At 40.9% G+C, this 57671-nt stretch carries 43 protein-coding genes and 1 pseudogene (1 of these 44 running past the window's edge); 14 read left to right on the top strand and 30 right to left on the bottom strand.

Going from position 1 to position 57671, the window contains the following annotated elements; all coding sequences use genetic code 11:
• Positions 1 to 714, bottom strand: the 5' portion of a protein-coding gene (locus tag DW917_RS01145; RefSeq protein WP_118115683.1) for a glycosyltransferase family 2 protein. 105 nt of this gene lie to the left of the window's left edge; only the first 714 of its 819 coding nucleotides appear in the window; its start codon is at positions 712 to 714; its stop codon lies beyond the left edge, outside the window.
• A gap of 271 nt (positions 715 to 985) precedes the next feature.
• Between DW917_RS01145 and DW917_RS01140 the strand changes: the two genes are divergently transcribed.
• The 3 genes from DW917_RS01140 (at position 986) to DW917_RS01130 (ending at position 3640) form a co-directional block, all read left to right on the top strand.
• The gene (locus tag DW917_RS01140) at positions 986 to 1627 is read left to right on the top strand and encodes a DUF4433 domain-containing protein (protein ID WP_118115681.1); all 642 of its coding nucleotides are present in this window, start codon (positions 986 to 988) and stop codon (positions 1625 to 1627) included.
• Between the two features lie 2 nt (positions 1628 to 1629).
• The gene (locus tag DW917_RS01135) at positions 1630 to 2718 is read left to right on the top strand and encodes a macro domain-containing protein (protein WP_118115679.1); all 1089 of its coding nucleotides are present in this window, start codon (positions 1630 to 1632) and stop codon (positions 2716 to 2718) included.
• Positions 2719 to 2842: 124 nt separating this feature from the next.
• Positions 2843 to 3640: a family 16 glycosylhydrolase gene (locus DW917_RS01130; RefSeq protein WP_118115677.1), complete on the top strand. Its 798-nt coding sequence runs from the start codon at positions 2843 to 2845 to the stop codon at positions 3638 to 3640.
• A gap of 18 nt (positions 3641 to 3658) precedes the next feature.
• Here DW917_RS01130 and DW917_RS01125 read toward each other — a convergent pair whose 3' ends face one another.
• The 6 genes from DW917_RS01125 to DW917_RS01095 form a co-directional block, all read right to left on the bottom strand.
• Positions 3659 to 4483: a glycosyltransferase family A protein gene (locus DW917_RS01125; RefSeq protein ID WP_118115675.1), complete on the bottom strand. Its 825-nt coding sequence runs from the start codon at positions 4481 to 4483 to the stop codon at positions 3659 to 3661.
• A complete protein-coding gene (locus DW917_RS01120; RefSeq protein ID WP_147344097.1) occupies positions 4470 to 5279 on the bottom strand; it encodes a hypothetical protein in 810 nt (269 codons plus the stop codon). The genes DW917_RS01125 and DW917_RS01120 overlap by 14 nt, the downstream gene beginning before the upstream one ends.
• Positions 5280 to 5283: 4 nt before the next feature.
• Entirely contained in the window at positions 5284 to 6432 is a 1149-nt protein-coding gene (locus tag DW917_RS01115) for a glycoside hydrolase family 99-like domain-containing protein (RefSeq protein WP_118115671.1), read from the bottom strand.
• Positions 6433 to 6644: 212 nt separating this feature from the next.
• Positions 6645 to 8186: a polysaccharide biosynthesis protein gene (locus tag DW917_RS01105; RefSeq protein ID WP_199545455.1), complete on the bottom strand. Its 1542-nt coding sequence runs from the start codon at positions 8184 to 8186 to the stop codon at positions 6645 to 6647.
• 10 nt (positions 8187 to 8196) lie between these two features.
• Positions 8197 to 9261: an EpsG family protein gene (locus tag DW917_RS01100; protein ID WP_118115667.1), complete on the bottom strand. Its 1065-nt coding sequence runs from the start codon at positions 9259 to 9261 to the stop codon at positions 8197 to 8199.
• 4 nt (positions 9262 to 9265) lie between these two features.
• On the bottom strand, positions 9266 to 10315 hold the full coding sequence (locus DW917_RS01095; RefSeq protein ID WP_118115665.1) for a chain-length determining protein: 1050 nt from the start codon (positions 10313 to 10315) through the stop codon (positions 9266 to 9268).
• Between the two features lie 421 nt (positions 10316 to 10736).
• On the opposite strand from DW917_RS01095, the gene DW917_RS01090 reads away from it, so the two are divergent.
• Positions 10737 to 12302 carry an ATP-binding protein gene (locus DW917_RS01090; RefSeq protein WP_118115663.1) on the top strand — a complete coding sequence of 522 codons (1566 nt, stop codon included), beginning with the start codon at positions 10737 to 10739 and terminating at the stop codon, positions 12300 to 12302.
• A 117-nt stretch (positions 12303 to 12419) separates the two neighbouring features.
• Here the strand turns inward: DW917_RS01090 and DW917_RS01085 are convergent, their stop codons facing one another.
• The 6 genes from DW917_RS01085 to DW917_RS01060 all read right to left on the bottom strand — a co-directional run bounded on the left by DW917_RS01085 (position 12420) and on the right by DW917_RS01060 (position 21024).
• Positions 12420 to 13958: an ATP-binding protein gene (locus tag DW917_RS01085; protein ID WP_118115661.1), complete on the bottom strand. Its 1539-nt coding sequence runs from the start codon at positions 13956 to 13958 to the stop codon at positions 12420 to 12422.
• Positions 13959 to 14167: 209 nt separating this feature from the next.
• The gene (locus DW917_RS01080; RefSeq protein WP_118115659.1) at positions 14168 to 15922 is read right to left on the bottom strand and encodes an AAA family ATPase; all 1755 of its coding nucleotides are present in this window, start codon (positions 15920 to 15922) and stop codon (positions 14168 to 14170) included.
• Between the two features lie 97 nt (positions 15923 to 16019).
• Entirely contained in the window at positions 16020 to 16949 is a 930-nt protein-coding gene (locus tag DW917_RS01075; protein WP_118115657.1) for a YitT family protein, read from the bottom strand.
• 159 nt (positions 16950 to 17108) lie between these two features.
• Positions 17109 to 17294 (bottom strand): DUF4250 domain-containing protein, encoded by a 186-nt coding sequence (locus DW917_RS01070; protein ID WP_022111696.1) that lies wholly within the window; start codon positions 17292 to 17294, stop codon positions 17109 to 17111.
• A gap of 40 nt (positions 17295 to 17334) precedes the next feature.
• Positions 17335 to 20172, bottom strand: a complete 2838-nt coding sequence (gene uvrA / locus DW917_RS01065) for an excinuclease ABC subunit UvrA (RefSeq protein ID WP_118115654.1) — start codon at positions 20170 to 20172, stop codon at positions 17335 to 17337.
• 141 nt (positions 20173 to 20313) lie between these two features.
• Positions 20314 to 21024: a gliding motility-associated C-terminal domain-containing protein gene (locus DW917_RS01060; protein WP_118115652.1), complete on the bottom strand. Its 711-nt coding sequence runs from the start codon at positions 21022 to 21024 to the stop codon at positions 20314 to 20316.
• Positions 21025 to 21175: 151 nt separating this feature from the next.
• On the opposite strand from DW917_RS01060, the gene DW917_RS01055 reads away from it, so the two are divergent.
• The 4 genes from DW917_RS01055 to DW917_RS01040 all read left to right on the top strand — a co-directional run bounded on the left by DW917_RS01055 (position 21176) and on the right by DW917_RS01040 (position 25542).
• Positions 21176 to 22540, top strand: a complete 1365-nt coding sequence (locus DW917_RS01055) for a LysM domain-containing protein (protein WP_118115650.1) — start codon at positions 21176 to 21178, stop codon at positions 22538 to 22540.
• A 24-nt stretch (positions 22541 to 22564) separates the two neighbouring features.
• Positions 22565 to 23326, top strand: a complete 762-nt coding sequence (locus DW917_RS01050) for a porin family protein (RefSeq protein ID WP_118115648.1) — start codon at positions 22565 to 22567, stop codon at positions 23324 to 23326.
• A 15-nt stretch (positions 23327 to 23341) separates the two neighbouring features.
• Positions 23342 to 24718, top strand: coding sequence for an MFS transporter (locus tag DW917_RS01045; RefSeq protein WP_118115646.1), 1377 nt, complete (start codon positions 23342 to 23344; stop codon positions 24716 to 24718).
• Positions 24719 to 24867: 149 nt separating this feature from the next.
• On the top strand, positions 24868 to 25542 hold the full coding sequence (locus DW917_RS01040; protein ID WP_118115644.1) for a hypothetical protein: 675 nt from the start codon (positions 24868 to 24870) through the stop codon (positions 25540 to 25542).
• 95 nt (positions 25543 to 25637) lie between these two features.
• Here DW917_RS01040 and DW917_RS01035 read toward each other — a convergent pair whose 3' ends face one another.
• Positions 25638 to 26513, bottom strand: coding sequence for an RNA polymerase sigma factor RpoD/SigA (locus DW917_RS01035; protein ID WP_022111689.1), 876 nt, complete (start codon positions 26511 to 26513; stop codon positions 25638 to 25640).
• Between the two features lie 336 nt (positions 26514 to 26849).
• On the opposite strand from DW917_RS01035, the gene DW917_RS01030 reads away from it, so the two are divergent.
• Positions 26850 to 28400, top strand: a complete 1551-nt coding sequence (locus DW917_RS01030) for a peptide MFS transporter (RefSeq protein WP_118115642.1) — start codon at positions 26850 to 26852, stop codon at positions 28398 to 28400.
• A gap of 134 nt (positions 28401 to 28534) precedes the next feature.
• Here the strand turns inward: DW917_RS01030 and aroC are convergent, their stop codons facing one another.
• From aroC to DW917_RS01015, 3 genes are all read right to left on the bottom strand, one after another.
• The gene (aroC, locus tag DW917_RS01025) at positions 28535 to 29650 is read right to left on the bottom strand and encodes a chorismate synthase (protein WP_118115640.1); all 1116 of its coding nucleotides are present in this window, start codon (positions 29648 to 29650) and stop codon (positions 28535 to 28537) included.
• 64 nt (positions 29651 to 29714) lie between these two features.
• Positions 29715 to 30326 (bottom strand): peptidylprolyl isomerase, encoded by a 612-nt coding sequence (locus DW917_RS01020; protein WP_022111686.1) that lies wholly within the window; start codon positions 30324 to 30326, stop codon positions 29715 to 29717.
• Positions 30327 to 30481: 155 nt separating this feature from the next.
• Positions 30482 to 30757 (bottom strand): hypothetical protein, encoded by a 276-nt coding sequence (locus DW917_RS01015; protein ID WP_022111685.1) that lies wholly within the window; start codon positions 30755 to 30757, stop codon positions 30482 to 30484.
• 650 nt (positions 30758 to 31407) lie between these two features.
• Here DW917_RS01015 and DW917_RS01010 point away from each other — a divergent pair.
• A complete protein-coding gene (locus DW917_RS01010; RefSeq protein WP_118115638.1) occupies positions 31408 to 31770 on the top strand; it encodes a hypothetical protein in 363 nt (120 codons plus the stop codon).
• Between the two features lie 453 nt (positions 31771 to 32223).
• Here the strand turns inward: DW917_RS01010 and DW917_RS01005 are convergent, their stop codons facing one another.
• The 5 genes from DW917_RS01005 to DW917_RS00985 form a co-directional block, all read right to left on the bottom strand.
• The gene (locus DW917_RS01005; RefSeq protein ID WP_118115636.1) at positions 32224 to 34491 is read right to left on the bottom strand and encodes a S8 family serine peptidase; all 2268 of its coding nucleotides are present in this window, start codon (positions 34489 to 34491) and stop codon (positions 32224 to 32226) included.
• A 92-nt stretch (positions 34492 to 34583) separates the two neighbouring features.
• A complete protein-coding gene (locus tag DW917_RS01000; RefSeq protein ID WP_118115634.1) occupies positions 34584 to 36749 on the bottom strand; it encodes a S9 family peptidase in 2166 nt (721 codons plus the stop codon).
• A gap of 118 nt (positions 36750 to 36867) precedes the next feature.
• Positions 36868 to 38643, bottom strand: a complete 1776-nt coding sequence (locus DW917_RS00995) for an ATP-binding protein (protein WP_118115632.1) — start codon at positions 38641 to 38643, stop codon at positions 36868 to 36870.
• A 300-nt stretch (positions 38644 to 38943) separates the two neighbouring features.
• A complete protein-coding gene (locus DW917_RS00990) occupies positions 38944 to 40227 on the bottom strand; it encodes an O-acetylhomoserine aminocarboxypropyltransferase/cysteine synthase family protein (protein ID WP_022327554.1) in 1284 nt (427 codons plus the stop codon).
• Positions 40228 to 40344: 117 nt separating this feature from the next.
• Positions 40345 to 40713, bottom strand: coding sequence for a DMT family protein (locus tag DW917_RS00985; protein WP_118115860.1), 369 nt, complete (start codon positions 40711 to 40713; stop codon positions 40345 to 40347).
• Positions 40714 to 40841: 128 nt separating this feature from the next.
• Here DW917_RS00985 and DW917_RS00980 point away from each other — a divergent pair, with 128 nt between their 5' ends.
• Positions 40842 to 42305 carry a DUF1846 domain-containing protein gene (locus tag DW917_RS00980; protein ID WP_118115630.1) on the top strand — a complete coding sequence of 488 codons (1464 nt, stop codon included), beginning with the start codon at positions 40842 to 40844 and terminating at the stop codon, positions 42303 to 42305.
• A 133-nt stretch (positions 42306 to 42438) separates the two neighbouring features.
• Here DW917_RS00980 and DW917_RS00975 read toward each other — a convergent pair whose 3' ends face one another.
• The 5 genes from DW917_RS00975 to DW917_RS00955 all read right to left on the bottom strand — a co-directional run bounded on the left by DW917_RS00975 (position 42439) and on the right by DW917_RS00955 (position 47761).
• Complete coding sequence (locus DW917_RS00975; RefSeq protein WP_118115628.1) at positions 42439 to 43380, bottom strand: HipA domain-containing protein; 942 nt, start codon at positions 43378 to 43380, stop codon at positions 42439 to 42441.
• A 23-nt stretch (positions 43381 to 43403) separates the two neighbouring features.
• Positions 43404 to 43721, bottom strand: coding sequence for a HipA N-terminal domain-containing protein (locus tag DW917_RS00970; RefSeq protein WP_118115626.1), 318 nt, complete (start codon positions 43719 to 43721; stop codon positions 43404 to 43406).
• A 12-nt stretch (positions 43722 to 43733) separates the two neighbouring features.
• Positions 43734 to 43940, bottom strand: a complete 207-nt coding sequence (locus DW917_RS00965; protein WP_022111675.1) for a helix-turn-helix transcriptional regulator — start codon at positions 43938 to 43940, stop codon at positions 43734 to 43736.
• 258 nt (positions 43941 to 44198) lie between these two features.
• Positions 44199 to 46136: a membrane protein insertase YidC gene (yidC, locus tag DW917_RS00960; protein ID WP_118115624.1), complete on the bottom strand. Its 1938-nt coding sequence runs from the start codon at positions 46134 to 46136 to the stop codon at positions 44199 to 44201.
• Positions 46137 to 46156: 20 nt separating this feature from the next.
• Positions 46157 to 47761, bottom strand: coding sequence for a CTP synthase (locus tag DW917_RS00955; protein ID WP_118115622.1), 1605 nt, complete (start codon positions 47759 to 47761; stop codon positions 46157 to 46159).
• Between the two features lie 148 nt (positions 47762 to 47909).
• On the opposite strand from DW917_RS00955, the gene DW917_RS00950 reads away from it, so the two are divergent.
• Complete coding sequence (locus DW917_RS00950; protein WP_118115858.1) at positions 47910 to 49190, top strand: DUF3078 domain-containing protein; 1281 nt, start codon at positions 47910 to 47912, stop codon at positions 49188 to 49190.
• Between the two features lie 101 nt (positions 49191 to 49291).
• On the opposite strand, the gene DW917_RS17050 is transcribed toward DW917_RS00950, so the two are convergent.
• The 3 genes and pseudogenes from DW917_RS17050 to rlmD form a co-directional block, all read right to left on the bottom strand.
• Complete coding sequence (locus DW917_RS17050; RefSeq protein ID WP_147344096.1) at positions 49292 to 49516, bottom strand: hypothetical protein; 225 nt, start codon at positions 49514 to 49516, stop codon at positions 49292 to 49294.
• Between the two features lie 28 nt (positions 49517 to 49544).
• Positions 49545 to 50750 carry a porin gene (locus DW917_RS00940; protein ID WP_118115856.1) on the bottom strand — a complete coding sequence of 402 codons (1206 nt, stop codon included), beginning with the start codon at positions 50748 to 50750 and terminating at the stop codon, positions 49545 to 49547.
• A gap of 179 nt (positions 50751 to 50929) precedes the next feature.
• A pseudogene (gene rlmD / locus DW917_RS00935) lies at positions 50930 to 52378 on the bottom strand (23S rRNA (uracil(1939)-C(5))-methyltransferase RlmD); the annotation flags it as partial.
• Between the two features lie 389 nt (positions 52379 to 52767).
• Between rlmD and ppdK the strand changes: the two are divergent.
• Both ppdK and DW917_RS00925 read left to right on the top strand, forming a co-directional pair.
• The gene (ppdK, locus tag DW917_RS00930; protein WP_118115617.1) at positions 52768 to 55488 is read left to right on the top strand and encodes a pyruvate, phosphate dikinase; all 2721 of its coding nucleotides are present in this window, start codon (positions 52768 to 52770) and stop codon (positions 55486 to 55488) included.
• Positions 55489 to 55660: 172 nt separating this feature from the next.
• Complete coding sequence (locus DW917_RS00925; protein WP_118115615.1) at positions 55661 to 57139, top strand: phage integrase SAM-like domain-containing protein; 1479 nt, start codon at positions 55661 to 55663, stop codon at positions 57137 to 57139.
• The last annotated feature ends 532 nt before the right edge of the window (positions 57140 to 57671 follow it).

Genomic DNA, 57671 nt, shown 5'->3' with positions numbered 1-57671 from the left:
AGTATAGGCTTTTATTGGATTATAACCTAATATTTCCTGATATACTGCTAAATTGTATTTTACCATTGAAAGTTTATTGCTTGATAAGGATTCGCTTCTCAGACAATAGTAGGCAAGTGGTTCCTCTGTATAGGCATAGCAATCCTTACATGCTTTTATTATTTGTAAGAATAAAGCCCAATCTTCACTTTTATATAATTTTGGCATGAAGTATTTCTTACCTAATCTTTTAATATCATATATCGCAGTAGTGCAGCCAATCTTATTATCATATTTCATTTGATTTAATGTAATGTGCTTAGGAGGGATGTTTATGCCAACGATATTGTTATGAATATCACAGATACAGTAGGCACTGCAGCATAGTGCGCAATTCTTTTTTTTCATTAAATCAATTTGTTTTTCGATTTTTTCAGGATGCCATTTGTCGTCACTGTCACAAAATGCAATGTATCGCCCTGTGGCTTTTTCTATTGCAATATTACGGGCATAACTTGGTCCGTGATTACTTTTCAGATAGGTAACATTTACTCGACAATCTTTCAGTGAAAAATCATTAAGAATTCTTTTTGTTTCCTCGTCTGATGAGCAATCATCTACAATGAGCAATTCTATATTAGAATATGTTTGGTTCAGTACGCTATTGATGCTACCAACTAGTAATTTGCCAGTATTATATGTAGGCATAATTACAGAAACGATATTATTTGCCATTTTTATTATTTTAGTTGCAAAGATACTATAAAAATATTATAAAATGTTATTTTTGGTTCAAAAAAAACATAAAATGTTTATTTTGTGTGTTCTGAATTAATATGATGAAGAAATATGTGATTGAAAGAAACGTGAATAGTAGTTGGTTTTGAATTTTCTGGGTTTTAAAACAATATCAAAAAAAACTAATTTTTATTGAATAGACCAAACGATATTTGTGTGTTTCAAATAAAAATCGTATATTTGTATTGATTTAGAATCAAATTTAATTTTGGAAGATAATACAAATTTTAAGAAGCATATTAAGTTTGCTTTTAGAATTATCCATATAAATAACATACCTCATGTTATGAAATATGGTTTGGTACATAATAATTCACCTTTTGCAAGTGATAGCTATGTACCTATAGGAGATATGTCGGTTATGGATGCCCGCTCAACGAAGCTGCTGCCAGATGGATCTTTACTATCCGAATATATTCCTTTCTATTTTGGACCAAGATCCCCTATGTTATATAATATTCAAAATGGTAATGGTATTTTGACAAAGAAAGCCCCAGATGAGATAGTCTATTGTGTAATACGTATAGAGGATGTAATTTGTAGTGATTTGCATTGCGTTTTTACAGATGGACATGCATTAAATAATATGAGTAAATTCTATTCTAAGTCAGATTTGCAACGATTGGATAGTTTTGTAAAACAGGAGGATGTATATGCAACATATTGGTTCAATCAATCGCCTTGGGACGATAGGAAACGGAAAAAAGAGGCTGAATTGTTATTTAAGGATGAGATTCCACCTCAATTTATAGTAGGATTCCTTGTTTATAGTGAGAAAGCTTTAGAAAAAATGATTTCTTTTGGGATTCCTAAAGAAAAAATTATTGTTAAACCAGAATATTATTATTAGATATGATTAGATTTGTAAAAGGCAATTTATTGGAAAGTTCTGCTCAAGCACTTGTCAATACAGTAAATACTGTGGGAGTGATGGGTAAAGGTATAGCTTTGCAATTTAAGGAGGCTTACCCTAATAATTATATTCTATACAGAAAGGCATGTAAAGATAAACTTGTTCGGGTTGGTTCTATGTTCATAACTCATGAACAAAATGTATATGGAATAAATAAAATCATAGTAAATTTTCCTACAAAAACGACCTGGAGAAAGCCCTCTGAGTATTCCTATATAGAGATGGGACTTAAAGATTTGAAAGATAAGATTCTTGAATATCATATCGAGTCTATAGCAATACCTCCATTAGGCAGTCATAATGGTGGCTTGGATTGGAATGTTGTAAAACAGATGATTATTAACCAATTGTCTGAGCTGAATTGTGACATTATACTTTATGAACCAAATGAAGCAATTATAGAGTTGATGAAATCTGAACGAGTGAAATTGACTCCAGCAAGAGCTATGTTGCTATATATGCTCTGTTCCTTGGTTTCTGAAGGAGAATTTGCGTCTGAATTTGCTGCAGAAAAGCTGGCATATTTTCTGCAAAAATTTGGAGCAAAGGATAGTTTTAAATTACAGTTTAGACAGTATTATTATGGTCCTTATTCCGGTAAGGTAAGATTTGTTCTTCATTACTTAAACGGAAGTTATCTAAAAGGTGTAGGACAGATGGAACAAAAACCATTTGATCCTATTTGGTTGTCACCAGATACTTTCAAAGATGTCCAGGACTTCTTTGCAAAAGAAGAGAATAGGCATTATGAGGATATTTGTAAGAAAACAGCAAGTTTCCTCTCTGGCTTTTATTCCAATTATCTTTTGGAGTTATTGTCAACTGTTGATTTTATCTTGCATAACAATGCAGATCTTAAGGAGTGGCTGATAATGAAACCTCAAAAAATATATGAACTGGTGATTTTGCATATTAATCAATGGAGTGAACGCAAAAAGTATTTATTCAATAATGAAGAGTATGTTCGTCTGGTGTTAAATCATCTGTATCAGTTCGAAAAACAGAATACTGGATTATTATATGTGTGAGTACATGTTATACATGGATTTCTTGCATGACTTTAAGGACGTTATACAAATATAAAAATATTATTAAAAGCTATTTTTTTGTTCAAAAAATGAGTTTTTTGTGTTAACATTGTAAGAAAAAGATATGAAAGCTAACTATATGAAGCTGTTTTTATTGCTTTTATGTGGATTATTAATTTCTGACTCTATTCCTGTTCAGGCTAAAGAAAAAAGTTGGAAATTGATTTTTTATGATGATTTTAATTCTATAGGAAAGGAACGTTTTGATACGACAAAATGGATAGTCCCAGATCGAGAACCTTATAAGTGGTCAAGATGGATATCTGATTCTAAATCAGTTGTTCTTAGGAGAAATGGTAAATTGATATGTCGGGCTATACCAAATACTGCTTTTGCTGATTCTGCGAAAATGTTAACTGGCGCAATTTGTACTAAAGGTAAGTTTTCTTTCAAATATGGAAAATTAGAGGTGAAAATGAAAACCAATTTTTTGCCGGGTAATTTCCCTGCTGTATGGTTGTTGCCAGAGAATCAAGGAAATCCTTATAGATATGGTGAGATTGATGTTGTAGAGTTTTTTGGTACTGACCAGAAATCCCATCAAACAGTACATTCTCATAGTTCTTTTATATTAGGTAAAACTGAACAGCAAAATTCTTTTGCTCAGAAAGTGACACCTAATCAATGGCATATCTATGGAATGGAGTGGACTCCTACTTATATAACTATGTATGTTGATGGAAGAATAATAGGAACGTTTCTTAAATCAAATGACTCCGAAGAGGTCGAAGAAGGACAATGGACATTTGATCGCCCATATTATATAATCCTTAATCAGAGTGTAGGGGATGAAGGCTGGAATACTCCTATGTTGAATACAATTTATGAAACAGAAATAGATTGGATAAAAGTTTATCAATAAGTTACATTAAGAAAGCTGCTATTCTAATAGTAGCTTTCTTAATGTTGCTATGATTCTAGTCATTGTAAATAAGAAGTTGTATCGAAACGGATGAGAAAAATATGTAGAAGAGTATAAATACAACATTTTTCGTTCCATCTTTTTCTTCTTATTTCTTATTTGAGTATTCCTTGAAGCAGAATCCTGTCTTTCTCTCACATAATAAATTGCCTTTTCGGAAGTCGTCTTAATCTTTTTAATGCGATATGAAATCTTATACATGAAAAAGGCATCTTCACCATGTGTGATTCCTTCTACAAAACGTTCTTTACCGATAGAATTTATGTCTATTAGTTTACAGCAAGAACTGGAGAAAAAACTACGAGAATTCAGAATATTATGTTTCTTGTGCTTTTGGCTATTTTTAAAAGCAATACCAAGAAAATGTTCTTTTTCTTCTTTTTTACGTTCATCTACAGATTTTGCATAAGTTTCTACGATAGCATCGTTTTCTGCTTGTGCCAACATTTCTTCCAAATAGCAAGAACTAATCCAGTCATCATCATCAATAAATGTGATGTATCTCGATTTTACAGCTTCAATTCCAATATTTCTTGCTTGTGATACCCCCTTTGCTTTTGAGTATAGCAAAGTGGAATTGAATTTATATGATTTGAGATGCTCTTCTATTTTTGACCAATATGGTTCTTTTTCTCCATTTAATACAATGATGACTTGAAATTTGTCTTTATCTAAGGATTGCTTTTCTATACTATCCAAACAATCCCATAGATAATCTTTGGGAATATATGTTGGTATAATAACGGTCAAACCATTATTCTCAGGTTCTTTATATTTTTGCATATTCAATTTCAATATTTCCTAATTCTGCTGCAATTTGTGAGTAAGATGAAAAAACACTTCCTATAATTTTTTGTGTTTTGCTTAAACAAAAAAGATCCACAACCGCAAATTTCATACCTTCTAATGTGTTGCGATCTACATCTTCTCTAATAGTTATTATGGAATCTGGAAATTTTTCCTCCAATATATCCTTTACATGATCATCATCGCTGGCGAGATAAAATTTAGTATTTGCATCTTTCTTCAATTCTGCATTGATAGAATTAATAAAAGCTTCCAGAGGTGAAGATTTTATAGACTCAATGTTGTCTGTTCTGCGAATATGGATTCCAATTGTTCTTTTTGTGAAATTTTGAACAACTTTGTCGATTCTTTTCTGTATATCGAGTTGAGGTACAAATATATTCTTTAGCTCATATTCCTTACACATCGGGTAGCAGGATATCAACAAAAGAGTATTTTTATACTGCTTTTTCAATTTCTCGTAAATATCACTATTGCTTCTGTATATGCTATAGTTGAATATACACTGCTCACTTAAAAGATGCAGAAGTAACGCTCTTTTCAGATAGTCCTTTGTACCATCAATTTTGTATATCCATTTCTGGTTTTCTTTCAACGTAATATGTTTATTATTTATTGGTTGAAACAGGTCTTTGAAATCAGCTTTTAAGCCGATACTGTTATTCCAATATATGATAGCTCCAGATTGATAGCGCTCCGCAACAGCTATTCCTGTTGCGATGGCTCTCAATCTATTGCATAATCCACCTGTTGGTATAATTTTTACTTCCATAAATTTAATCAATAATTGTATTTTTAATTGCGTCTAAATAACCATGACCATATTTAATATCTGGTTCAACGTAATTTCCTTCACCCCATTCGTTCCAAGATCTTAAGAATATGATTTTATGTTCATTTTGTTTATCTTCTATAATCTTTAGAGCATCTTTTATGTGATTCTCAAAATTTTGAGGTGTGGAGTTAACGTAAATGCCCTCATTCTTACCAACTCTTGGAGTTCGATCCCAGTTAGAGATAATGGTTGGAAATACGTTTTCCCAATTGTCTTCTGGAGAGAAGAATTTTTTCACGACTTTTGGATAGTCGTATTTTAAAGCTGGCAAGAAAGGAAATCTTTCCTGAATAGCTTTTCTAATTATTCTCTTGTATTTACCTTGATAAAGCATTTCTGCACGGTTCTTTCCAATTGGGTTGATACCATCGAATCCTAAATCTAAGAAGCTGTTATAGACATCGGCACTACTTTGCAAATTTGGCAATACTCGTGTTATACTTCCATCCGCATTTCTTTTTATAGTTGTAGTGGAAGCACACATTGCAACAAAATATATACCTTTTAGCCCATTATCTTTTGCAAGTTTTCTCCAAAGCTCAATGAAATGAGTTACTTCTGCAAAGTGGTAAGGGTCAAAAATTAAAAATAGTGGTTTACCATCTATTGTTATATATCTGTGATCTTTAAATGCTGGCAAGAGATGGTTGAAATGATTGATGTAGTCTTCATCACCAGGATAAAGTTGCTCACAAATCATTTTGTTTCCACCCTTGTTTTTCCACGTGTTGGTTTTCCAATCATGATTAGCCCATGCAAGGCAAAAAGGAAAATCAGGTTTTCCTGAACTTAGTACCTCTTCGAAAGGACGTTGTAAAAGTTGTTTGCCATTTCCCATCCAATAATGCCAATAACAAAAGCCTTCAATTCCTGCTTCTTTTGCTAATTGCGCTTGTTGTATGCGTGTCTCTTCTAATCGTAAATCATAGAATCCCAAGTCTGCAGGAATCTTTGGTTGATAATGGTTATGAAATACAGGACGGGCTTTGGCAACATTAGTCCATTCAGTAAACCCCGGTCCCCATACATTATCATTTTCTGGAATTGGGTGAAATTGAGGTAAATAATATGCAATAACTCTTGCTTTCATGTTGTTATATTAATTTTTTTATAATTCTGGCAGGATTGCCTGCCGCAACGCAATATGGTGGAACGTCATGTGTTACGACACTATTTGCGCCAATGATAGCTCCTTTACCTATATTAACGGAAGAAAGTATACAAACATTGTTTTTATTCCAAACTTTTTTCAATATGAATGTCACATTTACTATAAATGGTTCTTTTTAAAAAGGAGTATTTCTACTTCTTTGTTTTGAATTTTGCTTTTACAATCTCCTTTATGATATTTTTTTCTTTATTATTTAGTCCTATGATGCAGGATATGCTAATCATGAACAGTGGCAAACAGATGATGCTGATTAAAGCTTGGATTGTTGCGTTAACTGGTATATTTTCTATTAAATATTCAATAATTATTCCGCTAACAATAATAACTGATGCAGGAATACACAATTCTTTAATATAATCTTTGTATTGAAAAATAGAGTATGTCTTTTTTAAACATCTTAATCTTTCAATATGTGCTAATCCGCAAACTGCAATCATGGAGTAGTAAATCCATGCAGATGAAAGTCCGGCATAGAATGCCAAATATGAAATCGGCAAACATAGTAGAGATATACCCTCTACGTTAATGGAGTATTCCTTAATTTTACCTGTAGCCTGAATTATTATAGTGATAGGATTATTCATTGCAAGGATAACAATTTGGATAATTGTTAATTGCGCAAATAAAACCGTTTCCGGTGTAGTTTCATGGAGCCAAATTTTAATAATAAGTTCCATGTTTGCTATCATTGGAAATGCGACAGCAAGTAATACGTATATTATGAATTTATTGCTGAGATTAAATGTTTTATATAGATAGTCATTGGACTGATTTGAATAAGCTTTAATCATTGCAGGGCGAACTGCTAAGACCATACTATTGCAAAGTGCATTGAATGCGTTGCTTATTTGCATAGAGATTGCAAATGCCGCATTGGAAATAGGACCAAAAAAGATATTCAGAAGTATAGTACTTCCTTGAACCATGCAAACCTTTGAAAAAGATCCTAACATTGTCCATCCTGAAAAGAAAAGTATTTTTTTTGTTAATTCGGGATTCTTTACTTTTTTGTACTTGCATTCGGCATATTTATAATGGCTGTATAAACAATAGTTTATGAATGTGATGGTTGCTACTATAAGAAGTCCTAAGCTATAGAACGAGAGATTATCCATTGCCATTTTTCCTATTAAAAGAGCAATAAAGAATTTAAGAGTATAGTCGATTGATGAGAATAAAGCATAAATGTTCATGTCTTCATGTGAAAAGACGGCTGAAGAGAATGGTATTTGCAACAGTGTGAGTATAAATGCTGCTAAACCGAAATGAAAACAATAATATGCTGCATCCAATCTTTCAAAAGGAATGTTTAATTTATGGCTTATGAACCATAAACCTGCACTTTCAAAAGCTATAAATATAACTATAGAAATGAAAATCGTAATTTTTAGACTGATGGAAAAAATTTGATTCAGACTTTCCTGATCGTTTTTCCCCAACGAAATAGAGTAAAATCTCTGAATTGCTAATTCTAAAATGCTGATAAGAAATGCAGATGTTGTAACAACACCGGCAACAGCGTTGAAAATTCCGTAATCAATGACTCCTAATCCTTTAAGAACCAGTCTGACAGTATAGAGGTTGATTATTGTCAGAACGAACATTCTAACGAATAGTATGATTGTATTCATTGCAATTCGTTGTGACTTATTTATATTTGTAGATGAACTCATTTTTTATAATTTATGAATCTTTCCAAAAGAGATTTGTGCCAATGTTAGGTATGGCATAATTTAAGAAAATAAATGCGATTAACGCAACAAGTATAATACCTGCCCATTTGGGTTTTATCGTCGATACGATGTTACTATATAATATTATGGTAACAGTACTATATAACATATATCCTCGAACCGCTAATACTGGGAAAAATGAAAATAAGACATGGAAGACGATTCCAAAAGTGAGTACTTTCATCATGATGGTAAAATATACATTTTCCTTTCTTAGTGTATCATAGAAATACATCATATAGTAATATAGCAATAGTGAAAATAAGTTTAATGGACTAAATATATTGATGCTTGTATCAGCCATTCCTTTTTCCTGGGCTTTTTGATATAATGCCAACTTATTGCCTATATAAGGAATATTTAAATTATTGTTGAATAATACCGCAAAACCTAAAATCGCAATTATATATGCAATTAGTATTGCTGCTCCCCAATACAGGCGTCCTTTTTTGTTTAAAGGTTCGTTTGAAAAAAATAGAAATGGTAATAGAAGTAATGCAGAATAATGAAACAATAAACCTATTAGCAAAAGAAATATTGCTTTCTTTTTTTCCTTATCTCCGATTGCTTTTATATACAATAAGAATACGGCGGATAATATACCTGTTCTTATCTGCATGCATTCATGCATAATAAAATAATATCCGATATATACTATTACAGGTAAAAAATATGTATTTGATAATTTTCTAAATGCAAAGAATTTAATGCCTACACCAAGTAATGCATAAAATAGAAATAAAATATGCACATCACTTGTTATTTTGTTGAAAATCATTGATAGGAAAAGGTATGAGTATTCAACTCCCTCTAATGCATTTGGTGTGTCATAATGGATATATGTATATTCGTAGTTGCTTGAGTCCGGATCTATTCCTACGGGTCTTAATCCTGCTATTAGAATCAAAGCAAACGATATAAGGAAATACAAAAGTAATTTGTATTTCCTTATGTATCTCTCTATGAGTGCTAAAAATGTTGTTACAGTAAATAATACAACCGTAATATATCCCATTTTTTTATTCTTTTGTAAAGATGACGTTTCTAATGAAATATAATGTCATAATGACAAATGTCAGCAGTGTGCAGGTTAATGCAAAAATCATTCTTTTTGGTCCTGTTGGCTTCAAAGGAACTGAGGCATTTTGTAATGTTGTAAATGCCGGAGTTTGCATTAATAATTTTGCTTGTGCTTGTTGAACTTGTGTTGTCAATGCAGTATAATTATTATATAATAACTGCATTTCGTTCTCTAAGTCATTTTCTTTCAGTTTAAATGACTCTAAGACAACGTCCTGGTTAGCGTCGGAATAACTTCCATAAGTACGACGTACCTTTTCATATTTCTCTTTAGCATCTTTGCACATCTTCTGATAATATTCCAGGTCTGTACGAGCTTTACTTGTACGATAGTCTGTAATAAACTGCTGGAGTCTTGCTCTTACTGTGTCAGCTATTGTTGCGCAGATCAAAGGATCTTGGTCATCGACAGATATTGAGATGACATAGTCTTTCTTGTCAACGCTACATTTTATCAGAGCACCCATGCTTTTTGCTACTTCATCTTGTTTTTTAGTCAACATAAAAGGATTAACTTTTTGCTGACTAATGCCTGAAGCCTCTTTGCTTGCAAATATGTTTTTGATGGCTCCAATGGCTTGTGTCCACCATGGTGCTTTTTGCATCGTTGATAAATAATTGTAGTATGTTGTATTTATCTTACCATCTTTAGATTTTACTTTCACATCAAAAAGACTGGTTATAAAATCATTAGATTGAATCAGATCAGGATACAATTCAGGAAAAAGAGCATCACCACCACCCTTAGATGTTCCCATATCAAATCCAAAGGAGGATGCAATATCGCTCAAAGAACTTGAATTAAAACTGGAAAGTTCAGGTGCTAATTTTACAGTAGATGTATATGTTCTTGGTACACAAACTATGAGTAAATAGGATACAACTGCGACTACTGGTAGTGCAATTATGTATGCCTTTTTATGTTGCCACATTGTTTTGGCAATAGCAACTACATCTATTTGCTTTGTTTTTTCTTCTTTATATTCCATGTTATTTTTGTTTGCTTATTTTATATATAATGCAAAATTACTAAATTTATTTTGTTTGAGCAAAGATATTTTTCATTTTATCCCTCTTTTAGTGGAAAAATGCAATGAATGGAAGAAAAATAAGATGAAGTGATGGTCTCATTTACATTTGGACATCCTCTTGGATAACAATGAATACATCGCATAGCAACTGTTGCAATAAGATTTTTTCCTTTTTTCTCTTTTTGAGTGCTGATATTTTGAAAAATATCTTTTGAAAATATTTGGTGATTTTCTTTTTTATATGTATATTTGCAAAATATATTATGAGCTATATTTAATTTCCTTAGGAATATTGACACTATTGTATATGTTTGTCTTTAGTGGCGATTTTCTACTGATGTTGACAGTAGATAGATTAGGGATAAAATAAAGATTCAAAATGATGAAACAAAAAAGAAAAATGCCTTTGGGCATACAGGACTTTGAAGAAATGCGTAGGGGTGATTATCTCTATGTGGATAAGACGGATATTGTATGGCAGTTGGCTAACGGCGTTAAGTACAATTTCCTAAGTCGTCCTCGTCGTTTTGGTAAGTCCCTGTTGTGCTCTACCCTCAAGTGTTATTTTGAAGGAAGGAAAGAACTCTTTGAAGGATTGAAAATCATGCAGATGGAGGAAGACTGGGTCAAACGTCCGGTCATCTATCTAAGTATGAGTTTGGGTGGCTCTTCTGCTCAGGAACTTAAGGAATATTTGCATTATGTGCTCTCTACATACGAAAAGTTTTATGGGAAGAATCCTAATGAACGGTCTTTGGGCAATCGTCTAAATGGTATCATTCAGAGGGCTTATGAGCAGTCTGGAGTAAAGATTGCCGTCATTGTAGATGAGTATGATGTGCCTTTGCAGCATACCTATGAGACGAATCAGCATGATGAATGTAGGGAAATCTATCGTAATTTCTTTACGGGACTAAAGGATTATGGTTATTGTATTAAATGTGTGTTTATCACTGGCATCACGAAGTTTACACAGATTAGTCTGTTTAGTATGCTCAATACTTTGACTAATATAAGCTTTGACGAGCAATATGCTGCTATTTGTGGATTGACCCATGAGGAATTGGCTCAATACTATTCTGAGGAGATTGAAAGGTTAGCTTTGCGCTATGCCTTAGATGTGCCACAAGTGCTTTCTGAACTTAAAGCTACTTATGATGGTTATCATTTTTCACGTAATTTGCAAAATGTCTATAACCCATTTAGTGTGTTAAACGCATTGAGTCGTTCTCAGTTGAATTCTTATTGGATAGCTACTGGTTCTAATGAAATGCTTAATAAACTTTTAAAAAAGTATGTGGATGATATACCTTCACTTGATGGTAGTCTCATAGATACTGATTATTTGGAGATGAGTGATGTCAATATGGACGAGCCGAAACTCTTTCTCTATCAGTCAGGTTATCTTACCATTAAGGGTGTGAAAGGTGATTGTTACTTGTTAGGTTATCCAAATAGGGAAGTGAAGAAGGCTATGTATGAAATGGTTTTGCCTATGATGACAGACAAGCCTTCTTCTGAAGTGACTACTCTGGTTCAAAAGTTGAAAATGAACTTGTCTATGGGGAATATAGATGATGCTATGCTTTGTCTCAAAGGGTTGGTAGCAGGTACTCCTTATAGTATTCAAAAGAAAGAGCAATTTGTGTTTGAGGAGCATTTCCGTTTTATTTTGAAAAATATATTTTACTTGTGCGGATTTGAGGCTAAGGAGGAAATTGAAATGGCTTCAGGTCGAATTGATTTGATAGCTCAGAATGATTCTTATGTTTATGTCATGGAGTTGAAAATGGACGATAATGGCGGGATTAATGCGGCTATTAGTCAGATGAAGTCTCGTCATTATGCTGATATTTATGCGGCAAGTGAAAAGAAAATAATCTGTTTAGCTCTTGAATTTTCTAAAGAAAGCAGAGGACTGAAAGAGTGGCAGGTTCTGGATTAGTCCAATAAAAACGAGCGGAAGATTTTAATTTCTTCCGCTCGTTTTGCTAATGTTTATATCTCTCCAATCTCTGTCGTCTTTTATTTCGCAATAGTCTAAAATAAAACAATGCTTGAATTATCCCACCTTCCAACTCTCTACTCCTCTTGTCTTGCTGGAGAAGTTGATGCCGAGCTTGATAATTGTTCGCTTATCCATAGCGAAAGGAGCTGCATAGTTTTTGGACTCTATCTGTTGCAGGGCTTCTTCTGCACTTCCGTCCAATTTACATTCGATGATGTAGATGTAGTCGGAAGTTTGGATAATAACGTCCATTCTGCCATCACTCGTTGGCAATTCTACTTGCGTGTAGAATCCCATAATCTTAAAAACCAGATATAGGGCATTCTGAAAGTATAGCTCCGCATTGCCTGCTACCTGATAGCTGTTGGAGGCAAAGAAAGTTGTGAGACGATTAATGAATTGTTCTGCTTTTCCTGCTTCCACATCCTTGACGAACTCATCGACCATAAAGGCGGAACGATCACCCGCAGAACAGTATAGTGGCAGCAGGAAGTTAAGGAAACCTTCTTCCACTTCTCTGTTAGGGAAACCTAGCAGGTATTTCTTAAACCTTTCGTCATAGCCTTTGATAGTGAGATAACCACTCTGGTATATCACAGGTATCGGATTGGTTGACAGTGAATCCACGCTGTTGATTACATCGTCTGATACCCTTTCCTTTGTCATGTCTGACAAACGATAGTTGTGCATTTTCAGCAAGTCAACTAGAAATGTGGGTGTGCCAGTCTCAAACCAGTAGTCTTTATAGCGAAGTCTTGACAAAGTGTTCAGTACGCTGAATGGGTTATAGAGACCTACTGTATTTTCCTCGAAATGATATCCGTCGTATCTTGCTTTCAGTTTTGCTATTGTGGCTTCTTCTGTATCGCCATTGGCTTCGGCTAATTCGCTGATACCTTCCTTGAAATTCGTAAGCAGTTCCTTCTCTGTCATTCCGCAGATGCTGATATAACGATGGTCCATCGAGATATCCGTCAGGTTGTTGAGGTCGCTGAACACGCTAACCTTGCCAAACTTGGTTACACCGGTGAGGAATGCAAACTTGATATATCGGTCTTGGGTTTTCAAAACCGAATAGAATGCTTTCAGCTGTGCACGGTGTTCTGCCTGTAACTCAGGGTCGCGCAGGGTCTGAAGTATAGGCTTGTCGTATTCATCTATAAGAATAACGACACCACATCCTTCTTTCTCCGCAGCTCTTGCTATCACACCCTTGAAACGAAGGGCAAGTGTGGCTTCTGACTCACGGGCTCCATATTTGTCCTCCCAACCTGTAAGGTAATCGTTAAGTACATTATATAGGCTGTCCTTTTCTCGAAAGTTGGCTGTGTTGAGATCGATATGGAAGATTGGATATTTCTTCCATTCGGTCTCCAAGTCATATATGGCTAAGCCCTTGAAGAGTTCTTTCTTACCCTGGAAGTATGCTTCCAAAGTAGACAGAAAGAGGCTCTTTCCGAATCGGCGTGGGCGACTGAGAAAATAGTATTCTCCCTCTGTCGCCAACTTGTACACGAATCGGCTCTTGTCTACATACGAATATCCATTTGTACGTAGTTTTTCGAAATCTTGTATTCCTATTGGATATTTCATTAGAATGACTCCTTCCTTGAGGTGTTAAATTGATTCTTACTTCGCCATTTTAGCAACAGTTGCTATCTTATGACATGCTTCCTAAATGCAAAATTAAGCATTTTTTCTGAGTTACCCAACTTGTGAAGTGTTAAATGTTCGTCGTGAACGAAATTATGGCACTTTTCGCCCGATTTGGGCTTGGGTAACATGTATAATAATGCAAAAGTTTATATCTCTCCAATCTCTGTCGTCTTACCTTGTTGGAATATTAGATATATTCCGTGTAGTTGTGTTCCTACAGATAGACTTTGTATATTCGAGTCTGTAATGTATTTTTTCAATTGCTTCAGGGCTTGTTCCTTGATTATCTTTACTTCTTCAACTGTTGCTTTAGAATTAAGATACTTCAACTCTATAATGTAGCTATGACGCAATGTTGGGTATTTCTTGGTGTCTGCTAAAAGAAAGAAGTCGCAATAGCCATGATTTGCCTCTATCTCAGGATGCGCTATGAAGAGCTTTGATAGGTGAAGGTAGGCATTGAAATAACCTTGTATGTTACGCTCTCCTTGAATGCTATCTCTGATGCTACTGTCTTTCCAATATGAACTGGAAAGATATTTAAATAAAGGTTGCCATTCTCCTTCTTGTGCCGCTTTACGATACATAGCAGATAAGTCATTGAGATCCAAACCGTGTAGTGACTGGTATTGTTCTACCAGAAAGTCGTAATACAACTTACGGATGGTATTGTTAGGAATCACGAGATGAAGGGCATCAAGATCGGTGCCACCTATCGTCAACATGCCATAATAATATAACAGGCTGACGAAACGATCAGGATTCATTACTTCTTCTGCTGCAAATGAGTCTGCTATTGGGGCATCAATGTAGCCTTTTTCGGCTATCTTCATCAAGACTCCCTTGCGGTCACCGTCCAAACGGTCCAGACGAACAAGGTTCTTTAACTTTGCATAGTCTGTTCGGCAACTTGGATCTGCCATCTCCTTGGGGGCTTTGCCTGTAGTGATGAGGTTGTTGAGATAATAGAGCACCATGTTGCTATTATACATGCTCGGATCGATATTATATCTGTCTTCTGAAAAGCAGTAGTTATCGTACCATGGTTTCATCTCTGCTATTATCTTGTTGACCCTTTCTTCTTCATCAATGTTTTCATTTGCAGAATCGCTCGTCTTGATGAGTCCTACGGATATGTAGTAGGATATCATCTGGTGTACTTCTTCTTCGCTAAAGCCTAACATCATGTTAAACCATGGGTGTAGGCTGATGTTGGTGGCAATGTTGAAGCCGCTGGTCAAATCGTTGAGAGTGATTGGACTGACACCCATAAAGAGGATACGCTCGAAGTTTGGCTTGAATATCTTGAATGCACTGCGATAAAAACCGCTACTATGTGTCATATTGTGGTAGGTATCCTTGCCCAACTCATTGAGTACCGTATTGGTAAAGTTGTCGTATTCGTCAATGATAAGGTAGAGATGATAGCCACGTTCCTTGGCTTCCTTGGCAAGAATGTTGATCTTATCCTTGGAAGTGGTGGCTGCTAAAGCCCATTCTACCGTGTCTGGGGTATAATAGTCCTGGTATTTTTGAATAAATTGATTCAAGCAACTGCAACAATATGTATTGAAGTCGTCCTCAAGATTTTCGATTTTGTCCAATACTTGGGAAAAGTCAAATTGCAAAATCTGGAATTTTCCTTTGGATTCTAAAGGATGGCTTTCTATCCAAGTGCCTTTATATTCTGACTCTATATCCTTGTTGGCGCAATCGAAGTAATCGGCTACCATTGACAAAAACAAACTTTTGCCAAAACGACGTGGTCGTATTAAAAAGAGAAAATTTGAAATCTCCTCCAATAATGGCAAGTACTTTGTTTTGTCAACAAAATATTTATGACTTCTCTGTAATGTCTTGAAGTCAGATATTCCTACTGGTAATCTCTTGATTGCTTCCATGATTTCTTCTGTTTTTACAACTCCTCGTTATTTTCTTGAGGAAACCTTTGCAAAGATACGATTTTCTGTTGTAACATCCAAATGTTTTGCTTGGAAATTATTTCCCTTCTATTTCTTCTTCTATCCCTTCTTCGCTTTTCTTCTTGATCTTACCCTTGATCTGGTCGAAGCCTTCGCCATATACGCCAATCACGGCACTCTGACTTACGAAGGCGTGAGGGTCTATCTCTTCGATGAGGCGGAAGATGGTTTGTGACTGGCGCTGCTTGGCCAGTACGAAGAGCATCTTTACTTGCTGACCGGAATAGAAACCGGAGGCATCTACTACAGTTACTCCACGATCGGCATCTGTATTGATACGCTTGCCTATCTCCTGATATTTCTTGGAAATGATAAAGAACTGTACGCTTCGGCGACGACTGTTGACCACCTGGTCGATACAGAAAGCCTGGACATAGAGTACTACATATCCATAGAGTACTTTCTCCCAGTCGTGGACTACCAAGTAGCTGGAGGAAATGATGAAAATATCACATATCATGATGACTCTGCCCAGAGAGATGTCGCGATACTTATTGACGATGGCTGCTACGATATCTGTTCCTCCCGTAGAACCTCCCGCAGAAAAACCGAGTCCGATACCGCATCCGCAAAATACTGCTCCTAAGAATGCTGCCCAAAGCGGTTGGCTCTGGAGAAGATGCAGATTTTCTGTATGGTGTGAAAAATAGGAGGTGAGAAGGGTTACTACGATTACGGCATAGATGGTTTTCATGCAAAACTTCTTGCCGAGAATGATCCAAGCTGCTACGATAAGACAGGAATTGACTATAAAATAAGGTATCTGTACTGGACATCCTGTGGCCCAATAGATAATAGAGGAGATACCAGGTAAGCCGCTGGCTGTTACGTTGGTAGGAAGGAGAAATACATTCCAGCCGATGGCATAGGAAATCATGCCGATGGCGATGAATACATAGTCTTGAATCTCTCGAAACAAGGGTCGCTTTGTTAAGTTTGCAGTCATGTCTTATTTTATTTTTTTATTTATTCTTGTTCGTTTTTCTTGTTTATTAAACTGATCTCTTTCCGAGATAATTATTGTGGCTGCAAAAGTACATAAAAAAACTCAGATAAAATAAATTATCTGAGCTTTTCTTGCATAATAATGCTAATTGATGCTGTTTTACCAGAACTTTTTCTGCTCTTCTGACCATTCGAAACCCTGGGTTGCCATTTTAGCTTCCAGATCGGCACGGTTTACATGGAAATGATAGCAAATCTCATCCAATGTATCAAACTCATGGTCGCGAAGCAGGAAGTTGATTGCGCTTACCAGCATCGGCACATCATTCATAGGTAATTTATCCATAAAGCAATCTTTTTTTTGTTAAAATATAGTGTTGAAAATCTTATTTCTTTTCTCTCTTGAGTTCTTCTGCCAGGAATCTTGGAGTGAATCCTTTCTTGCTCTTGGCTACTTCCTCTGGGGTTCCTGCACACAGCAACTGACCGCCTCCTCGTCCGCCTTCTGGTCCCATGTCAATGATGTAGTCTGCTAACTTGATGACGTCGAGGTTGTGTTCGATGATCAGTACCGTATTGCCTTTATCTACCAACTTCTCCAATACATCCATCAGGATGCGGATGTCTTCGAAGTGGAGTCCGGTTGTCGGTTCGTCTAAGATATAGAGGGTTTTGCCGGTATCACGCTTGGAAAGTTCTGTGGCAAGTTTTACTCGTTGACTTTCACCGCCAGAGAGAGTAGTGGAACTTTGTCCTAACTTGATATATCCGAGTCCGACGCTTTGCAAAGCCTTGACTTTCTGAAGAACCTGCGGTACGTTCTCGAAGAATTCTACAGCCTGATTGATGGTCATGTCAAGCACATCTGCAATACTCTTTCCCTTATATCTTACCTCTAAAGTTTCACGGTTGTATCGCTTGCCGTGGCAAACCTCGCATGGTACATATACATTCGGCAGGAAGTTCATCTCAATGGTCTTATATCCATTTCCCTTACAAGCCTGACAGCGGCCTTCACTAACATTGAAAGAGAAACGACCAGATTTGTAACCGCGTATCTTGGCTTCCGGCAAACCGGCAAAGAGTGTGCGGATATCAGCGAACACGTTTGTATAGGTAGCTGGGTTACTGCGAGGGGTACGACCGATTGGGCTCTGATCAACATTGACCACCTTATCTATGTTGTCTATGCCTTCGATACTGTCGTATGGCATCGGCTTTTTGAGCGAACGGTAGAAATGGCGAGAGAGTATCGGTTGAAGCGTCTCATTGACGAGTGTTGATTTGCCCGATCCGCTGACACCTGTTACCACAATGAGTTTGCCGAGTGGGAACTCGATATCTACATTCTTCAGGTTATTGCCCTTTGCACCTCGGATGATAATACTCTTACCATTGCCTTCACGTCTCTTCGCAGGAACTTCGATTTCTGTCTTGCCATTCAGATATTGCGCGGTGATAGTCTGGGTCTTCAGCATTTCTGCTGGTGTGCCCTGAAAGACAACTTCGCCTCCCTTGCGTCCTGCCTTCGGACCGATATCTACTATCCAGTCGGCTGCAAGCATCATATCGCGATCATGTTCTACTACGATGACGGTATTGCCGATGTCGCGAAGTTCTTTCAGACTGTTGATGAGGCGCTCGTTATCACGCTGATGCAATCCGATACTTGGCTCGTCGAGGATATAGAGTACATTGACCAACTGACTGCCAATCTGCGTGGCAAGTCGGATGCGCTGGCTTTCACCGCCGGAAAGGGAAGCAGACTGACGGTTGAGAGAGAGATAATTCAAACCGACATCGAGGAGGAAGGTTACGCGGGAACGTAATTCCTTTACGATTTCATGAGCCACCTTGGCTTTCATCTTCGGTAGATGCTCCTCAACATGTTCGAGCCAATCGAGCAATTCGTCGATATCGAGGGATGCTACTTCTGAGATGTTCTTATCCCAGATGCGATAGGAGAGAGACTCCTGTTTCAGGCGCATACCGTGACATTTTGGGCAATCTATGGTGGAGATAAACTGATCTGCCCACTTCTTTCCTGCAGTAGAGTCATCATTCTCCATGACTTTGTGGAGATAGTCGATAACACCATCGTATGCACAGATATAGTCGGAAGAGGTTTTTGTCTTTTCCTTCGGTATCTTTACGTTTTCAAGTGTACCATATAAAACTTCCTGCATGGTGTCTTCGTCAAGGTCCTTGATAGGTGTCTTGAGCGTGGCATCATGTTTCTCCAACAATGATTCTATCTGCCAGAAAATCTTCTGATCTTTGTATTTGCCTAAAGGTGCTATTCCACCAGCATAGATGCTGAGGTCTTCGTTTGGAATTACCTTCTTGAGATCTATCTGGTTTACCTTTCCCAAACCTTTGCAGTGTGGACATGCTCCTTCGGGAGAGTTGAAGGAAAACATGTTTGGAGCTGGATCCCGATAAGCCATTCCGGTAACAGGGTCCATCAGTCTCTTGGAGAAAATCTTGGATTCATCCTTCTCCTTATCAATGACCATCACCATGCCGTCGCCTTGTTTCATGGCTGTGGTGATACTCTTGCGAATGCGCTCTTCGTCGTCATCGCGAACTGCAAGTTTGTCGATGAGAACCTCGATGTTGTGGTTCTTGTATCTGTCCACCTTCATTCCACTTTCGAGTTCTATAAATTTTCCATCAACCCGCACATATAGGTATCCCTTGCGGCGCATACTCTCGAAGAGTTCGCGATAATGTCCTTTGCGCTGGCGGACGAGTGGGGCAAGGAGGAAGATGCGATGACCTTTGTAATCGCTGAGAATCATGTCGATGACCTGTTCCTCGGTATATTTTACCATCTCCTCGCCACTATGATAGCTGTAAGCAGTACCGGCACGTGCATAGAGCAGACGCAGGTAATCGTAAATCTCTGTGGTTGTGCCCACGGTGGAACGGGGATTCTTGTTGGTAGTCTTCTGTTCGATACTGATGACAGGACTGAGACCTGTAATCTTATCTACATCAGGACGTTCCATGCCGCCCAGGAAATTGCGGGCGTATGCAGAGAATGTTTCGATATAGCGTCGCTGGCCTTCGGCAAAAATGGTGTCGAAGGCTAAGGATGACTTGCCGGAACCGGAAAGTCCTGTAATTACTGTCAGTGAGTTGCGGGGAATCTCTACGTCCACATTCTTCAGGTTGTGAACTCTGGCTCCCCACACGTTTATCTTTTCTTCTTCTGAATTCATTGAAGTTAATTGATTCTTGTTGAAATGCTATTTTTGTATTGAAATGCTTCTTGAAAAGCTTTTCTCTTCTTGAAATACTTCTTTTTTATGGAAATACGACTTGAATGATTTCCTTTCTTTCTAATCCTGTTGCTCTCGGGTTTATTCCGTGGCCGTAGAACCGGATTCGATGTAGCCCCTCAACAGGTTGACATCCTTTTTGATGTTGTAGGTCTTGCCATCGGCTCCTTTTGCCTTGACCAGGCAGAAATAGACACCGTCTTTCACAGGCTTACCCTTATAGGTGCCATCCCAACCGCCTGCAGGGTCATTCCACTCATAAAGTTTCTGTCCCCAGCGATTGAAGATATATGCATGAAATTCGGTCAGACTCTGGTATCCGTCTTTCGCCTTGTAGATATCATTAATACCATCGCCGTTTGGTGAGAAGGCATTAGGCATCTGCAAGAAACTTTCAGAGATGGTAAGAGTGAGAGGAGAATCCTCATTGTTCTGTTCGATAACCTGTCCATCTTTCGTGAATTTGGCATAGAGGATGATGCGGTGCAGACCTGACTGATTAAATTCAAGATCTGTATTTTCTTCATACCTTATTATATATGGTACCGTATCGCTGTCGTGATAGATATGCCACTCATAGTAGGGCGTCCATCCAGAAATGTCAGTTGGGTTTGCCTTGAAAGCTGCCTTGATAGGAGCGGAACCTGAATAGGATGCGTCCTCATAAGTCTCACCATCACTGGTTGTATAGGTGACTGATGGGGCTATAGATGGTGCATCGTCTGCAAAACTGGTTGTTGCCATGGCAAAAAACACCATCAATAATAATATGAAATTCGTCTTTATTTTCATGTCTTTATGTAAATTTCTGCAAAGATAGCGCAATTTTCTGAATTAGAGTATGGTTGAATGAGAGTTTTTTTGTATTTTTGCAAATGAAATTATAAAATTAAGCAAAAGAAATCATAATTTTGTGGATTAATAACATAAATCAACGAAAAAAATGAAACAAAAAATGAGATACATCTTGTTGGGCATAGGATTGATTATTTTCAATGCCTCTGCGTTCTGCCAGACTACTAAATGGCGTGATATCTATACGGTAAAGAAAAAGGATACGATTTTCGGTATCGCCAATAAGTATGGATTGAGTCTGCCTGAACTGATGGAAGCCAACCCGGAAATGAAGAAGGAAGGATATATGCTCCAAAAAGGTGCTACTATCTTTATTCCTTTCGAGAAGAATACTGCTACTACGGCTGGTGCTGCTCAGACCAATGTGGCTCAGAAGCAGGTGGCTCCTCAGAAGAAAGCCAATACGGTGAATGTGGGGGTGATGCTTCCTCTTCATGATGTAGATGGTGACGGCAAGCGTATGGTGGAGTTCTATCGTGGCATTCTGATGGCTTGCGAAAAATTGAAGCAGCAAGGTATCTCTACGAATATTCATGCCTGGAATGTGCCTATTGATGCGGATATTCGTACTACTTTAGTACAGGAAGGTGCCAATCAGTGTGATCTTATCTTTGGTCCGCTTTATACCAAGCAGGTGGCTTCATTGGCTGATTTCTGCAAGACCTATGGCATCAAGATGGTGATTCCTTTTTCTATCAATGGTGACCAGGTGGATCGCTGCAAGGAAATCTTCCAGGTTTATCAGTCTCCGGAATCGCTCAATGATGCAAGCATCAAGGCTTTCCTAAACCGTTTTAAGAATGTACATCCTATCTTTGTGGATTGCAATGACAGTACTTCACGTAAAGGTAACTTTACTTTTGGTCTCCGCAAGGAACTGGAGAAGAGAAAGATTACTTATAGTGTGACCAACGTTAACTCTTCATTGGAATATTTTGCCAAGGCGTTTGTTCCTTCCAAACAAAATGTAGTGATACTCAATACGGGACGTTCGCCACAACTGACTCAGGTTTTGAATAAGTTGGATGAGTTTACCGCCAAGTATCCTGGTGCTGACATCTCCCTCTATGGTTATACCGAGTGGTTGATGTATGCCAAGTACAATCTCGACCGCTTCTATAAATATGATACTTATATCCCTTCCACATTCTATTATAATGCAAATTCTGCTAAGACGATAGATTTGGAGAGTAAATACAATACCTGGTTCCATCAACCTATGCAGATAGCAATGCCGCGATTTGCCATTACGGGTTATGATCAGGCGATGTTCTTTATTCAGGGTGTCAATAAGTATGGCAAGAATTTCACAGGGCAGATGACGCAGGTAAACTATACTCCTGTGCAGACTCCTCTGCATTTTGTCAAGACTTCAAAGGGTGGTTACCGTAATCAGATATTACAGTTGATCCATTATACATTCAATCGTCAGATAGAGGCGGTAACCTATTAAATGTGACATATTAAAGATAAGTAAATGAAAGCAATTAAGATATTGGTGATGTTTCTGATGCTGGGCGGTATGACAGCAAAGGCTCAGATCGGAGAACATCGCAATGACTTCTCTATAGGTGTAAATGGTGGTTACTTGATGAGTAGCGTGGGCTTTACTCCCAGTATTCCTCAAAGCCAACATGGAGGACTGACCGGTGGTTTCTCTTTCAGATATGTTTGCGAGAAATATTTCAAGAGTATCTGCTCTGTCTATGGAGAGGTGAATTTCGCTCAGGCAGGATGGAAGGAGAAAATTCTGGATATCGAAAATGCACCAGTCATCATCACCAATACGGGTGAACCGATGGCATACGAGCGTACCATCAGTTATGTTCAGGTTCCCATCTTTGCACATTTAGCATGGGGTAGAGAAACACGTGGACTGAATATCTTCGTTAATGCGGGCCCTCAGTTCGGATTCTATCTCAGTGAATCTACGAAGACCAACTTCGATCCGAAACACCTGCCAGCTACGGATAATGACAGGGTGAATAACATTATGGCGCAGGATACGATGGCTGTGGAGAATAAGTTTGACTATGGTATAGCTTTAGGCTTAGGTGCAGAATATAGTATCCCGAAGGTAGGACATTTCCTGGCTGAGGCTCGTTATTACTATGGATTGGGCAACATCTATGGCTCTTCCAAGAAGGATTTCTTTGGAAAAAGTAATTTCGGTCAGATTGTGTTCAAAGTATCATATCTTTTTGATATCGTAAAAACCAAGGATGTAAAGAGAAAATAATAAATATATAGATTAATGACAACTACAGAAAAATTTCAACAGAAACTGAGCGACTCTAAGTCAGCTCGCTGGTCAGCCTTACTGATCGTGGCTATCACCATGATGTTTGGCTACTTTTTTACAGACGTAATGTCACCATTGGAGCCGCTTTTGACAGCTGCTAAAGAGGATGGTGGCTTAGGACTCGGATGGACATCAGATGAATATGGATTCTTTTCTGGTTCATATGGATTCTTCAATGTGTTTCTTCTGCTCCTATTCTTTGGTGGTATTATCTTGGATAAGTTTGGCATCCGTTTTACTGGTGTGATTGCTACATTATTGATGTTTGCTGGTGCGTTGGTAAAATGGTATGCGGTTAGCAATCAGTTTACGGGTACTATCGCTGTGCCTTTCTTTGGTGAATATCAGACCCAAGTGGTACTTGCTTCTACTGGTTTTGCTATTTTCGGTGTAGGTAGTGAGATTTGTGGAGTTACAGTAACCAAGATACTTGCTAAGTGGTTTACTGGTCACGAAATGGCTTTGGCGATGGGTGTGCAGGTTGCTTTGGCTCGTCTGGGTACAGCTGCAGCCTTGAGTGCTTCTCTTCCGTTTGCCAAGATGATGGGTAGCGTTTCTGCTTCTGTAGGCTTAGGTCTTGCCCTGCTTTGTGCTGGTATCATGGTTTATCTTGTTTATTGCGTGATGGATAAGAAGGAAGATGCATCTGTTGCTGCTGTTGAAACGGAATCGGAAGAGGGATTCAAGTTCTCTGATTTGGCTGGTTTGGTGAAGACTACAGGTTTCTGGTATGTCGCAGTGCTCTGCCTCATGTTCTATGCAGGTGTGTTCCCATTCCTGAAGTTTGCTACCAAGTTGATGATTTTCAAGTATGGAGTAAGTGAAGATGTAGCTGGCTTTATTCCAGCTATGCTGCCTTATGGTACTATTATCCTGACTCCACTTTTTGGTAGTATATATGATAAATATGGTAAAGGTGCAACCTTGATGCTTATCGGCAGTTGTCTCTTGACCTTGGTTCATGTCGTATTTGCTTTGCCAATGGATTCATACGTGGTGGCTATCATCATGATGCTTATCTTAGGTGTTGCTTTCGGATTGGTTCCGTCTGCCATGTGGCCATCCGTACCTAAGATTATCCCGATGAAATTCTTAGGTTCTGCTTATGCTCTTATCTTCTATATTCAGAATATCGGCTTGGCTCTTGTTCCAGTTTGGATTGGTAAGGTTAATCAGGCTAACACGGCGGCTAATGGCGTGATAGACTATACGGAGACAATGACTATCTTTGCAGGTTTCGGTGTAGTGGCTATCTTGATTTCCATTCTTCTTATGCTGGAAGATAAGCGCAAGGGATATGGCTTGCAGAAGCCTAATATCAAGAAATAATTTTTCTCTGATAAGGTCTGCTGATTTTCTGATGCATTTTTTCAGAAATCATATTTGAATGATATTGAGTACTAAATAATTATAAACCCGGATGTTCTCTCATCCTATTGGTGGGATGAGGAACATCTATAAAAAAGAAAGGACTAACCATGAACACGACACCTGAAGCTCTTATAAAAGAGTATGCTGACCCGATAGAGCAGCAAGAGATTGACAAGTTCGTCTGTGCAGAAATGGGAAGACAGATTCACCGATATATCAAAGGTATGTCGGGTACTAAAACTGCCATGCTCAAGTTTGAGGAACGCTTGGCAAGTTTGACCTTGCCAGAGAAAGAAAAGGCGATAGCCAAGTATATTGACTTGAATAGAAAGGCGCTGGATGGCCTTGATTTGAAGATGATACTGGTTCGCTCTGTAGCTAACTATTGTGATACATTCCAATATATGTTGGAATTTGTCAATGACAAGCGCAAGATGATTTTCTATTATCTTCGCCTCAAAGAGAAGTATATCCAGTATCATGAGGTATTTGAGCAGGATGGAAAGTTTGGTATGAAGAATCATACGGGTGAGATTATGCTTTCGCCTCAGTATGACTTCCTCCGTACTTGCTATATTTACAATGACGACTTGAGCATGATGCCTGTAATAGCAGAAAAGAATGGCAAGATGGGGTTGGTTTATCCTGATGGTAATGATACCATTGTTGCAGACTTCCTCTATGATGAGATTTGTTTACGCGATGAATATCCTTATTTTGAAGCTGTCAAGGATGGTATGTCTGGACTGATAGATAAGGATGGAAATTTCATCCAGCATTAAGGCAAGACTTGATGAAGTAAAAGGAACCCTTTTTAGTTAATAGAGAAATATAAATATAAAAAAGCTTGGCAAATAAATTTTGCCAAGCTTTTTTTTTATCCTAAGTATTTCATGAGAATTTTTATCTTTCCACTGTCGCGAAGCTTCAGAATACTTTTTTCGCGAATCTGACGTACACGTTCACGGGTGAGATTGAACTCGCTTCCGATTTCTTCCAAGCCTTTCTCATGGCATCCGATGCCATAGCAATAGCAGAGAATATCACGCTCACGAGGTTTGAGAACAGCGTCAAGTACGCGCTTCAACTCACTGCTCATTGACTCGAAATCCACCTGCTTGTCTGTACGTGTGTCATCACCTGATGCCATCACGTCAACCATCGCATTGTCATCATCCTCGCCACCGAATGGAGCATCGATACTCATGTGGTGATTGTCAGCCTTGATGGTCTGGTCAATCTTAGTTTCCTCCATGTTGGTTATCTTACTCAATTCTGAAACGGATGGCTTGCGCTGATGCTCTTGCTCAAACTTACTAATCTCAGCCTGGATTTTACTCAAAGCACCTACCTGGTTGAGTGGCAGACGAACAATACGGCTCTGCTCTGCAATAGCTTGAAGAATGCTCTGGCGAATCCACCAAACTGCGTATGAGATAAACTTAAAACCGCGAGTCTCATCAAATTTCTCAGCAGCCTTTACAAGTCCGATATTTCCCTCATCAATCAAGTCGGTGAGCGAAAGACCCTGATGCTGGTACTGTTTTGCTACAGAAACCACGAAGCGGAGGTTGGCTTTCACCAATTTATCTTTAGCACGCTCACCCTCGCGACCGCCTTTGCGAATCTTCTGTGCGAGTTCGATCTCCTCATCAATAGAGACCATAGGTTCACGACCAATCTCCACCAAGTACTTATCAAGTGCTTCACTGGAACGGTTGGTTATACTCTTGCTAATCTTAAGTTGTCTCATAAATATTTATCTTTTTACCTGTATTTAATTGTCTATTAAATTATCTGTTTTATTATCGCTGAAACCGATATTACCTGTTTCGGGGTGCAAAATTACAAAAAAAACTGCAACTTCTTTGTCATATAAACCGAAAAAGTTTGATTTTATTGTGTATCTTCTTGAATATTTTTATTTTTTATCTGGCAGATAATTAGTAAAAGAATTGGAAATGTGCCTAAGTTGTTACATGATTTCACAACAAAAGTGAGGTAAAATTGATGAAAATAGTGCATATTGTTTGTATATTCAAAGATTTTCCGTATCTTTGCAAACAGATTAAAATTAATTATAATAATTATGTTTGAGAATCAACCTAAAGGTCTTTATGCGTTAGCTTTGGCTAATACTGGTGAGCGTTTTGGTTACTATACCATGCTCGCCATTTTTACGTTGTTCATGCAAGCTAAGTTTGGATGGACTGAGTCGCAGGCAGGACAGGTATATGCTATCTTCCTGGCCGTAGTTTATTTCGCACCTCTCTTCGGTGGTATGATTGCCGATAAGATTGGTTATGGCAAGTGTGTTACCATCGGTTTTGTAACAATGTTCCTAGGTTATCTGGGATTGGCAATTCCAACAGATGCCGACACGACTGGTCAGGTGTCTATGTTTGCAGGTTTGGCTTGCGTTTCCTTGGGAACGGGTCTTTTCAAGGGTAACTTACAAGTGCTTGTGGGTAATTTGTATGATGATCCAAAGTATGCGGAGCGTCGTATCGATGCGTTCAGCCTTTTCTACATGGCAATTAACATCGGTGCTATGTTTGCACCTTCTATGGCAAAGTGGATTACCAATGTATATCTCGGTCAATATGGTTTTGTGTATGATGCAGCCAATACCAATCCTGAATACCTGAGGGCGCTTTATGGTGCTTATGGCTTGTGCTTTGGCGTGGCTTGTGTTTCCTTGATTGTGTCTGCTGTCATCTACTTTGCTTGTCGTTCTTGGTTCAAGCACGCCGATGTGACGGCCAAGCAAGCTAAGGAGCAGGAGGGCAATGTCGAGGTGCTTACTCCTAAGCAGGAGAAGGATCGTGTCATCGCTTTGTTGCTAGTTTTCGCAGTGGTCATCTTTTTCTGGATGGCTTTCCACCAGAATGGTTCAGCCTTGACATTCTTTGCCAAGAAATATACCAACTTGACCGTGAGTGGTGGTATGCGCGTATGGTTTAATATCTTTAGCTTAGCTCTCATCGCTCTATCAGTTTACACTGGTTTTGGGTCGTTCCAGGCAAAGACTAGCAAGAACAAGATTATCTGTGGCGTTTCTACTATTGTCTTGTGGGCGGTAGCCATCGTTTTGTTTATGAGAATGGAAAATCCGACGATGGGTCAGCCTTCTGATTTTCAACAGTTCAATCCGTTCTTTGTTGTCGCATTGACTCCATTCAGTATGCTGTTCTTTGGTACGCTCACCAAGCAGGGCAAGGAGGTGAGTGCTCCTACTCGTATTGCTTGGGGTATGTTGGTGGCAGCTCTAGGCTTCGGTGTGATTACCTTGGCTTCGACCGATTTGATTTCACCAATGGCCTTGGGTGACAGCACCCAAAGTATCTTGTCTCCTGGATGGTTGATTTCCACCTATTTCACCTTGACACTTGCTGAGTTGCTGCTTTCTCCTATGGGCATAGCCTTTGTTTCTAAGGTAGCACCTCCTAAGTATAAGGGATTGATGATGGGTGGTTGGTTTGTAGCTACAGCAATCGGTAACTATTTGAGCTCAATCCCATCTATGCTTTGGAATAAGATTCCTTTGATGTATAATTGGGGTATTTTAATTGCGCTCTGTTTGATCAGTGCTATTGTTATGTTTGCTCTCTTGAAGAAGTTGAAGCAAATGACAGCGTAGGTCTCTTTTTGGCATAATGGCTTAATAGCCTATAACTGCTTTTGGGGTGAAAAAATGAAGCCTACTTCGATGCTTGTCGAAGTAGGCTTCATTGCCTTAAGAAGTAAGCTTCGTTCTATGATGAAGCTTACTCCTTATAATTTCACGGTCTTATTCAAAAGATAATTGTCGAGGATGACCATAGCTGCCATTGCTTCGACAACAGGTACTGCACGAGGCAGGACACATGGATCATGCCGACCACGGGCTTTCAGTAGGGTAGGATTGCCTTCCAGATCTACTGTATGCTGTTCTGTCAAGATCGTAGCTACGGGTTTGAATGCTATGCGGAAATAGATGTCCTGACCATTGCTGATACCACCTTGGATGCCTCCGCTGTGGTTGGTTGTCGTAGTAACATCCTGTCCGTCAGTAGGAGTAATGGCCTGATGAGTAGTACCTTCCTTGGCAGGAATAAATACATCGTTCTGTTCGCTGCCACGAGTAGTGACTCCCTCAAATCCTTCTCCATACTCAAATCCCTTGACGGCATTGATACCCAACATGGCTGCACCCAACTGTGCATGCAATTTATCGAATTCCGGTTCACCCAAACCAACAGGACAACCCTTGATAACACATGCAATAACTCCTCCAATGGTATCACCTTCAGATTTTACCTTGGCGATGAGATCTTCCATCTGTTTGGCTTTTTCCTGATCAGGGCAACGTACGATATTGTCTTCGATAGTTGTAAGATCATACTTCCGGTAGTCTCTATCAAGGGCAATATTGCCAACCTGAGATGTGTATGCGGTGACGCTGATGCCGAGTTGACGCAGTGCCAATTTAGCAAGAGCTCCTCCTACACATCTGGCGATGGTGATACGGGCAGAAGAACGACCTCCGCCGCGATGGTCGCGGATGCCATATTTCTCATGATAAGTATAGTCTGCATGAGAAGGACGGAACAGACAACGCATGTTCTCGTAGTCCTGTGAATGCTGGTTGGTGTTTCTTACCTCGAATCCGATAGGTGTTCCTGTGGATTTACCCTCGAAAACGCCACTGAGAAACTCCACTTTGTCAGCTTCGTTTCTGGAAGTTGTAATATGACTTTGTCCTGGTCGGCGACGATTCAGTTCACTCTGAATGAAATCCATATCAATTTCGATGCCAGCAGGGAAGCCGTCAATTACACCGCCTACAGCTATACCATGGCTTTCGCCAAAAGTGGTAAGCGTGAAGAGATTGCCAAAAGTATTTCTCATAAAATTATGGGTTTATTGTCATGAAAAAAATGGGGCATGAAAGCCCCATCTTCATATTGTATGATTATTTATTGCAGTCACAACCGCCCTCGCAGTTGCCACCTTCGCAATTTCCATCCTTGCAGTCGCCACCGCAGTTCTCGCAGCTACCGCCGCAACCCTGCTGACCTTCACCGCTCAGGAGCTTAGCCATGTGTGCAACCTCTTCAGCAGTAGCCTCGCGGTTTTCCAAAACCTCACCACAGAAGTTGAGCTTCTTGCCTGACAATGGGTGGTTGAGGTCGATCTTAACCTTGTCCTCTGAGATAGCTAATACAAGACCTAAGAAACGGTTACCATCCTCGTTCTGGAGAGGAATTACTGCACCAACCTGTACATGCTGAGCATCAAACTGACCGTTGATAGTGAAGATTTGCTTGTCGAGTTCGATGACACGCTCGTCGAAATGCTCACCATATGCCTGGTCTGGAGTCAATTCGAAGTCAAACTCAGCACCTTTCTCGAGGTTAACTACCTGCTCCTCGAATGAAGGGAGAGTTGCACCCATGCCGCTTACGAAGATGAAAGGACGCTCGTCAGCAGTCTTCTCAAGCAATTCTTCGTTACCATCGTCACCTTTAGTTGTGTCATAGAGTGAGTATGACAAAACGATAAATTTGTTTTTTGTTTCTTCCATTTTATTTATTTTTTATTTTATTATAGTCACTTTTTACCATTAATTTTTTTTGCTAATAATTTTGGATCTTTGATTTTTACTGTGGTTTCTTTATTGATAATTTAGAAGATTACCCCAGTATATGAAAAGTCCAAAAGGACAAAGAACCACATGGTTTATTTCTTGGTTCTTTTTCTTTTCTGAACTCCTTTTACCATTTCCATGCGCTCCAGATAAATAGGGCGCCATTTGTCAATGATGTCTTGCAAGCTCTTGCTTTGTTGCGCGAGTTGTCCATATTCCTCAGAATCCAACAGATTTTCCTTCTTGAGTTCAAGCATGCGAGCTAAGAGATGTTTCTGGTGTTCTTCCGCAGCTTTGAGTTGGTTGCCTAACTTTTCCAGACTCTCCATGAAAGCAAGCGCTTTGTCTATATGATTTTGTTCTTCCATATATCTTATTCTACATGATTATATATATAGGTGTTTGCACATTGACTGCAAAGGTACAATAAAAAATCGACAATCGGCAAAGAATGTGAAAGAAATTATTCCACTTTGCTATATTTCCCCTTTATATTCTTGATTACATACTGTTAATCCACAGATATACGAATGAGCAAGGTTTGCCCAAGCTTTGGGCATAGATGCCACAAGGCTTGGGTGACTTTTCCTGATTTCAGTAGACACTTTTTTACTTTATAAACTAAAAAGGTAGTCACTATCAATTTCATAAAACTGAAATAGTAGTCACTCCATATTTTTTGTTTCTAATTTTATAAACACAATAAAAAAGGCTTTATTTTATAAGATTCTGTATAGATATACTGTTTTCTTACATATTTAAATAAAAAGTGTAATAAAAGCTACGATATGTTAGAAAAAAGAGGATGGTTCTTTGACTTAAATCAAAAAAGAAAGGGTTTTGGCAACTTTTTTAATAAAATGTTTGCGAGCACAGTGGAAAGTTCGTATCTTTGCATCGTCAAAAAGAAAAAGACAAAAATTTAGGATAATGTAAAACGAGCTAATCCTTCGGGTAAGGAAATGCCAATCATTTACACAATTGGTAGGCTCACAAAGTAAAGAAAGGTAAAAAGATTATGAAAAAGTTAGTAGTTTTGGCAGTAGCATTGTTGAGTATGACAACTACTTTTGCAGCAGATGAGAATGCAAGTGCAACAGCAGCAACAGCTGCTTACAACATGAATATCAAGATGGGTCCTTTGGCTGATGCTTTGTCTCTTAACATTGATCAGGTTGAGGCTGTAGCAGATGTTCATAAGAACTTCACTGCAGAGATGATGAATGCTGCTATTGCTCCAGCTGAGGAGCGTGATGCAATGGTAGGTAAGGCTATTAATAAGGATTTGAAATACATGCATACTATTCTTTCTGAGAAGCAGTATCGCAAGTATTTGATATTGCTCAATGCAACTCTCAAGAATCGTGGTCTCATCAAGTAATGATTCTTGAAACAAAAGAAGAAAATATTATAATAAGAGAGAGATAATTTTGAGAAACTGTGTGTCAGCTTTTGGCACACAGTTTTTTTTGTCTTCAAAATGATTGTTTCCAATCTAATTGTTTTCAAATTGATTATATTCAAACTTGATAGATCTCAATAGAAAACAAAAAAGGGAATCCTCACGGACTCCCTCTTGCTTATTATACAAAAACATTATGAATTTTATTTAATTAGCGAACAAGATTCGATATTATTATTATCTAACTTAACTAATCCATCTAAAAGTTTCAAATCAGCTATAAGGTTCAATCATTCATCTGCATGAAACATTATCACTTATAGGTTAAGCCTCTGCTTTTAACGATTGCAAAGGTACGAAGTTTTTTTGATTGCTGCAATACCTAAAAATGGGGGTTTTATCCAAATACCTATTTATAATGATGGTTGAAAATTACTTTTTTCGTATCAGCGATGATCCTTGAATAGCTTGATAACCAGATAGTTGTATGATATAGATGCCCGTAGGCAATTCTGATATGTCACATAGATATTCCATTTCTCCTGATTGCATCTTTTCCACTTTCATTCTTATTCCAGATAAGTTATAGACAGAAACCCTAAAATCTTGAGTGGCTTTTTCTGTGAGATTGATGCATATCTTGTTCCTGTCCATACCGATTTGAGCTTTTTGAGGTAGATAAGTACTGATATCTGATATTCCGTCCAGATTCAAAGCAGCCAATAGTCCTCGGTAAACATCCAGTTTTCCGTAACCCCAGTGGTTGTTTGGTATATCTTGTTCTTTGTCTAAAGGAATGCTCGTCTTCTTGATAATATCCAAAACATCCTGACTGTTTAGACTCGGATTGGCTTCTAACCATAGGGCAATTGCTCCGCCCACAACCGGAGAAGCCATAGAGGTACCACTATTGGAATGCCAAAAATAATTTCTTCCCTGATAGGTATAACTGGAAATGCGGGTGTCCCTGTCCCAGTTGTCGGGATGACATACTTCATAGAATGAGTTATAGGATGAAATGACCGTACTGCCCGGTGCAATTACATCTGGTTTGATTCGTTCATCGAAGGTTGGTCCTATTGACGAATAGGCTCCAAGTGTTCCGATGGACAGTGTTTCAGACTGCTTATATTTTCCCTCTATATCCGTATAGCCGGTATGGTTGATGGTGGCACCTACGCAGATCACACTCGGGTAAGATGAAGGGGAATTGATGCTATGCGACTTCTCGCAGTCTGCAAGTGACGGATCTACAGAGCAGATATACATATTGCCCGAACCATGATATACTTGAACGTCTGCGTCTTTGCCCATTACCTGATAAGCTATATAGTTGGTTAAACCCACATTTTTTTCGTCTAAGGCTTTCACCATCCAGTCATAGCATATTTCTTCTTTCTGATAACAGGAAGGGTATGCCCCCATCATCATGACATACCTTTTTCCAGCCACCTCTACTGTGTCAATCAGGGTAGAGTCGGCAGTAGCTAAAATCTTTTCGGTATTCACATCAAAGATATGAGGATGCGTTCTTTCTTCATAAATGGTGGTGCGCAAAGTAAATGGCTGAGATGATTTGGCGATGTGATAGACGTATGGTTTGGCACTATTCACAAAACAGCCCGCACTTTCTTTTTCCAATGGCTTATGCATATAGTAATATTGTTGACCATTGTTGCCGGCTGAAGATACCAATACATGACCGGGAATGCGGGGCAGACTATCTAAAATCTCGCCATATAGCAAGTCTGTTCCATCAAAATCCTGTCCAGCTCCTTCGCTAAATGAGATGACGCATGGTTTACCTACCTGATCCGCATAATCGAAGATATACTTGAATCCTAAGGCATCCATGGCATAAGTAAATTTATAAGTTTGGGAAGAATCAATCAATGCAGCATTTTCGGATGTCGCATTTGCTACCAGACAAATATCGCTTTCGTATGCCATGCCGTGGTATTTGCCAGGAATATCTGAAGCCACTCCTTCACATCCGCTTCCTGCTGCTATTCCCAAGGTATGTGTACCATGTGAATTATCATATCCATCTCTCGAACATCCTAATGCAAGCAGATGTTCTTTTCCGATATATTCGCGGCCTACAGGCAATGTACTCTGTAAGGTGTCTGAAGATATCTGATCCCAAAAAGCCTTGATGCGATAATCTGTCATCTGTGGGTTGTAGAAATTCGGATTTGTAAAGTCGAAACCGATATCCATAATGCCCATTACTACGCCTTTTCCTGTATAGACCTGTGGCAAATTCCTACCTTCATATACGGGTAAAGCATTGGTCTGAATGATGACAGAATCTAAAGTACATTTCGGGTTCATGTTGGCTTCGATGCGTTGTATCTCTGGTAATGATGATAGACGGGATACAGAGTTCAGCGGAATCGTAGCGATGTATATATTACCATATCTGGCCCAAACCTTGCCACCATGCTGGTGTAGCACTTTTTTTCCGTCTCCCAACACTTTGATAAAAGCAGTAGTCATGGGAGAGGGGATGCCTGTTATTGTTTTCTTTGCTTTGACATCATGTATTTTGGCAAGATTGACGGTTTGTTTTTCTTTCTCGCGTTCCTCTAAAACATAGTGTCGGAGCATAGGAGAAAGTTTGGATAGACATGCTCTTTGGGCATAGGCTCCATGTCCGAAGAATATAGTCAAGGTCAAATATAGTAATAGCTTTTTCATACAAGTAAGATTGTGATTAAGAAGAAAAGGAATCCCCGTGAAAGAGGATTCCCTGTTTTTTTGAGATTTTAGCTTTTAAAAAACTAAAGGATTTATTTCTTTAACCATTTATCAAGCCAGTTGAAGAATGTTCTCTGCCAAAGAATACCATTCTGTGGTTTCAAAACCCAGTGATTCTCGTCAGGATAGATGAGAAGTTCTGCAGGAATACCGCGCATACGGGCAGCGTTGAAAGCTCCCATACCTTGATTGGCATTGATGCGATAGTCTTTCTCTCCATGAATACAGAGGATAGGAGTATCCCATTTATCAACAAACTTGTGAGGACTGTTCTCGTAAGTCTTCTTGGCATTTCCACTCAGGTCCTTATTCCAATAAGCATCCTCATATTCCCAGTTAGAGAACCATGCCTCCTCTGTGTCTGTGTACATGCTCTCCAAGTTGAAAGCACCATCGTGAGCAAAGAATGCCTTGAAACGCTTGTTGTGATGGCCGGCGAGATAGTAAACAGAGAAACCACCGAAACTTGCACCGACGCAACCTAAGCGATCCTTATCTACGTATGGCAGATTGGCTGCTGCATCATCGATAGCAGAGAGATAGTCGTTCATACACTGACCGGTCCAGTCGCCAGAGACTTCCTCGTTCCATTCACTACCGAAACCTGGAAGACCACGGCGATTAGGCAATACCACTACATAACCGTTGGCAGCCATGATCTGAATATTCCAGCGATAGCTCCAGAATTGACTTACTGGACTCTGAGGACCACCTTCGCAGAAGAGAAGGGTAGGGTATTTCTTGGTAGCATCAAAATTGGATGGCAACATAATCCATACCAACATCTGCTTACCATCTGTAGTCTTTACCCAACGCTGTTCGCACTTTCCGAGGTTCAACTGGTTCAGAATATGGTCGTTCTCGTGAGAAATCTGTTCTACCTTAGTACCTTTGGCATCCTTACCAGGGGTAACGATATAGATATCGGTAGGATGACTCATGCTTGCACGGGTAGCGAGAATCTTGTTGCCATTATTTGCCAAAGCTACGCTACCATAATCAGCCCAGTCGTTGGTGATCTGTTTAACTTCGCCCTTGAAGTTGGCCTGATAGAGGTTCAGGGTTCCGTGCCAAACACCGATGAAAGTAAGGCTCTTGTTGTCCTTGTTCCATACGAATCCTTCTACGTTGGAGTCAAACTTGTCTGATACATAATTTTTCTTACCCGTAGCCAGTTCGTAAACACAAAGACGGTTGCGGTCGCTTTCATAACCATTGCGTGCCATGCTTTGCCATGCGATGTACTTACCATCAGCAGAGAATTGTGGATTGGTATCGTAACCAGGATTGTTTTTCAGATTTTCAGGAGCATTGACAGCCTGATTCTTCATGCTCTTGGTTGCATCAATCTTTGGCTCTACATAACCAGCCTCCTTGCAGAGATTCTTGGTCTCGCGTGTACCTATATTATATAGGTAGATATCAGAGTCGGTAGAGATGGCATACTGAACGCCCTCTTTCTTGCGACAGGTATAGGCGATAGTCTTTGAATCAGGGCTCCAGGCTAACTGCTCGATACCGCCGAATGGTGCCATAGGACATTCGAATGGTTCACCTTTCAGAATATCTTCTCCCTCGTTGATGGTGCCGTTTTCTGTGACATCAGCAACAAAAGGGTGCAATATGCTCTCCACGTAGTGATCCCAGTGGCGATAGTTCATGTCTGTTACCAGACGACCAGTGGCGAGTGGCAGGTCTGAAGGATTCTCCTTGATGGTGCCATGATAAGGCAACTCCTTGATGAGGATGACCTTCTTGCCGTCTGGAGAGAATTTGAATCCCTCGATGCCTAACTTATCGTTGGTCAACTGCTTGCGATCGGTTCCGTCTGGGTTCATGCTCCAGAGCTGTCCCTCCCGGAGAAAAGCAATCTTTTGTCCACCGGCTATCCAGGCAGCATCACTTTCGCTTTTGGCATCAGTGGTGAGTGCTTTTTTGTTCTTACCGTTGGCATCCATGACGAATAACATCTGGTGGCCTTTGTTTTCTTTCACACTGTAATAACCTACCTGATAAACGATTTGCTTGCCGTTAGGTGAAGCCTCGGCTGCACCGATACGTCCCATAGCCCAGAGAGCCTCAGGAGTCATCAGGTGGTTTTCTACCTTGATCTCATTCTTTTGAATCATAGTTTGTGCATCAACTGTAGTGGTACTCATCGTGAGTGCAGCTGCAGCTAAAATCATTGCTTTAATCATTGTATTTAATTTTATTTGAGTTTTTTTTTCTTAACAACAATAGCGTTTATTCTCAACTTGAATAACGCTTATTCCTATTTGAATATGGCTGGGTGAAGAGAGAAAATGTAAATGGGAGTTATTGATTATTAACTTCTTCGCACACCACCATCTCAGTACCTCTGTAAATGACGACAATCTTGTGAAGTTGGGTGGTCTTCACGGCGGAAGTGACCACTTCGCTTTGAGCGTAGCGGTTCACTTGAACCTCGGCTTCTTTGAAAAGCTGTTGGATGTGTGCGTCAGTATCTTTCGATTTGGCGTACTTGAGTTCCACAATATAAGAGTGGGTCATGTCGCTATAGATGTCGAGCAGCGGACATAGGAATATGTCAGCATATCCTTCCTGAGTATCTTTTTCGGAGATAGGACGATAGTACTGATTTTGGCAAGTCATAGCAAGCGTGAAGCCATGCACAAAATACTCCCCTTTCTGATGGTCTCGTTGGGAGGCGTATTTATGCAGGCTATCGGCAATGTACTGGAAGTATGCCTTCCATTTTCCATCATAAGCAAGATTGCTTGCCAACTCATTCTTTTCGTAGCTGTCGAATGAGAGGTCGTTTTCTTTGTAGGTATCGAGCAGATAAGTAAATAGCTGCTCGCGTACAACCTCGTTTGGAATAATAAATTTGGTCTTTCCTTTGTATGTTCCGTCGATGGTGACCATTCCGAAGTAAAACAATAGGCTGACGAAATTGTCGGGATTGCCTATCAGCTCGGCAGGAAATCCCGACTTGAGTTCGCCTGTGATGTAACCTTGCTGCACCAGTAGCTGGATGATAGAGGCATCGTGGGCAAACTCCTTGTCTCTGCGGATGAGCATGCGGAGCTTGTTGTAGTCGGTACGGATGTTTTCGTCTATCATGTGGTCGGGCACCTCACAATCATTGTTCACATAATTGTCGATGAAGTAAAGTACCATGTTGGAGTTATACATCGTCACTTTGCCGTACTTCTTGAGTGCAAAGCAATAGTTGTCGTACCATGGCTTCATGATGGTTATCAACTCATCGATGGTATGGTTGAACTCATATTGGGTGGAGTAGTATTCGAGCATGTCACGCACTTCTTTCTCCGTGAATCCCGTCAGTTCATTGAATTGGGCACTCAGAGTGTAGTTGGTGCCGATGTTGAATCCACTGGTCAGGTCGTCTAATGTGACAGGGCTGACTCCTGTTACAAATACACGGGCGATGGTAGAATCTGTACCAGCCTTGATCGTGTCGAAGAAAGTGCGCAAGTATCTCTCGCCATGAGTCTCTTTGCGATATTTGTCCAGACAGTTGGGCTCTGCAAGAATCTTGTTGGTGAAATGGTCGTATTCGTCGATGAAGAGGAACACCTTGGCATTGGTCTTCTCGCATTCACGGCACAGAAAGTTCAGTTGCTTGACCGCACCATCCAGTTGGTTCATACCTTCTTTGATGCCTTTCGGCAAATATTGCGCATATACATCGCAGAAAAAATTAAAGGCTATGCGACAATGGTCGTCTAATCCCTTTTTATAGTCATTTAGTTCTGCATTTACTATTGAAAAGTTGAGTTTGATGACAAGATATTTGTTGTGCTCGGGTGTGGGATGTTGACCGATGTAGAGATGACCGAAGAGTTTGTCGAAGATGCCTGCTCGATTGATGTCGTAGTAATGCTCAAGCATGGAGAGAGTAAGGCTCTTGCCGAATCGGCGAGGGCGGAGGTAGAAGAAGAACTTGTTGGCTCTTTCTATTTTCTCCACGAATGGAGTCTTGTCGACATAATAGCAGTCATCCTCGATGACGGCTTTGAAGTTCATCAGGCCGTAAGGGATGCGCTTGGGATATTTTCGAATGCTCGTTGATTGATTCTCTACCATATTTTTACACCTTTTTTTATATTGTTCTGCAAAAATAAGGATAATTTTCCGAAAGAACAAGAAACTCTTCAAAAGATATGTTAAACATTTTACCATGATTCACTTTTCTTTGTACTTTTGTGCAAAGAAAAGTGGCTCATGAGAGATTGTCTATCCACGGACAATCTCCCATGAGCCGTCGAGGGCTATCATGGATAGGACAGAACGTTGAAAAAGACCAAGAGTTTCTTTTTTATCGAAACCTCATAGGAAATGCTTTTCTGTCTTATGAATTAAGCAACATTATAGGGTGTGCTTATATTATATCTTGTCTAAAGCCTGCTTGATATCATCCAGAATATCCTCCACATCTTCAATACCTACTGAGAGACGGATCAAGTCTGGAGCTACGCCAGCTTCTTTCAACTGCTCATCTGTCAATTGGCGGTGGGTATGGCTGGCAGGATGAAGTACGCAGGTGCGGGCATCCGCTACGTGAGTCACGATGTTGATCATATCGAGCGAATCCATGAACTTGATAGCTGTTTCACGGTCACCCTTCAAACCAAAGGCGATGACACCGCAGGTACCATTTGGCATGTATTTCTGAGCAAGTTCGTAATAGGCATCGTCTTTCAGTCCACTGTAATGAACCCAAGCTACGCGAGGATCGTTGTGCAGAAATTCTGCCACCTTTTGAGCATTCTCACAGTGCTGGCGCATACGCAGATGCAGACTCTGCAAACCCAGGTTGAGGATGAATGAGTTCATTGGGGCTGGGATACTTCCGAGATCGCGCATCAGTTGAGCTACAAGTTTAGTGGTATAACCCATCTTGCCAAATGCTTTCACGTATGTCAAACCGTGATAGCTGTCATCTGGTGTGCAAAGACCTGGGAACTTTTCAGCATTCGCCATCCAGTCGAAGTTACCACTATCTACTACTACACCACCCACCTGAGATGCAGTTCCATCCATATACTTGGTGGTAGAATGAGTTACGATGTCAGCTCCCCATTCAAAAGGACGGCAATTGATAGGAGTGGCAAAAGTATTGTCAACAATCAGTGGAACACCATTTTTGTGGGCGATGCGGGCAAACTTCTCGATATCAAGAACGGCACATCCAGGGTTGCTGATGGTTTCGCCGAAGACAACCTTGGTGTTAGGACGGAATGCTTTCTGGATTTCTTCCTCGCTATCGTTAGGATTGACGAATGTACATTCTATGCCGAGTTTCTTGAGTGTTACACCGAAGAGATTGAAGGTGCCACCATAAATCTCATTGGAAGTCACGATATGGTCGCCAGCTTCGCAGATATTGAAAACGGCATAGAAGTTGGCAGCCTGACCGCTACTTGTCAGCACAGCACCCACACCACCTTCAAGCTGTGCTATTTTCTGTGCTACAGCATCATTGGTAGGGTTCTGGAGACGGGTATAGAAATATCCTTCTTTCTTAAGATCGAAGAGCATAGCCATCTCTTCAGAATTGTCATACTTAAATGTTGTACTCTGAATGATAGGCACTTCAATAGGCTCACCATTCTTTGGCTGATAGCCTCCCTGTACACAGATGGAAGCTGTACGTAATTTCTTTTCCATTGTCGGTTATATTTTTAATGTTGTATTTCTATATTTACATTCCTCAATGACGCTCATTGTCCTCTTTGCATTCCTTTAATAGATATCTTGTAACACCTTGATAATCTGTAGATTATTCTATTTCATGAATACAAAATAAACTGCAGCGATGAGACAGATAAATGCAGCAGCATGATTCCAGTGCAGACCTTGTCCCTGAAAGAGGATATTAGCGATGATCGCAAAGATGATGAGAGAAACGCATTCCTGTATGACCTTGAGCTGTACGAGGTTGAAAGGACCTCCGTTATCTACAAAACCGATACGGTTGGCGGGTACCTGACAGCAATATTCAAAGAAGGCTATGGCCCAACTGAAGGCGATAACTCCAATGAGTGGCCAATGGCTACTTATACCTGTCTGCTGAAGTTTGAGATGCCCATACCATGCCAGCGTCATGAATATGTTGCTCAATACCAATAGAAGAATTGTATAAATTCCGTTCATCATTCTTGTTGTTTTTTACTTTTTTGTGTGCAAAGGTACAATTTTTTTTTGATATTTCGATAGTTTTTTGTACTTTTGCACTCGATTTGTTCAATCAATAGAGAATTAGTTATATCAGTAAAAAGAATATGAAGATAGGATTCGATAACGAGAAGTATCTGAAGATTCAATCCGAGCATATCAAGGATAGAATCTCACAGTTTGACGGAAAGCTCTATCTGGAATTAGGCGGAAAGCTTTTCGATGACCATCATGCAAGTCGCGTATTGCCTGGTTTCCAGCCAGATAGTAAGCTCCGTATGTTTCAGAAAATCAGCGATAGCATTGAAATTGTTATCGTGATTAGTGCTGCAGACATTGAGAAGAATAAAAAGCGTGCCGACTTGGGTATCACTTATGATGAGGATGTTCTCCGTCTTCGTGGCGAGTTCCAAAACCGTGGCTTTATGGTGGGTTCTGTTGTGATTACTCATTACAACGGTCAGCCTGCTGCTACAGCTTTCAAGCAGCGCTTGGAACGTGATGGTATCAAAACCTACTGTCATTATCTTATCGAGGGCTATCCTCATGATGTCAACCTGATTGCTTCTGATGACGGTTTCGGAAAGAATGATTATGTAGAAACTGAGCGCCCTCTGGTTATCGTGACAGCTCCTGGTCCTGGTAGTGGCAAAATGGCTGTTTGCCTCAGCCAGTTGTATAATGAGAACAAGCGTGGTGTGCGTGCAGGATATGCCAAGTTTGAAACTTTCCCAGTTTGGAATCTTCCATTGAAGCATCCGGTGAATATTGCATACGAGGCAGCTACTGCCGATCTCAATGATGTCAACATGATCGACCCTTTCCATCTGGAGGCATATAATAAGATTGCTATCAACTATAATCGTGATGTTGAGATTTATCCTGTACTCAATGCTCTCTTCGAGGGTATCTATGGTTCTAATCCATACAAGTCTCCTACGGATATGGGTGTGAATATGGTAGGTTTCTGTATTTCTGATGATGAGGCTTGCTGCGAGGCTTCGAAGAATGAAATCGTTCGTCGCTATTATGCTGCTACCAACAAGTTGGCTCTGGGTGCTTGTAATGAGGAAGAAATTGCCAAGATACAGATGCTTTTCAATCAGGCTAAGATTTCTACAGATTACCGTAAGGTGACTGTTGCTGCTAAGAATCATAAGAAGGAGACGGGACATACTTCGTCGGCTATTGAGTTGGAGGATGGCACCATCATCTGCGGTCATAGTAGTGAGCTGTTAGGTTGTAGTGCCGCCTTGTTGTTGAATGTCATGAAACATTTGGCTGGTATTGATCACAATCTGAAACTGATTCCTCAGTCTATGATTGAGCCTATTCAGCATACGAAGATCAGTTATCTCGGCGGTCGCAATCCTCGTCTTCATACAGATGAGGTTCTTGTAGCTCTCTCTGTTCTCTCTGAGAATGATGAGAATTGCCGAAAAGCCTTGGAGCAGTTGCCTAAACTTCGTGGATGTCAGGTTCACTGCACGGTGATGCTGAGCGATGTGGATCAGCGTATCTTCAAAAAATTAGGTGTAGGCTTGACTTGCGAGCCTGTATTGAAGAAGTAATCCCAATCTTACGATATAAAGATTACTCAATCTTGCTATATAAAGATATAAAAAAGGTGTATCAAAGAGTTTGTTAGACTTTGATACACCTTTATTTGTTTTTATTTCTTCAATTTATCTCAAATTTTTCAATTTATCTCAGTGCCATAACTCTGCTGAGAATCAGTTTCTTATATTCTTTTTTCATGCTTTCCGGCAGGAAAGAGGCTTCTATCAGATCTATCCATTTCACGATAGAACGACGGAACTTCTTGGCGATGTTGGCAATCACCTTGTCGTTTAGTCCCGATGCTTTCATCACTTTGATGAAATCTGACTTTTGGATCTTTCTTTTCTTACCGTTCAGTGTCAGGGCGAGTTCCTCGGTATCTTCGGGCATTACGATCTTGGTACAGAGCAGGTCGTAGGCAGGAGTAAGTGCATATCCCATCTTGCGGTTATTGTAGAGCGAGAAGTTCTTGAGGTGCATATCTGCATTGCCAGTAATCCATGAGAAAATGACAACTTCCCAATAGTTTACGAGGTCGAGTTGCGAGAATGATGAATATTTCTTTAGGAGTTTCGCTATCTGCTCATAGGAACCTTTGTACTTGTATTCCGTAAGGCGTTCTGATAGTTGGCACATATCCTCCATAGGTACCTTGGTTCCATCATCCATCCTGTCTATTCTTCGGGTAATATAACAGAGTTCGCCATCAGCAAATCGTATCAGTCCGTGGGGAACAACAGTTATTTTGGCTGCTTCGGCGAGATGCATCGTGAGGTCTTCTATTTCTGGAAGACAGCGGTAGCGGTCGGTTTGCGGCTTTAAGATGTATTTACCCCAAAGGCCGACGATGGTGAAACGGGACGGCTCGTTCTTTCCACCCGGATTCACATCGAGTGAGAGTTTTGCCTGAACACCAGTGAGGGTTGTCTGAGCGCGCACAACCTTTTTTGCCAGGTCGCCGATTTCCTTTCTTATATAGGGTAGGACAGGTGCTTCCTTCGTGCCGAAGAGTTTCTTGGCGCAAGTGGGATGGTAATCTATCTGACCTGGCTTGAGCGGTTTATAGCAATATAGACATTTCTCCATAATTCTTTCTCCTTTCTAGTTTTTTATTCTACCGGAATCACGCTGACGGCTCCGATACAATCCTTGCAGCAGGCAAGGAGGAGCGACATTCTATCCCGCTGGTTGATTTTCCAACTGCTTTCTGCGATATTCAGCAGCCATCCTTCGGGGATTAACCCATCGAAGAAGGGAAACAAAACGGTGTCGTGGTAGGGCTCATCGGTTAACGGGAGTGTGAGGCTCACGGCTTCGGCTTGACTTGATGCCAGATAATCTGCATCGTAGGCGAAGGTGAAGCCTGTTTCGTCTTCCGTCAGCAGGCCTACGTATTGGTCGTAGAGATAAATCTTTCCTTGTTTCATAAAATTCTATTTTTATTCTTTTTTGATAGGAACGGGGCCGATTTCCTGACCGAAGAGGAGGAGAACCTGATTCACTTTGTCGAGTCGCAGCGTTTCTTTTCCCTGTTCCAATTCGCGTACAAATCTCAATCCAACCCCCGATTTAGCAGCTAAATCCACTTGTGTCAATCCGAATTGCTTGCGCATTTCCTTGACGTATGATGATAATGTATTGCTCATGTTTTATTTGTTTTATACCCTTTCGGGGACAAATATACGAATAAAAAATGAAAATACCCCCGAAAAGGTATAATTTATAATATCATTTAACAAATTATACCTTTTCGGGGGTAATGTTATGTGCCAATTAATACTGACTGAGTAAATCTTCGATGATATTTTTCAATTCTGGCAATTGTCTAGTAAACTATCAAAAAAAAGCGTAACGAACACCTTTTCCAGATAATCCATTACGCTTTAATTATTATCTATAAAACTTTATTTTCCGAGATTATTCTTTTTCTCGTTCAGTTCAGCCTTCTTTCTCATCATCTCTTCCTGCTGCTGGCGCTGCAACTCCTGGAGAGCCTGCATTCTTGCCATGAGGCCATTAGCCTTCTTTGGATTACTCTTGTTCTCCTGATAGCGCTTTTCCAAGATGGCGAGAAGCTTCTCGTCGTTGGTGGTCTTACGCAGAGTCCACATGATGGCAGCACTGAAGAACAGTGAGATAAAGTAGTAGAAGTTCAAACCTGATGAATAATCATTGAACATGAAGAAGAACATCAATGGCATGAGATACATCATCCACTGCATCATCTTCATCTGCTCAGCCTGCTGACCTACCATCTGGTCTCTCTGCTGGCGCATAGTCATCCATGAGTACAACAGGTTGGCTACGCAGAAGAGAATACAGGTCAAACTCAGGTGGTCACCTATCATCCAGATGTTGGTGTTCCACTCAAAGATTGGGTCGTATGTACTCAAGTCGTTCATCCAGAGGAAATGCTCACCACGAAGCTGGATGGCATTAGGAACGAAGTTGAACATCGCAATCCATACCGGCATCTGAATCAACATTGGCAAGCAGCCTGACAATGGACTCACACCATACTTGGCATATTCAGCCATCATCGCCTGTTGTTTCTGCATCTGATCCTCAGGCTTGTTATACTGCGCAGTAGCAGCTTCGAGCTTTGGTTTCAGAACGCGCATTTTGGCAGAACTCATATAACTCTTCTTCACCATAGGGTAGGTGATGAGCTTCAGAAGCAAGGTGATGAGAATCAGTACGACGCCCATAGGGAATACCTTGCTCAGCCAGTCGAACACGTAGAGTGTGAAGAAACGGTTGATCCAGCGGATGATAGGCCATCCCAGATAAACGAGTCTCTGGAACTCCAGGTCTTTGCCGAAGGTGCTTTCCTTCTCGGTATTTTTGAGAATCTGGAAATCGTTAGGGCCAAAGTAGAACTCAAACTCAGAGGCTTTCTTGCCGGTTGGGTCAAAAGCAGTTTTCATCTTAGCTTGGAACTGCTTCAGATAGCCAGAACCCTTCTCCTGTGGGATAGAGGTCATGAAGGCATCCTTATCGAAGTTGTCTTTAGCTACGATGATGGCAGAGAAGAACTGGTTCTTGAAAGATACCCAGTCGGTGGTCTCTTCGATTTTCTCATCGATCTTCTCGCTTCCCTCATTGAGATAGTCTGTGCCACCCTCTGCATTGTGATAGGTGAGTGTGGTGTAGCGGTTCTCGAACATGAAACCACGTTCCTGCTGGCGTGCCTTATCACTCCAGTCGATGTCCATCTTATTATAATTAGGTGAGAACAGACCTTCCATACCCTGAGCAGCGAAGCTCATGTGGAGCATGTAGTCCTTACCTAATTTATAAGTCATGGAGAGCGTCTTTCCTTCTCCAGCCACAGCCGTCATGGTAACCGTAGAATCTGTAACGTTTGATGGAGTGAAGTAGAGGTCGCTGGTGATGATGTTAGCTTCCTTTGCCTCAAGCATAAACTTAAGACTCTGGTCTTTGCCATCGAAGAGCGTAACATCCTTCTGGTCGGCAGAACCGTCCTTTACCTGGATGTTGTGACCTACATAACCCTTGATTACTGCCTTCTCGACAGTACCACCCTTGGTGTTGAGGGTTAATTCAACTTTCTCATTTTTCAAAACGATCTTCTTCTCCTGACCCTTCAAAGCAGAATAGAAGAGGGCTGTAGAGTCTGCCTCAATCTTAGCCTTGGTATTTGCCTGGCGCTTGGCTGCGGCAGCCTTGCTGGCCTTTTCTATCTCAGCATGCTTAGCCTTGGCAATGGAATCCTGTACGAAAGCCGCTCTCTGCTCTTCTGCAGATGGCTGGGTGTACCAGCTGAATCCGATGAGTACTAAGGCAATGAGAAGAAAGCCAATAATGTTGTTCTTGTTCATTGTTATTTTAGAAATTTATATTATTTCTTGTTTGAGATAGCCGTCTTGACGAAATCCATGAACAGAGGATGTGGTTTTAATACGGTACTTTGGTATTCTGGATGATACTGTGTACCGATATACCATTTCAATCCTGGTATTTCAACGATTTCTACCAAGTCGCTCTCTGGGTTGCGTCCCACGCACATCATGCCGTTCTTCTCGTATTCCTTCTGGAACTCATTGTTGAATTCATAGCGATGGCGATGACGCTCCTGAATGTGCTCCTTCTTATATATAGAGAAGACGCGGGAACCTTGTTTCAGTACACATTCGTATGCACCGAGGCGCATGGTTCCACCCATGTTGGAGATGTTTTTCTGTTCCTCCATGATGTCGATGACATTGTGTGGAGTCTTTTCATCCATCTCTTTTGAATTGGCATCTTTGTAGCCCAATACGTTACGGGCAAACTCGATGACCATCATCTGCATACCCAGGCAGATACCAAAGGTAGGAATGTCGTGGGTGCGGGTATAATGGGCTGCTATGATCTTGCCCTCAATGCCGCGCTGGCCGAATCCCGGACAGATGACGATGCCATCCTGACCCTTCAACTGCTCTGCCACATTATCTTCTGTGAGATATTCAGAATTGATGAATGTAATCTTCACCTTGTGGTCGTTGTAGGTGCCGGCATGTGAAAGACTTTCGCGGATACTCTTGTAGGCATCCTGCAGGTCGTACTTTCCTACCAGTCCGATGTTTACCACCTCTGTAGCCTTGCTTCTGCGGTCGAGGAATGTTCTCCAAGGACCCAGTGCAGGCTTTTCGCCGATAGGCTCGCCCATCTTGCGGAGAATGGCGGTGTCGAGACCCTGGTTCTGCATGTTTACAGGCACTTCGTAGATACTGGCGAGGTCTTCGCTTTGTATCACGCAGTCCAAATCAACATTACAGAAGCTGGCTACTTTTTTCATGATTCCCTCTTCGAGATGTTTCTCTGTGCGGAGAATCAGAATATCTGGCTGAATACCTACACTTTGCAATTCCTTCACGGAGTGCTGGGTCGGTTTGGTTTTCAACTCCCCTGCAGCCTTCAGGTAAGGCACATAGGTGAGGTGCACATTGACAGCGTTCTTGCCTAATTCCCATTTCAGCTGTCTGATAGCTTCCATGTAAGGAGCACTTTCGATGTCGCCGATGGTTCCGCCTATCTCGGTGATCACAAAGTCATAGTGATACTTCTTGCCGAGCAGCTTCACATTGCGCTTGATCTCGTCGGTGATGTGAGGCACCACCTGGATGGTTTTTCCGAGATAATCGCCACGACGTTCCTTGTCAATGACTGCCTTGTAGATACGACCAGTGGTGAGAGAATTTGCTTTCGTAGTTTGAATACCGGTGAATCGCTCGTAGTGTCCGAGGTCCAGGTCGGTTTCCATACCATCTACTGTTACGTAGCACTCACCATGCTCGTACGGGTTCAGTGTACCCGGGTCAATGTTGATGTATGGGTCAAACTTTTGGATAGTAATGTTGTAACCTCTTGCTTGAAGAAGCTTACCGATGGAAGACGATATGATTCCTTTACCCAAAGAAGAAACCACACCACCAGTAACGAAGATGTACTTAGTTTCAGTCACGATATATATATTTTAAATTAGAATAATCGCGTGCAAAGTTACTATAAATTTATGAAATAGCCAAAATTATTGCAAATAATGCCGTTGTTTTATGAATTATTTATTACCTTTGCGCCTAAATTATATCATTGTGTAGTTTTTAATGATTATGAAATTGAGATTTAATATATTGATGGCTGCTCTTTTGGTTTGTTTTTCTTCATGGGCACAACCAAAGAGTCATAAGCACACCAAGGGGGTGCTGGAACCAGAAACGGCTGAATGGGTGAAGAATTATATGGATTCTTTATCCGTAGCTCGTGCTCATATCGATTCCAGCTATTATGCTGCGAAAGATATTCGCTATTCCCGACTTTTCACCCCGCTTACTTTTTATCATTCTCCTGCTAATCATTTTCTCAGATTGAATCCGGCTGGCTATTCTGATTCTCTTGAATGTATGCTGGATAAGTCTTTGATGTTCATTTACTTAAACCGTCCTGATCTTGTGAGAAGTAATGAGTCCAGACTGGATATGGTTGGTGCTCCTATTCCTGAAGGCGCTCCGAGAAAAACGGAGGTGGATATCGTGGAGGAAGTGGCTCCCAAGGCTATTGAATTAGAGGCTTCGCCGATGAAAATCTATGTGGCGAAACCTAATTTCTGGACGATCAGGGGAGATTATTACCTGCAGTTCCTCCAGAATTATGTGAGTGACAACTGGTATAAAGGTGGCGAGAGCAACTACTCGATGTTGGGTAGTGTCACGATGCAGGCTAATTATAACAATAAGCAGAAGGTGAAGTGGGAAAACAAGTTGGAAATGCGCTTGGGTTACCAGACTTCCAAGGGGGATACCTTGCATAAATATAAGACCTCTGAGGATTTGCTGCGTTATACCGGAAAGTTTGGTTTGCAAGCTACCAAGAGATGGTATTATACCTTGCAGCTGATCGGGCAGACTCAGTTTACGAAAGGTCTTCGTAGCAATGATAAGTTTGTTTACTCAGACTTCATGTCACCTTTCAAGTTGAATCTTTCTGTCGGTATGGATTATTCCATCGACTGGTGCAATCATCGCCTGAAGGGTAGCACGCATATCGCTCCTTTGGCTCTTAACTGGAAATATGTGGGCCGCAGTTCGCTTGCCACCCGATATGGTTTGGAAGAAGGACAGCATGGGCTTGTTGATTATGGTTCTGAATTTACGGTTGACTTTACGTGGCTGATGGCGGAAAACCTGAGATGGAAGACCCGCCTCTATGGATATACTACTTATGAGCGTGCTGAGTTGGAGTGGGAGAATACTTTCTCTTTCCAGTTTAATAAGTATATTTCTACGAATATATTCCTTTACCCTCGTTTTGATGATGGCACCAAGCGCAAGGAGGGTGAGAGCTATTGGCAGTTTAAGGAATATGCATCCGTAGGATTCTCCTATTCTTTTTAATGTAAAAAGCCAAGTTGATGTAAAAAAGCCAAGTCAGAATTCTTGTTGTGAACTGCTGACTTGGCTTTTTTTATGAATAGCTTTTTATCTCATGAAATGCCTTAAAATGCCCCGAAATAATGGTCATAAATGATGAAAAGAATGATGGCAAGAGCTATCAGACAAAGAAAAGTGAATAGGAGTCTTCCTATGATTCTTCTCCTAATCTGTGATCTCGTATGACGATTGTGTCCTGCTCTGCGACTGTAATGTTCCTTGTGTCCACTACTTCTTTGTTCACTTCCATCTCTGTGATGGTGGTGATGATGTCTTTCCTCTGTTTCCATGAGTATCTCTCCTTATGCTTAGTATATATTAGAATCTGAAACAAACTTCCACGTCTGCCATAGAATAATTGTGGTCTGCGCTTGCGCGGTCGTTGACAAACGCATATTCTGACAGAATGGTGAAGTTCTTGTTGATATGATAGTTCAGACCGACTTCGTATTGGGTTCTCATCATGTCAGTCTTGCCGTTAGCCTCGTACATATCGTAGCGAGCCTTTGCATAGAGTTTCTTGCTCACGATAGGTGCGATGACAAGACCATATACACCCTGTGCCTTATTGCCAATTTCTTTGTTAAGATTGCAATCTTTAGAGGCTGCATCCCCATGATTGGTTATGCTTTTAGCAAACGCCATACCTGTAGAATGAATATATTCAGAACGGACGGTCCAGTCGTTGGTCTTGTATTCGAATGAGAAAGCATATCGGTTCTGGCTGAGTTTACGAACACCGCTGAATGTCTCCTTTTCTGGTTTCCTTTCATTGTCAAGAACCGGGTTTCCGGCAGCATCCTTCTTATAAATGATATTTCCCTGTTCATCGTCATTCCAGTTTCCCTTTCTTGCATAAGACCCCGTCCAGCCGAAAGCTCCGATGCGCATTCCTGCCACAGGCATTACCCATACACCACCAATCACGTTCTTCTGGTTATCTACGTCCTTGGCATTGATGCCTTGTCCGTTGAATACACCTATCTGATAGTGCAGCAGGTTGCGGCCATTAGCGTTTTTGAGGAAATCGCCTTGCAACTGCAGACCGATATCACGGCCGTTGGATGCATGCTTGCCAGAGCGGTCGCTAAAGCCAGCCAACTTGCTTACGTTCTGAGAATATCCCATGAATCCCTGATCGATAGGGTGCATCGGATTTTCAAAGGTAAATGGATTCTTGAACTGACCAATTTTTACCTTGAAATAATTGTATTTCTGCCATTCGGCAAACAAATCTACCATTCTTGGACTGCTGCCCAGGTCGGAAGTATTGCCATTAAACTGGATTTGCGTTTTCCAGTAGAAATCGTTGGCGATACGTCCTTCAAGGGCGATACGTCCCATGCGGATGTTGAAGGAATTGGATTTCTTTCCCTTCTGTCCGCTATACTGATATTGAGTCATGCCATAGCCCGACAACTTGACGTTGTTGAGCCATGCTGGCAACTCGATGGTTTTCTTGTCTTGCGCGCCCGCTGTGGTTACCGCCATAGTCATCAGCGCCATGATGATACTATTCTTCATCTTCATTTTCTATTATGTTTTAAGGTTTATTTTTTAGCTGCGAGTTCCTCGGCAGTCAGGTCCTCTGCTTGAGCTGCCTGGAGGGCGAGCTTCTCAGCTTCCTTGGCAGCTTTGGCTTCAGCAGCAGCCTTCTCGCGTTCTTTGTGTTCCTTCAATTTCTGCTTGATCTCCGTTTCGCAGCGCTTTTCGAGAAGCACTACGTTTTCTACGTGAGGAGTGTGAGGGAACATATCCACAGGCTGAACCGCAGCCACTTTGTAGTAATCGTCCATCAGCTGGAGGTCGCGTGCCTGTGTGGCAGGATTGCAGCTTACATACACGATGCGACCTGGTGCTGCATTCAGAATCACATTGATGACATCAGGATGCATACCAGCACGTGGAGGGTCGGTGATGATGACATCAGGACGGCCATGCTGTCTGATGAAATCATTGGTCAGGATATCCTTCATGTCTCCAGCATAGAATAATGTGTTTTCTATCTGGTTTACCTGAGAGTTCACCTTTGCATCCTCGATAGCTTCTGGCACGTATTCGATACCGATCACTTTTTTAGCCTTGTGTGCCACGAAATTGGCAATGGTTCCAGTACCGGTATAGAGGTCGTAAACCAGCTCGTTGCTTGTGAGATTGGCAAATTCACGCGCTACGCAGTAGAGGTGGTAAGCCTGCTCGGTATTGGTCTGATAGAAACTCTTAGGATCAACCTTGAACTTCAGGTCTTCCATCAATTCAAAGATATGGTCGTTGCCCTTGAAAAGACTCAGTTCCAAATCATTGAAGGTATCGTTGCCCTTCTGGTTATTTACATACATGAGCGATGTAATTTGCGGGAATCTGTCAGCCACTTGCTGCATCAATTCCTGCGCTCTCTGCTCGTCACCTTCTTCATCGTAATGGAATTGGAATACAAGCATCCATTCGCCTGTGTTGGAGTTACGTATCATCATGTCTCTCAACAATCCATGTTGCTCACGCAGATCGTAGAAAGTATAGTCGTGAGAATCTGCATACTCGAATACGTAGTTGCGAATCTCATTGCAGAGGTCGTCCATCAGCCAGCATTTCTTGATAGGATATATCTTGTCGAAGGCCCCGGTGATATGAAAGCCGATGGCATTCTGTGCGTGGCGTTCCTTTAATGAAGATACCGTATCATCTTCTTTCTGAGGAAGTTGTGCGAGTTCTTCTGCAGTAAACCATCGCTTGTTGCTGCATCCGAATTCTATCTTGTTACGATACTCCTGTGTCTTCACGCTGCCCATGATAGGACGGAACTCAGGAAGCTCAATCTTGCCGATGCGGGTGAGCTGGTCTTCCACCTGTTTCTGCTTTGCCTTGATTTGCTCTTCGTATGGCAGGTTCTGCCATTTGCAACCGCCGCAGATACCGAAATGCTCGCACATCGGTTCCTGGCGAACGTCGCTCTTCTTGATGAATCTGACAACTTTCGCCTCGCAGTATTTATGCTTCTTCTTAACTACTTGTAAATCTACCACATCTCCAGGTACACAGAAAGGTACGAAGATGACTTGATCATCGACGCGTGTGATGCATTTTCCTTCAGCAGCCACAGCTTCGATGGTAACATTTTCTATGAATGGTAACGGTTTACGTTTTCTTCCCATGATTGATATTTAAATTTTTGAGTGCAAAGATACTACTTTTTTGTAAAAAATGAAAATTTTTCCAAAGTAATTTGTAAGATGTATGAAAACTGGAACGAAAAAGAATCATCTGTGGTAGCGATTCTCTGTTTTTTTGATAAAGAAGTGCTTCTTTTCTATATATTATCAAGTTTCTCCCTTTTATATAATAAGGTATATGTTGATTTGTAAAAATAATAGCAAATTTGCTTATAAATTATTATCGGCAGATGGTGTGTACGTAAACAATTAAAAATGTAATGTCGAGATTGCAAAAAGATGGTAAAAAGTTTGGTGGAACCGATTTTTAATCGTATTTTTGCATCACAAAATTTAATAACAATAACTGATAAATTAGAACCTATTCGATTATGGACGTAAAAAGAGTTTATACTTTCGGTAATGGTAAGGCTGAGGGCAAGGCCGACATGAGAAACTTGCTCGGTGGTAAGGGTGCCAACTTGGCGGAAATGAATCTTATTGGTGTACCTGTACCTCCAGGATTTACAATTACCACAGATGTGTGCAACGAATACTTTGAAAAAGGCAAGGAAGATGTAGTAGCGCTTCTCAAAGATGAAGTTGAGAAAGCTGTTCAGCATATTGAAACTTTGATGAACTCAAAGTTTGGAGATGTGGAAAATCCTCTTTTAGTTAGTGTACGTTCCGGTGCTCGTGCTTCTATGCCAGGTATGATGGATACCATCCTCAACCTCGGTTTGAATGATGAGGTAGTAGAGGGCTTGGCTCGTAAAACGGGTAACGAGCGCTTTGCTTATGACAGCTATCGTCGTTTTGTACAGATGTATGGCGACGTGGTGCTCGGCATGAAGCCTGTCAACAAGGAAGATATCGACCCATTCGAGGCTATCATCATGGAGGTGAAGAAGCAGCGCGGTATCACACTGGACAATGAAATGTCTGTAGATGAATTGAAGCAACTTGTCAAGGCATTCAAGTCGGCTATCAAGCAGCAGACTGGCAAGGATTTCCCTGACAATCCTATGGATCAGCTTTGGGGTGCCATCTGCGCAGTATTCGATAGTTGGATGAATGAGCGTGCTATTCTCTATCGCAAGATGGAAGGCATTCCTGCAGAGTGGGGTACAGCCGTGTCTGTGATGGCGATGGTATTCGGTAATATGGGTGATACTTCTGCTACTGGTGTTTGCTTCTCTCGCGATGCTGGTAATGGCGAGAATCTCTTCAATGGTGAGTATCTCATCAATGCACAGGGTGAGGACGTGGTAGCCGGTATCCGTACTCCACAGCAGATTACTAAGATTGGTTCTCAGCGCTGGGCTGAGCGTGCAGGCATCTCTGAGGAGGAGCGTGTTGCTAAATATCCTTCTATGGAAGAGGCTATGCCTGAACTTTACAAGGAGCTGGATGCGCTGCAGAATAAGTTGGAGAACCACTATCATGATATGCAGGATATGGAGTTCACCGTACAGGAAGGTAAACTCTGGTTCCTCCAGACTCGTAACGGTAAGCGTACAGGTACTGCGATGGTGAAGATTGCTATGGATCTTCTTCACGAGGGTATGATCGACGAGAAGACTGCTATCCTCCGTTGTGAGCCACAGAAACTTGATGAATTGTTGCACCCTGTATTCGATAAGTTGGCGCTCTCTAAGGCTAAGGTCATCACACAGGGTCTTCCTGCTTCTCCTGGTGCTGCTTGTGGTCAGATCGTATTCCACGCAGACGATGCTCAGGAATGGCATGAGGATGGCAAGAAGGTCATCATGGTTCGTATCGAGACTTCTCCTGAAGACCTCGCTGGTATGTCTGCTGCTGAGGGTATTCTTACCGCTCGTGGTGGTATGACTTCCCACGCTGCCGTGGTTGCTCGTGGTATGGGTAAGTGCTGTGTATCTGGTGCAGGCTCTATCAATGTAGATTATAAGGCTAAGACCGTTGAAATCGAAGGTGTAGTTTACAAGGAGGGTGATTTCATCTCTTTGAATGGTTCTACAGGTCAGGTTTATGCTGGTCAGATTGAGACAAAGGCTGCAGAGCTTTCTGGTGACTTCAAGGAACTGATGGATCTCTGCGATAAATATACCAAAATGGAAATCCGTACCAATGCGGATACTCCTCATGATGCAGAGGTAGCTCGTGCATTCGGTGCCAAGGGTATCGGATTGACACGTACAGAGCACATGTTCTTTGATGATCAGAAGATTGTTGCGATGCGCGAGATGATTTTGGCAGATTCTGTAGAGGGTCGTGAAAAAGCACTTGCCAAGCTCCTCCCATATCAGAAGGCTGACTTCTACGGCATCCTCAAGGCTATGGATGGTTGCCACGTGAACATCCGCTTGCTCGACCCACCTCTCCACGAGTTCGTACCTCACGATTTGGCTGGTCAGGAGACCATGGCTAAGGAAATGGGCGTAAGCGTAGAGGAAATCAAGAAGCGTGTGAATTCTTTGGCAGAGAACAACCCAATGCTCGGTCATCGTGGTTGCCGTCTCGGTATCACATTCCCTGAGATCACAGCCATGCAGACTCGCGCCATCCTTGGTGCAGCTTGTGAGTTGAAGAAGGAAGGATTCCATCCATGCCCAGAAATCATGGTTCCTCTCATCGGTACAGTTCAGGAGCTCAAGCAGCAGAAGGCCATTATTCTCGCTACTTCTAAGGAAGTATTCATCGAGTACGGTGTAGAGGTTGAGTTCGAGATTGGTACAATGATTGAGATTCCTCGTGCAGCGCTTACAGCAGGTCAGATAGCAGAGGAGGCTCAGTACTTCTCATTCGGTACTAACGACTTGACACAGATGACCTTCGGTTATTCTCGTGACGACATCGCTTCATTCCTCCCTGCATACATGGAGAAGAAGATCTTGAAGGTGGATCCATTCCAGGTTCTCGACCAGGAGGGTGTTGGTCAGCTCATCAAGATGGCTGTTGAGAATGGTCGTGCTACCCGTCCTAATCTTCGTACTGGTATCTGCGGTGAGCATGGTGGTGAGCCTTCATCAGTTAAGTTCTGTGCAAAGGTTGGCATGAACTATGCTTCATGCTCTCCATTCCGTGTGCCTATCGCCAGACTTGCTGCCGCCCAAGCTGCTGTAGAGGAATAATAGCAAATATTTGACTCTCAATAAATTAAGTGGAAAGTCCTTGTAACAGAGGACTTTCCACTTAATTCGTTTTTAGCGGAAGTACCACTGAAATGCTACAAATGATGATGGATGTTTACAATATGTTTCTAATATTTAAAAGTAATGTTTACAACGTGTTTACAAAATAATTATGGCAACATTTAAGATTATAGCAAGATTTCAGCGGACGGATGGATTTTGGCCTGTTTACATTCGTGTAACCCACAACCGCAAGGTGAAATATTTGAAAACAGACAAAATCGTAGAAACAAAATCGGTGGACAAAAAGAACCATGAGGTCAAGGATCCTTTTGTCCTCGAAGCCTGTACCGTCAAGATAGCCCATTTCGCCGATATGCTCAACAAGCAGCCCATCCGCTCATGGAGTGTCGATGATGTCATCGCCTACCTTGAAAGTGGCACAGCCGATATCTGTTTCTCAGACTATGCAAGACAATACCATGCAAACCTATACAACAATGGGCAGGAGCGCAATGCGAGGAACTATGAACTCGCCTACCAACATTTGGAACGCTATGCAGGTTCCAACAAGGTCATGTTCTCGCAACTCACATCCAAGTTCATCAATGGATGGATAAAGTCTCTTGCCACAACAGCAAGAGCCAAGGAGATGTACCCGGTGTGTGTCCGTCAGATATTCAGGCAGGGGTTGCTTGATTTCAACGACTATGACAATGGTATCATGCGAATAACAACAAATCCGTGGTTGAAAGTGAAAATTCCAAAGTCGGACACACCAGAGAAGAGAGCCATAACCATGGAAGAGTGCCGAGCTTTCTTTGCTGCTCCTCTCCCACCTTCCGATCGCACCAAGCCCTTGGCGGAGCTTGGACATGATGTTGCAATGATGGTACTCTGTCTTGCAGGAATGAATACGGTTGACATATTCAATCTGAAAAAGGAAAACTACCATGATGGCATCATAGGCTACGAGCGAGCCAAGACTCGCAAGTTCAGAAGAGATAACGCCTACATAGAAATGAAGGTACCCGGTATATTGCAACCTATATTCAACAAGTATCTTGATAAGACCAACTCGCCTTATCTATTCGACTTCCACAAGCGTATGACCAGTAGCGACAGCTTTGGGGCAAACATCAACTGTGGCATACGGCAAATCTGTGAGAAAAGCCTTGGCATCGCTCACAACAAGGCATATTGTGTATATACGTTCCGTCATACGTGGGCTACGGTAGCCCAGAATGAATGTGGAGCGTCTATTGACGAGGTTGGCTTTGCCATGAACCACTCAGACCGCCATCGCATAACGAGAACTTACGTCAAGATTGACTTCTCTCCTGCTTGGGCATTGAACGAGAAAGTCTTGGAGAAGATTTTCTTCACCGAAGACAAATCAAGAGACTATTCAAAGGACAATGACAACGTCTTTGAACGCTTCTCGTTCCGTCAGATGATGAAAGGTTCTATTTTTTATCGAGGAAGGAAAGTCAGCGAGTTCACTGATGTTGGCTTTAACAACGTGGACGAAATAATAGATAAACTGATGAAAGAACTTCCAAGCACGATTCCATCACGAGCAATGGTTCTTATCAAGATAGAGAATGTTGATAAAGGGCAAACTCAAACCTATAGTCGTATGGTCGAATGACCATTATCTATAATTACACGTTATTGTATAGAAAGAATACATATATAGTAATAAGAATCTTTATAGGAAAGAATATTATTCTATATAAGTGTCATATGGAATATATCTATGCGTGTATTATCCCCTTTCGCCAGTTCTCTCTATGCACGGCGTTGCTGTGTATTCCGCAAACATGGCGAAACTGCCCAGGAGCAAAGCTTCTCTTCACTCCAGAGCAGCAAGGGAGAGAGGTCGAACATTTTTCAGGGGCGTTGCGAACAACACCCCATACATACTACGGATGCAGCACACTTTCTGGGCTGCCATCAGAAAGTAAGGCTCGTTCTTTTTCTCAGAAGCTGATTGTTGTCCATGCTTCACTGAGAGAAGGAGGCTTACTTTCTGCCTCTGCCACATGGTCTATAAGACCACTCGGAAAGAGTACGGCATCCTATATCTTTGTTTATATCTATATTGACGTATTGGCATATTACTGTATTGTTGTATATCTATATTGTCATATTACTCTCTATATCTATTGCTTGCAATAAGG

It is taken from the genome of Prevotella sp. AM42-24, assembly GCF_003461825.1.
GTDB classification, from domain to species: domain Bacteria; phylum Bacteroidota; class Bacteroidia; order Bacteroidales; family Bacteroidaceae; genus Prevotella; species Prevotella hominis.
The sequence above is the reverse complement of the archived record's forward strand: the minus strand, read 5'-3'. Positions and strand labels throughout refer to the sequence as shown.

Bases quoted from the DNA above. Each gene is read 5' to 3' on its own strand.
- DW917_RS00925 (WP_118115615.1), top strand. From the start codon at position 55,661: ATGGCAACATTTAAGATTATAGCAAGATTTCAGCGGACGGATGGATTT.
- DW917_RS17050 (WP_147344096.1), bottom strand. From the start codon at position 49,516: ATGGAAACAGAGGAAAGACATCATCACCACCATCACAGAGATGGAAGT.
- DW917_RS01115 (WP_118115671.1), bottom strand. From the start codon at position 6,432: ATGAAAGCAAGAGTTATTGCATATTATTTACCTCAATTTCACCCAATT.
- ppdK (WP_118115617.1), top strand. From the start codon at position 52,768: ATGGACGTAAAAAGAGTTTATACTTTCGGTAATGGTAAGGCTGAGGGC.
- DW917_RS01105 (WP_199545455.1), bottom strand. From the start codon at position 8,186: ATGAGTTCATCTACAAATATAAATAAGTCACAACGAATTGCAATGAAT.
- DW917_RS00985 (WP_118115860.1), bottom strand. From the start codon at position 40,713: ATGAACGGAATTTATACAATTCTTCTATTGGTATTGAGCAACATATTC.
- DW917_RS01040 (WP_118115644.1), top strand. From the start codon at position 24,868: ATGAACACGACACCTGAAGCTCTTATAAAAGAGTATGCTGACCCGATA.
- DW917_RS01005 (WP_118115636.1), bottom strand. From the start codon at position 34,491: ATGAAAAAGCTATTACTATATTTGACCTTGACTATATTCTTCGGACAT.
- DW917_RS01130 (WP_118115677.1), top strand. From the start codon at position 2,843: ATGAAAGCTAACTATATGAAGCTGTTTTTATTGCTTTTATGTGGATTA.
- DW917_RS00950 (WP_118115858.1), top strand. From the start codon at position 47,910: ATGAAATTGAGATTTAATATATTGATGGCTGCTCTTTTGGTTTGTTTT.
- DW917_RS01015 (WP_022111685.1), bottom strand. From the start codon at position 30,757: ATGGAAGAACAAAATCATATAGACAAAGCGCTTGCTTTCATGGAGAGT.
- DW917_RS00970 (WP_118115626.1), bottom strand. From the start codon at position 43,721: ATGAAACAAGGAAAGATTTATCTCTACGACCAATACGTAGGCCTGCTG.
- DW917_RS00980 (WP_118115630.1), top strand. From the start codon at position 40,842: ATGAAGATAGGATTCGATAACGAGAAGTATCTGAAGATTCAATCCGAG.
- DW917_RS01055 (WP_118115650.1), top strand. From the start codon at position 21,176: ATGAAACAAAAAATGAGATACATCTTGTTGGGCATAGGATTGATTATT.
- aroC (WP_118115640.1), bottom strand. From the start codon at position 29,650: ATGAGAAATACTTTTGGCAATCTCTTCACGCTTACCACTTTTGGCGAA.
- DW917_RS01020 (WP_022111686.1), bottom strand. From the start codon at position 30,326: ATGGAAGAAACAAAAAACAAATTTATCGTTTTGTCATACTCACTCTAT.
- DW917_RS01090 (WP_118115663.1), top strand. From the start codon at position 10,737: ATGATGAAACAAAAAAGAAAAATGCCTTTGGGCATACAGGACTTTGAA.
- uvrA (WP_118115654.1), bottom strand. From the start codon at position 20,172: ATGAATTCAGAAGAAGAAAAGATAAACGTGTGGGGAGCCAGAGTTCAC.
- DW917_RS00940 (WP_118115856.1), bottom strand. From the start codon at position 50,750: ATGAAGAATAGTATCATCATGGCGCTGATGACTATGGCGGTAACCACA.
- DW917_RS01010 (WP_118115638.1), top strand. From the start codon at position 31,408: ATGAAAAAGTTAGTAGTTTTGGCAGTAGCATTGTTGAGTATGACAACT.
- DW917_RS00965 (WP_022111675.1), bottom strand. From the start codon at position 43,940: ATGAGCAATACATTATCATCATACGTCAAGGAAATGCGCAAGCAATTC.
- DW917_RS01075 (WP_118115657.1), bottom strand. From the start codon at position 16,949: ATGACTGCAAACTTAACAAAGCGACCCTTGTTTCGAGAGATTCAAGAC.
- DW917_RS01095 (WP_118115665.1), bottom strand. From the start codon at position 10,315: ATGGAATATAAAGAAGAAAAAACAAAGCAAATAGATGTAGTTGCTATT.
- DW917_RS01135 (WP_118115679.1), top strand. From the start codon at position 1,630: ATGATTAGATTTGTAAAAGGCAATTTATTGGAAAGTTCTGCTCAAGCA.
- yidC (WP_118115624.1), bottom strand. From the start codon at position 46,136: ATGAACAAGAACAACATTATTGGCTTTCTTCTCATTGCCTTAGTACTC.
- DW917_RS01050 (WP_118115648.1), top strand. From the start codon at position 22,565: ATGAAAGCAATTAAGATATTGGTGATGTTTCTGATGCTGGGCGGTATG.
- DW917_RS01060 (WP_118115652.1), bottom strand. From the start codon at position 21,024: ATGAAAATAAAGACGAATTTCATATTATTATTGATGGTGTTTTTTGCC.
- DW917_RS01035 (WP_022111689.1), bottom strand. From the start codon at position 26,513: ATGAGACAACTTAAGATTAGCAAGAGTATAACCAACCGTTCCAGTGAA.
- DW917_RS01030 (WP_118115642.1), top strand. From the start codon at position 26,850: ATGTTTGAGAATCAACCTAAAGGTCTTTATGCGTTAGCTTTGGCTAAT.
- DW917_RS01045 (WP_118115646.1), top strand. From the start codon at position 23,342: ATGACAACTACAGAAAAATTTCAACAGAAACTGAGCGACTCTAAGTCA.
- DW917_RS01000 (WP_118115634.1), bottom strand. From the start codon at position 36,749: ATGATTAAAGCAATGATTTTAGCTGCAGCTGCACTCACGATGAGTACC.
- DW917_RS01085 (WP_118115661.1), bottom strand. From the start codon at position 13,958: ATGAAATATCCAATAGGAATACAAGATTTCGAAAAACTACGTACAAAT.
- DW917_RS01100 (WP_118115667.1), bottom strand. From the start codon at position 9,261: ATGGGATATATTACGGTTGTATTATTTACTGTAACAACATTTTTAGCA.
- DW917_RS01120 (WP_147344097.1), bottom strand. From the start codon at position 5,279: ATGGAAGTAAAAATTATACCAACAGGTGGATTATGCAATAGATTGAGA.
- DW917_RS00995 (WP_118115632.1), bottom strand. From the start codon at position 38,643: ATGGTAGAGAATCAATCAACGAGCATTCGAAAATATCCCAAGCGCATC.
- DW917_RS01070 (WP_022111696.1), bottom strand. From the start codon at position 17,294: ATGGATAAATTACCTATGAATGATGTGCCGATGCTGGTAAGCGCAATC.
- DW917_RS00990 (WP_022327554.1), bottom strand. From the start codon at position 40,227: ATGGAAAAGAAATTACGTACAGCTTCCATCTGTGTACAGGGAGGCTAT.
- DW917_RS00975 (WP_118115628.1), bottom strand. From the start codon at position 43,380: ATGGAGAAATGTCTATATTGCTATAAACCGCTCAAGCCAGGTCAGATA.
- DW917_RS01080 (WP_118115659.1), bottom strand. From the start codon at position 15,922: ATGGAAGCAATCAAGAGATTACCAGTAGGAATATCTGACTTCAAGACA.
- DW917_RS01125 (WP_118115675.1), bottom strand. From the start codon at position 4,483: ATGCAAAAATATAAAGAACCTGAGAATAATGGTTTGACCGTTATTATA.